Raw genomic sequence first — 57,671 nt, 5'->3', positions numbered from 1 at the left:
CGGCAGCACCTATGTTTCGATCCCCGCCGGGGACGATGTGCTGACCATCGGCATCAACCGCGCCGTCGACCTGATAGCGAACAACCCGAAGAAAAAGAGCCCGGGACGTGAGCTCGGGGAATATGACGGCAAGCAGATCACCGTCGGCGCCGGCCGTTTCGGGCCCTATGTGAAGCACCTGAAAATCTATGCGACGATTCCGAAGGCCATCACGCCGGAAGAGATCACGCTGGAGCAGGCTATCGAGCTGATCAAGGCCAAGGCGGAGAAATCCGGTGCCGCGAAGAAGGCACCCGCCAAAAAGGCTCCAGCGAAGAAAGCGGCGGCAGCCAAAAAACCGGCAGCGAAGAAGGCGACAGCCAAGAAAGCACCGGCAAAAAAGGCGGCTGCTAAAAAGCCTGCCGCGAAGAAGCCGGCCGCGGCGGCCGGCAGCGACTAGGCCGGCGGCGCGCGTGGCACCACGCAAAATGCCGCCCGGCTTGCCCAGCCGCGAGGCCATACTCGAATTCATCCGTGACAGCCCAACGCCGGTCGGACGCCGGGAAATCGCGCGCGCCTTCAACATAAAGGGCGCCGACCGCATTCCGCTGAAAGCCATGCTGAAAGATCTGGCCGTGGAAGGCCAGATCGATCTCGGCCGTCACAGGCGCGCGGCGGCACCCGGCACATTGCCGGAAGTAACCGTGGTCGCCATCACCGCTATCGACGATGACGGCAATGCGTCCGCACGCCCGCTTACATGGCGGGAAGAAAACGCCCCGCCGGCCATCACCATCCCTCTCTCCACCCGAACACCGTCTGTCGGCATCGGGGACAGGGCGCTGGTGAAGCTGGAGCGTACCGATAAGGACCAGTATCGCGGCCGCATCATGCGCCGCCTGGAAAGCTCGGGAGAGCGTGTCGTCGGACAGTTGCGGAAGGAAGGAAAAGGCTACCGGATCGTCTCGTCTGACCGCAGGGCCCGCAGTGATTACGTGGTGGAACCGGGAGATCTCTCGGAGGCAAAACCGGGCGAGCTGGTCGTGGCCGAGATCCTGCCGCGCGGGCGGATGGGGCTCCAGCATGTCCGGATCACCGAAGTGCTGGGTGACGCCAATGCTCCGCGCGCCGTCAGCCTGATCGCCATTGCCGAGCACGAGATACCGGCTGTTTTCCCCGATGCCTGCACGGTCCAGGCCGAGACGTCGAAGCCTGTTACCCTCGGCAAGCGGACCGACCTTCGGGATATTCCCTTCGTCACCATTGACGGCAGCGATGCGCGCGATTTCGACGATGCGGTCCATGCCGAAGCCGACACCGATCCGAAAAACAAGGGCGGGTATCGCATCCTCGTCGCCATCGCGGATGTTGCGCACTATGTCCGGCCCGGCGATGCGCTGGACACCGAAGCGCGCAAACGCGGCAACTCGGTCTACTTCCCTGACCGGGTCGTGCCTATGCTGCCGGAGGCTCTCTCGAACGGGCTTTGCTCGCTCCGCCCGAACGAAGACCGCGCCTGTCTCGCGGTCGAGATGGTGATTGATTCCCGGGGCCATAAGATCAGCCACAAATTCATGCGCGGACTGATGCGTTCCACAGCGCGCCTGACCTATGAACAGGTGCAGGCTGAGGCTGACGGCACGGCCGATACCGATGTTGTACCGGACGGCATCACCGCGCCTCTCTATGGCGCGTTCCGTCTTCTGCTCGCCGCTCGTGAAAAGCGCGGCGCTCTTGACCTTAACCTGCCGGAACGCAAGGTGGTGTTGGGGGACGATGGCAAAATTGCGTCCATAGAACCTCGGGAACGGCTCGACAGTCACCAACTGATCGAAGAATTCATGGTGCTGGCGAACGTGGCGGCCGCCGAAACGCTGGAAGCGAAAAAGCGCCCTTGCATGTACCGGGTCCATGAAACACCCGATCCGGAAAAAGTCGCCGCACTGACCGAGTTTCTCAAGGGGCTCGAGATCCCGTTCGGCACATCCGGCGTGATCCGGCCGCAAACCTTCAACGAATTGCTCGCCAAGGTGCGCGGTGAGGTTCACGAAACAGCAGTGAACGAACTGGTCCTGCGCAGCCAGAGCCAGGCTGTCTACAGTCCCGAAAACCTTGGCCATTTTGGCCTCGGCTTGAGACGCTATGCCCATTTCACATCACCGATCCGGCGATATTCCGATCTACTGGTGCACCGCGCTTTGATCGACGCCCATGGCTTTGGCAAAGACGGTTTGGGCGATATTGAAACCGAAAGCTTTTTCGAGACCGCAGCCCATATTTCGATGACCGAGCGTAGGGCCGCCGCCGCCGAGCGCACGGCGATCGCCCGCTATGTTGCCGCCTTCCTGAGCGAGCAGATCGGCAATACCTTCGAGGCACGGGTCTCCGGCATCGCTTCAGCCGGGATGTTCATGGCGCTTGCCGGAGTTGGTGCCGACGGGTTGCTCCCCATGAAGCGTCTGCCCAACGACTTCTATGATATCGACGAGCACCGTCACTCCCTCTCCGGTCGCGCAACCGGGCTGAGCTTCAAGATCGGCGAAACGCTGGTCGTCAAACTGGTTGACGCCGATCCGCTGACGGGTGGTGTATTGCTGGACTATGTCTCGGGCGGCACCCCCGGTGTGCCTGGCGGACGCCGCGGAGTGGGACGACAGGGCCCAAAACGGAATCAGCGGTCGGGACCCGCAAAACGCCATCGCGGAAATGCGAAAGGGCGTGCCAAGAAGCCCCGCTGACGTATGCGGTTTTTACGCCTATAGTGGCCGTATGGACGATAAGTCATTGAGCCAAAAGACGCAGTGGGGAGAGATCCCCCCGACACGGCGGGCAAAACCCCGGGCCGTCGTTGCCGTTTGTGGGCTTCTCCTGACTTTGCTTGCCGCCTGCGCCGCGCCTCGCGCTCCATCAGACCCCATGGCATTCAACCGTGACGACGCGGCAGAGGTCTTTTCTGCCGGGTTCGAGGGCATTACCAGCTTCTATCTCGAAGAGACGGACCTGCCCTCACTCGCCGTCGCCGGCCTCTCCGGCTTGAAGACCTTGGATGATGCCATCACCGTCACCGATCGTGGCGAGCTGATTGTGATCGGCCGCAACGGGCATGAAGTCGCCGCCCTCTCCGTCCCCGATGCCGACGACGTGGCTCGATGGAGCATGTTGATGGCAGCTGCGGTCGATAGCGGACGCCAGCTCTCCCCCACGCTCCGGGAAGCACCTCCCGAGATCCTCTACGACGCGATCTTCAAGGCCGCCCTGCAAGACCTCGACCGATTCTCCAGATATACGACAGCGACAGCGGCCAACCGAAACCGGGCACACCGCCGCGGATATTCGGGAATAGGCATCCTGCTGTTCGAAAATCACGGCACCATCTACATCGAAGAAGTCTACGAAGACGGCCCCGCAGCCCAGAGTGGCCTTCACGTAGGAGACAGTATCGTCGCTATCGATGGCGAGACCGTCGACGGACTTGACGCCGTCGCCGTCTCGGATTTGCTGCGCGGACCCAGCGGCAGCGAGGTTCGAGTGACGACATCCAGCGACGAGATCCACAGGACAGCTGTTGCCACACGCGCACCGGTGATCGAACAGACCGTGTTCTCGAGCGGCAAGGGCGATACCGCGTATTTCGAAATCCGCAGTTTCAATGAAGACACAGCCGCCAGCCTTTCCCGCAAGGTTGGGCAAATGGCGGCTAAGATCGGGCCGTCCATGAACGGCATCATCCTCGATTTCAGGAACAACCGGGGCGGCGTTCTGCGCGATGCGATCTCCATCGCAGACCTCTTCATCGACAACGGCCGCATCCTCCTGACCAAGGGCCGGCACCCGCGATCGGTAAAGGAGTTCAAGGCACACAATCCCGACATCGCCGTCGGCATGCCGCTGATCGTGCTGATCAACCATGATTCGGCATCAGCCTCGGAAGTTGTCGCCGGTGCTCTGCAGGATAGCGGGCGCGCCGTCCTGATCGGCGGCCGGACCTATGGCAAGGGCACAGTGCAGATGATCGTCCACCTGCCGAATGAGGGCGAGCTGATCATCACCTGGGCGCGCATGTATACGCCGTCGGGATATCCGATCGGCCCCTTCGGGGTCTATCCGACAATCTGCACTGACGAAATCAAAGACCCCTCGCTGCAGCATGTTGCCGGGACGGCCCGCACAGCGGCCATACGCGCCCGTGAACTCCTCCGGCTACGCCGGATAGCACAGGACCTTGATGACAGCATTCAGGAAGCCTTGCTCGGCCGCTGCGGCGACCGGGCGCCCGCCACAGACGGGAATGACCTGGATCTCGCGCTTGCTTTGAAATTATTGGGACAGCGCAGTCTGTTCGACCGTGCTTTCGAAGCCTCACTGATAGCATCGCAATGGCCGTCGAAAGCCCAATGAAGGCGCTTGAAAATGGCCCGCTGATCTCCGCTTGACAGAGCCTGTTATATGGATATGTTTGCGGCCTTCTAATTCACTTTGACCGATGGGGAACGGCTATGGCCAAGCCCGCGACAGTTCTGATCAAGCTCGTCAGCTCCGCTGACACCGGATACTTCTACGTAACGAAGAAGAATCCGCGTACGCAGACCGAGAAACTTCAGCTCAAGAAGTATGACCCGGTCGTACGCAAGCACGTGCTTTTCAAGGAATCCAAGATCAAATAAGTATCATCTTATTATGATTTCTTGAACGGGTCGCCTTGGCGGCCCGTTTTGCATTTCAGACATGAAATTGGAAATTGCGGCTCTAGCCGGCTTCCGGGATATCGGAGACGACTCGGTTTCGCCCCGCGTTTTTCGCACCGTAAAGCGCCTTGTCCGCGCGCGTCATCAGGTCCTCGACGGTCTTGTCGTCGCCCGTGCGCATGGTCAGGCCGATGCTGATATTCACCGTGACCGGCTCTTCAACACCTTCAAAGGAAACATGGGTCTCAGAGACGCGGCGACGCAACCGCTCGGCCACAGCCTCGGCGAATTCTTCCGAGGTATCGGGCATCACCACCACGAATTCCTCGCCCCCGATCCGCGCGATCATATCGACGGATCTGAGGCTGTTGATCAAAGCTTCCGCGACCGCCTTCAGGACCTTGTCGCCGACGATGTGCCCGTGGGTATCGTTGACCGCTTTGAAATGGTCGATATCCAGCATCAGGAGCGCCAGCGGCTTGCGGCGCTCGACCGCGTTGTCCATCAAGCCTTTCAGATAGGTTTCCAAGTAGCGCCGGTTATAGAGCCCTGTGAGGCTATCGATCAGCGCCATGGACAGGGAACGCTCATAACTTTCGCGCAGCCGGTCCTGGAAGCGCCGGCGGCGGATCTGGGTGCGGGAACGCGCCGCGAGCTCGTTCTTGTCCAGCGGCTTCATGATGTAATCGTTCGCGCCGAGATCAAGCGCTTTCGCAAGCTTGTCGATCTGGTCTATTTCGCCGGTCATCAAGATGGGGATCTGCCGCGTCCGTTCCGTCGAGCGGAACTGGGATACAAGCCGCAGCGCGTCTTCGTCCTCCAGATTGAGGCTACAGACGATCAGCTCGATATCTTCACCCGCAGCGATTTCGCGCGCCTGCGCGGCCCCCGGGCAGGTGAAAACCATGTTTTCATCCCTGCTCAGAATTTTCTGCGTATTGGTGCCGTCAATGGGATTGTCTTCAATCAGAAGAATGCGCCCGGCCCGATAGTCCATGGCCAAGCCGTTCACACCGGTTTCCAGTACGCCGAAATGAGCTGACGTCTGCTCCCTCAGCAGCCACTCGTCGATCATGACCTTCAGACGCAGCAGGGACCGGACCCGCGCAAAAAGAGCGGTATCATCGACCGGTTTTGTCAGGAAATCGTCCGCCCCGGCCTCAAGCCCCCGAACCCTGTCGGATGGATCGCTGAGGGCGGTGACCATAACGACCGGAAGATGTGCGGTTGCCGGGTTGCTGCGAATTCTCTTGCAGACCTCGAAGCCGTCGATGCCAGGCATCATCACATCGAGCAGCACGATGTCAGGCGTATCCGACTGGATCATTTCCAAGGCATCGGGGCCATTTGTAGCCGTTCGAACATCGAAATACTCGCTCATCAGCTTGGCTTCGAGCAGCTTGATGTTCGGCAGGACGTCGTCGACGACGAGTACGCGTCCGGGCATCGCGGTCTATCCGAGGAATTTCTGGACGGTCTCCAGGAAATGGCTCACCGAAATCGGTTTAGCAATATATGCCTCACAGCCGCCTTCCCTGATCTTCTCCTCATCGCCCTTCATGGCAAAAGCTGTGACGGCGATAACGGGAATGGAATTCAAATCGTCATCTTCCTTGATCCATTTTGTGACTTCCAGACCCGAAACCTCGGGCAACTGGATGTCCATCAGGATGAGGTCTGGACGTTTCTCACGCGCAATCTTCAATGCTTCCATGCCATCGCGCGTACCGAGGATATTGTACCCGTGCGCCTCCAGCAGATCGTGAAACAGTTTCATGTTGAGCTCGTTATCCTCAACGATGAGCACTGTTTTTTCGACCGACGTTTCTGCCGTCACTACGTCCTCCATCCGACCCGCTGATCGGGCTTCCTGCCCGGTTATCCTGTATGCCACAGGCACAGGATAAAAAAGAATATCTTACAAATGAATAAACAGTCTAAACCCTTCCAGCGCAAGTGACCAATGAACTAAGCGGAGCTGGGCATGAGGCAGTCAGAGCCATCCGGTTTCAGGATCGGGATTGATCTCGGCGGAACAAAAACCGAGGCCGTCGCACTCAGCCCTTCCGGCGAGGTTGTCGCGCAGGAAAGAGTGCCTACCGTCAAGGGCGACTACGCGGCCACGATCTCGACCATTTCCGGCTTGGTAAACCGCACCGAAGACCTTATCGGGCAGAGCTGCACTGTCGGAATCGGCATTCCCGGTGCCGCATCGCGGGACACCGGGCTGGTGAAGAATGCCAACTCGACCTGGCTGATCGGTAAACCGCTTCAGAAAGACCTTGAAGAGGCCCTGGGCCGTCCCGTCAGATTACAGAATGACGCAAACTGCTTTGCCGTGTCAGAGGCCATAGACGGTGCGGGCAAGGGTGCCGAGATAGTGTTCGGGGTCATCCTCGGCACCGGCGTCGGAGCGGGGATCGCAATCCGTGGCGAGTGTCTTGAAGGCCGCAATTCCATCGCCGGCGAATGGGGGCATAATCCGCTACCCGCAGCCCGGGATGACGAACGCCCGGGACTCCTCTGTTATTGCGGACGGCACGGCTGCATCGAGACCTTTCTCTCCGGCCCGTCATTAGAGCGTCAATATGCAGAAGCTGGTGGCAAAAAGATCGCCGCGCGCGAGATAGAGTCCTTCTCGGCAGCAGGCGACCCGCTGGCGGATGCAACTCTCAGGATTTATGAGGAACGGCTGGCGCGCTCCCTCGCCCATGTCATCAACATTCTGGACCCCGACATCATTGTACTTGGTGGCGGGCTGTCCAATATCCGCAGGCTCTATGACACTGTCCCGGCCCTATGGGGCCCGCACGTGTTTTCGGATAGTGTAAGAACCAGATTGAGTCCTCCCCGGCACGGCGATTCAAGCGGAGTCAGAGGAGCGGCGTGGCTTTGGCCGCCCACGTGTTAGAAAACGGCCGGCAGCAGGCTGCGACGGGACAGCGACCATGACCGGGCATACGTCAGACACCTTGGCGCCAGATAACGCGGTATTGTGCCGGGACTGTTTTTCCTGGCTACCCGAGACAGCCATGCGTGGAGACGCGCGCTGCCCGAAATGCGGCTCGCCCCGCATGGTTACCCATCCCGAGCTTCGCGCCCTTGCCATAGCCCATATCGATTGCGATGCGTTCTACGCCACTGTTGAGAAGCGCGACAATCCGGAACTCCGCAGCAAACCTGTGATCGTCGGAGGCGGGCGCCGCGGTGTGGTCTCCGCGGCCTGTTATGTCGCGCGAACCTACGGCGTGCGCTCCGCAATGCCGATGTTCAAGGCGCTCAAGGCATGCCCCGGCGCCGTTGTCATCAAACCGGACATGCAGAAATACAGCCGTGTCGGCAAACAAATCCGCGAGCTGATGCTGTCTGTCACCCCGATGATCGAACCAATCTCCATCGACGAGGCGTTTCTTGATCTCACCGGGACCGAGAGACTGCATCATGCCCCGCCATCGGAAACCTTGTGCCGGCTGGTAGCCCGGATCGAAGCCGAGACAGGGATCACCGCTTCCATCGGGCTCAGCTACAACAAGTTTCTCGCCAAGGTGGCGTCCGATCTCGACAAGCCTCGAGGCTTTGCCGCCATCGGCCAGGAAGAGGCTACTACATTCCTGAAAAACCGCCCCGTGACCACCATCTGGGGCGTGGGCAAATCCCTGCATGAGAAATTACGGAGTGATGGCATCGAAACGGTCGGCCATCTGCAGGGCATGGAAGAAGCCGCCCTGATCCGCCGCTATGGCGGCATCGGCATGCGCCTGGCCCGCTTCTCCCATGGCCGCGACGACCGCAAGATCGAGCCACGGTCACCGGCCAAGAGCGTCTCCTGCGAGACCACTTTCGCGGATGACATCTCGAAACTGGATGCGCTGGATCCCATTCTCTGGCGCCTCTGCGAGGAACTCTCGACCCGCCTGAAAACCAAGGCCCTGAGCGGGAAGACCATTGTCCTGAAATTGAAAACCTCGGATTTCAAGGGCATCACCCGTCAGGTTCACCACCACGGCTCTACCCAAATGGCGGATACGCTCTATCGGGCAGGCAAGCACCTGCTCGAACGCGAAACCGATGGCCGGAAATTCCGCCTGATGGGCATAGGTGTTTCCGATCTGGCCGACCCTGACGGTGCGGACCTACCCGATCTGGCGGACCCTGAAATGGAACACCGTCTGAAAGTGGAACACGCGATGGATGCCGTACGGGCGAAACTTGGCGCGAAGGCGATCGAAAAAGGCCGCGGCTTCAGGAAAGCCGTCGAGAAGCAAGGCACCAGCGCCCGTATTCCTGAGGAAAACGAAGGCGAGAGCTAAGCCGACGACGCTGCCTGTGCTCAGCAGCCGCCCGGCGGCAGCCGTTCAAGGCGCTGCAAGGCAACATCCACGGTGAATTCCTTGAAATGGATCTCAAGCCGGCGGGCGATACCGTTTTCATGCAGGTCGACGGCCAATTCATAATCCGGCGACTCCGTCTTATTTTCCGGCCCGTAAAAAGCCAGCCTGACCGGCCAGTACGGCCCTGAAATCAGCGGCTCCTCCTCCCCCTCGGGGACAATCTCCAGTCCGATCGCGGCAGAGACAAACCCCGCAGGCTCAAACTCCGAGCCATCGAACAGCGATGCCGAAAAGAACTTTTCTCCGTCGGCCATTTTCTTGAGTAGGGCAATCGTGTGCTGGCTCGGAAACATGACATCGGCCGGCAGCTCCATCTCGACCTCGCCCGGCAGCGTAAAGTTGGCCGTTGCCGAGCCCGATGGAGACCGTTGCGCCCGGCCTTCCAAAGCTTCACCACCACTGGCGCCAAAATCCTTGTTCACAATGAACCGAAACGACGAGCCGTCCTTGGCTTCCCAAGTCGTCATCGTGGAATCGACACTGCTCCTCATACCCTCGGCACTTTCCAGGATCATCAGGTTGCGCTGATTGATTGCCCAGCCATCGCATGCATCTCGCCACTCGAAAGCCATCTGGCCACCGACAGCCGCAACATCGTTGGTCCCCGGCGCACCCTTGAGTGAAAGACGGTAAAGCGCCTTGTGCGGCACGAGCTGGCTTACAGATGCCGCTGCGACTGGAAGCGGCACGGCCCATTGCACCGCAATGGCGGCTAGAATCAGCGCAGTCAGTTTCAGAACGGGTTTCAAACAGTCCTCCCTCGGCTCAGCAGAACCTGGTGGTCAATCTCGCGGAAGGCACCCGGCACAGCTTGCCCCGTACCCGGCAAATCCTTCCGCCCATTCACCAATATGGACCTGCATTTCGAAATTGTAACTGGGCTTAGAGAAAAATATTTCATTAATTTCAATTACTTCCAAGTCACCCCATGAGTGGCACACCCCATGCATTCCCTAGGGAGCGAGAAACAACAACTTAGGTGGTGTGACATGTCGAACCTCATGCACCCGCAGACACAGGAACTGGAAGACACGAACTTGACGAGCGCTTTCGCAAATCTTGACGTTGGCAATCTCCTCTCCCGCATGCCGGCAGATATCGCGGACCGTGCTTCTCAGATCGTTAAAGATCAGGACCTGAACGACACCGAAATCGCATTGCGCCTTGCCATGATTGCAATGACCGAAGCCGAGAACCGGATCGCACGGCAGGAAAAGCGCATCACTTTCCTCGAAGGTCTGTCCGTCACGGACGAGCTGACGGGGCTGCTGAACCGGCGCGGCTTCAGTGATCGCCTGCAGAACGCTCTCGCAGCCGCAAAGCGTCAAGGGCTGACCGGCGCACTGTTGCTGATCGACCTCGACAAGTTCAAAGCCGTCAATGACAGCTACGGGCACATGGCTGGCGATGCACTGCTGGTGACCGTTGCAAGAATTCTCCAGTCGCGGACCCGCGAAACCGACAGCATCGCGCGCCTTGGCGGCGACGAATTCGCGGTCATCATGCCGGGCGCCAACGACGACGAAGCAGCCGCACGGATCGCGGCGCTCGACCAGGAACTGAATACGCGGACCCTGCAGTGGAACGGGTCCTCCATCCATCTTCACGCGAGTGTCGGTCACGACGCCTACGGTCAGGACGACACCGAAACCGAATTGCTCGACAGGGTCGACCGCGCAATGTACGCGCGGAAGCAAAACAGTCCGTTCTCGGCACTGTAATCGCCCCTGCCTTGCAACCTACTTGTCGATACGGGCTTCTGCCTTCTCTGTCGGCAAGCACCCAGAGCAAACCTGAGGGAGCTGAGCAATCAGCTCCCTCTTTTTCTTTCTGCCCCAGCCGCGACCAGGTTGCCCACGCAGATGGAAATGCCTAGGTTTTGCCTGCCCGCGGCACCGAGCGCTCGCTCACTACGTCGCAGCTTCAGCGCATTCACAGGAGCAAGCCACATGGCTTACCTCTTTCTCGCCCTCGCCATCATTGCCGAAGTGATCGGCACGATGGCGTTGAAGGCAACCAACGGCTTCACGGTTATCCTGCCATCGGCCATCGTGCTGGTCGCATATGCCGCCGCCTTTGTTCTGTTGAGCTTCTGTCTTCGGGAAATTCCCGTCGGCATCGCTTATGGTATTTGGGCTGGCATCGGGATTGTGCTGGTGACCGTGGCCGGCGCTTTAATCTACAAGCAGATCCCGGATCTTCCCGCCATCATCGGCCTGCTGCTGATCGTGGCCGGGGTCACCGTCATTCATCTCTTCTCGAAGAGCACCGGGCATTAAAAAACACCCGGCTCGAAAACCGGGTGTAATCCTACTCAATCAGGAACGGCCACGCAGGCCGCCGGGTCAATTCGTTATCTTGGCTGCCCAGGGCTGTTTGCCGGAAACCGGTCCAAGCGCGGAAGCCATTTGCAGTGCGTCCTTGCCGGTGAAGGGTCCGACGGCGACCCGATGCCACAGGCTGCCTCTGACATGCACCGACATGATGACCGGCGCCGAGCCGATAGAGTCCGGCGCCGTTTCTTTCAGGTGCTCCGCCCGTTTCTTGTCACGGAAGGAGCCGAGCATCACGAAATGGTCCGCAGGCTGCGCTTTAACCGCCCCCATTGCAGCACGATGGATCGACCGCTGCACCGGAAGAATCGTCATTTCCGCCGCGCTATCACGGCTTATGCTTTGCTTGTGCTCGGTAAGATCGTCATCAGGCGATACTTTCCAGCTCGCAAGGGAAGAGATCGGCAGGGCAAGTTGATTATCTTTCGAGACAACACTTTTAAGCTCGATCGGCTCCAGCGCATGTTCGGGATCGATCGGAGCAAACCCGGCGACAGTCAAATCGTTGAGCGGCGAGAGGCCCGCGCTGATGGAGGATGGAACGGCACTCCCCCCATCGTCGCCAAAGATCATCTTGGAAAGCGAAGTTTTGGAGGCTGTGACGTCTGGACTCTGCACATCGCGCTCTCCATCAACGAACACCGTCAGGATCGTCTCTCCCGAGACCGTTCCCTCGGGAATTGAATTCTGATCGATCCAGTCGTCGGAATCCCCCGGGTAGTACGCCACGAGTTCTGTCAGAGGCTTCGTGTTATCGCCATCGTAGGTACGGCACGGGTCATCGCCGAAAACGACGCGCAGCATCGAGCAGTCTTCATCCGCTGCGGCGGAAATGACGTGGTCGGCAGTGGTTTTTCCGGTGGTAAGGAACGCGAGACCGGATAATCCGGTGGTGGCAAGGCTGATTGCCGGTGGGATCGCAGGAAGGCAACCACCCAACAAGAGCGGTAACACCGCAACTACAAGACCTCGCCTCATATCGATTCCCCCGCAAGAATCAACGACTTATTCTGTTTTATTTTAGCGAAATCTCAAAAATAGGCAAGCTTCGCAATTTATCTATATTTATCACGTCTCTGCCCGACCGCTTATAGCGTTGAAATCAGGAGACTGTTTTGGCTCAAAGGCAGCATTCCGCTGCGCGTGTTTTCCGTGTATGAGAACCCTATGACCGTTATTACCGATACCGCTGCGCTCTCCGCCGTCTGTGCCGAGTTCGCGACCGAAGACTTCGTGACAATCGACACGGAGTTCATGCGCGAGAAGACCTACTATCCCCAGCTTTGTCTGGTTCAGTTAGGGAACGACGAGAAGGCTGTCGCCATCGACACCCTCGCGGACGGACTCGACCTTGCCCCGCTTATCGAGCTGCTTAAGAACAAAAAGGTTCTGAAGGTCTTCCATGCGGCACGCCAGGATCTTGAGATATTCTACCATCTCTGCGGGGAACTCCCGGCGCCGATTTTCGACACGCAGGTCGCCGGCATGATCTGCGGCTTCGGGGATTCTGTTTCCTACGACAAACTGGTGCAGAGCCTGACTGGCGTTCATCTCGATAAAAGCTCACGTTTCGCGGACTGGTCCCATCGGCCTCTCAGTGAGAAGCAGATCGGCTACGCGCTTGCCGATGTCATCCACCTTCGCCCTGTCTATCGCGCCCTGGTGGAAAGCATCGAGAAATCCGGCCGTATGGACTGGATTGCGGACGAGGTCGCTAAAATGGCAGACCCGGCGATTTACGACCCCGATCCCGAAACCGTCTGGCAACGCCTGAAAGTCCGCAGCGGGAAACCCAGGTTTTTGGCCGTTTTGCAGCAGATCGCGGCCTTCCGTGAACGCGAGGCACGACAGCGGGATGTGCCGCGTAATCGTATCCTGCGCGATGACGTGCTGATGGATATCGCCGCACACGCACCGAGCACACCGGAAGAACTGGCCCGCACCCGGACCTTCAACGCACAGGTGGCGAACGGCCGGCTGGGTCAGGAAATCATCAAAGTCGTCAACAAGGCCCTCGCGATACCGAACGATGCCTGCCCCAGGCTTCCGGCAAAGGACGACAGGCGCGAAGCGCCTGGCCCGATTGTCGAGTTGCTGAAGGTGCTGCTGAAAATCCGCTCGGACGAGGAAAAAGTCGCCGCCCGCCTGATCGCAAATGCGGCCGACATCGAGTCCATCGCGCTGGACGATGATGCGGATGTTCCTGCTCTGACGGGCTGGCGCCGCGATCTGTTTGGCGCCGATGCAGTCAATCTGAAACACGGGCGGATCGGACTGACTGCTGAAGCCGGGAAAATCAAGCTGATGCGGCTCTGACGGAGCCCCATCGCTTTTTAATATTCGATCCGGATATCCTGACCCAGCGCTTCTGACAGCGCTGCGATTCTCCGTGTCACCACGTCACCGCCGAGTCCGCCCTGGTGGCCGTGCATGCTGATGACAAAGCCGCGCTCTCCCACCATGTCACGCTCACGCTCAAGCTGGGCGCTCTCCAGAAGCTCCGTCGCACCACCGGACAGGGTCAGCGCAAGCCGCAGGGCTAGTCCGACCCTGTAGGCCAGATCGCGCCGGCGGATCGACAGCAGCTTGCGGACCCGATGGGTTCCCTCTTCTTCGATACTGCCGGTGTAACGGGCCAGGATCGCAAAAGCGAGAAACACCCGGTCGGCATGGTTCAAGCCGACGACCGGCAGGCGCAGCACCCGGATAAAAGCATGCTCGCCACGATAGCTCGGATGCTCGCCCCAGGCGAAATCACTGAGAATGCACGCCGTCCGGATCAGGCGTTGTTCCGCAGCAGGCACGCCCTCGAAAAATGGTGCTATCCAGCGCTCCAGAACCTCCGGGTGCGGGCTGAAACGGCTGCTCTTGCGGGCAATATCCATGCAGCTGTCGACCAGCGGATCGCGCGCCTGCTCACCCTGCGGCAACCGATCATAGAGGCACCCTTCGCGCAATCCGAAAGACGAGAACACGACCTGGCGCGGACGGCCGAGTTCAATCACCCGCTTCAGAACCAGGGCCGTAACAGGCAGCTTTTCCACGCGGCGTTTTGAAACCGCATCTAGGGCCCGCAGATCCTTCCGGCCCGTCCGGGTGATTTCGTCGAGGAAACGGACAGCTTCCTCCGCCCCAATCGCATAGTTATGGATCACCGCCAAAGGATAGTCGGTCAACTCCATATGCGCGCGTGCAAGGCTGCGCCAGGCGCCGCCGACAGAGAACAGGTCACGCCCGGACATGGCGTCAAGCCAAAGCACGCCATTCAGAATGGAGTCGATCCTGTCCGTCAACTCGTCCCGGTTCTGCCGGGTGAGTTCGCCGAGCCGGAGCGGCCCCAGGGGCGTGGTCTCGAAACGGCGCGCCTTGCTGTTCTGGACATCGACGAGCTCGAGGCTGCCGCCACCGAGATCGCCGACCACGCCATCCGCCTCCGGGAAAGCACTGATCACCCCGAGGGCGGACAGGCGGGCCTCTTCATCTCCCGACAACACCATGACACGGGCACCGAACCGGCCTTCGACGGCCGAGACGAATTCATCTCCGTTTCGGGCATCTCGAACCGCTGCCGTCGCCAGTACACGGACCTCGGAAACGCCCATACCCTTGGCAATCGTGAAATAACGCTCCAGGTTCTCCATCGCCGAGCGGACACCCTGCTCGGACAGATGTCCGGTTTCCTGCAGCCCCGTGCCGAGGCCACAAAGCGCTTTTTCATTGAACAACGGAATGGGCATCCGCCCATCGCCTTCGAAAACGACGAGACGGATAGAGTTCGATCCAATATCCAGCACTCCAACGAGGCCACTATGGTCGGGCCCGTTATTGGAGATCCAGCCGTCTTGAGAAAAGGGAACTGACAAACGTTATTCCGTGCCGCTCAGCTTCTTGGGCATTTCGTTCGACCGCTTCAGAGCACTGCCGCGGCCGGACAGGCTTGGATTGGTCATGAAATATTTATGTGCCGAGAACGCTCCCGCACCGGCGGCAACCCGGACAAAGCGACCATCCGGCTCCGCGATCCAGGAATTCGTCTCATCCTTCAGGTTCGCCACCATGATCTGGTCCAGAACCTGGCGGTGCACCGTCCGGTTTTCGATAGGCACGAAATGCTCCACCCGGCGATCCAGATTACGCGTCATCCAGTCAGCGGAGGACATGTACACTTTCGCCTGATCGGAGGGAAGCTTCCGACCATTGCCGAAACAGAATATCCGCGAATGCTCAAGGAACCTGCCCACAATGCTCTGCACATGGATGTTCTCCGATAAACCCGGCAATCCCGGCCGCAGGCAGCAGATACCGCGGATGACCAGTTCGATCTTCACGCCCTCGTTCGACGCCCGGTACAACAGATCGATCAGGTCCGGATCGACCAGAGAATTCATCTTTGCCCATATCGTTGCCGGCTTGCCCTGCCGGGCAAATTCGATCTCGGTATCAACAAGCTCGTGCACCTTCTGGCGCATGGTCAGCGGCGAGAGCGACAGCTTGTCCATCTGCTGCGGCGTGGCATAGCCGGTCATGTAGTTGAACATGCGCGCGGCATCCCGGCACAGCACCGGGTCGCAGGTGAAGAAGGAAAGGTCCGTGTAAATCTTCGCCGTGATCGGATGATAGTTTCCGGTCCCGAAATGTACGTAGTTCCTGAGGCCATTGCCTTCGCGCCGGACCACCAGCGAGATCTTCGCGTGGGTTTTCAGATCCACAAAACCGTAAACGACCTGGACGCCCGCGCGTTCCAGATCACGGGCAAGACGGATATTCGCTTCCTCGTCGAACCTAGCCTTCAGCTCGACCATAGCCGTGACCGACTTTCCGGCCTCCGCCGCCTCAATCAGGGCGTTCACGATCGGGCTGCCTTTGGATGTCCGGTAGAGCGTCTGCTTGATTGAGACCACCGCCGGGTCCGCCGCCGCCTGGCGCAGGAATTGGACGACGACGTCGAAGCTCTCATAGGGGTGGTGGACAACAATGTCCTTGGCGCGGATCGCAGCCAGGCAATCGCCGCCAAAATCACGGATACGCTCCGGGAAGCGTGGATTGAACGGTTTCCAAAGCAGGTCCGGGCGCTCGCTGACAATCAGCTGCGACAGATCCGCAAGGCCAACCATCTCGTCCAGGGTGAAGAGATCCTCTTTAGCCACCTTCATCTCATCGACAACAAAGTTTCGGAGATCTTCCGGCATGTCCTTGTTCATCGATAGGCGAATGACGTTACCGCGCCGGCGGCGTTTCAGGGCCGACTCGAACGATAGGACGAGATCTTCGGCCTCTTCATCCACTTCCATTTCACTGTCGCGCAGGACCCGGAAGATACCGTGTCCGGCAACGGTGAAATTCGGGAACAGCTGGTCGACATGCTCGATGATCACCTGCTCGATGGCGATGAAACGGATATCCTTGCCCGGCAGGCGGACAAAACGGCCCACCTGCGCCGGAAGCGGAAGCAACGCTTCCATATCGATGGCGTTGGAAGCATCCGTGAGCTGCATGGCGAGGCAGACACCACCGTTCGGAAGGAACGGGAACGGATGCGCCGGATCGATTGCGAGCGGAGTCAGCAGGGGGAAAACCTGATCGATGAAATGGCCCTCAAGCCACTTCCGTTCTGCGGTAGTGAGGTCAGCTGCGGTGATCAGATGGAACCCGGCCGTGCGCAACTCACCAAGCAGCATGGCAAGATATTGCTGCTGAACAGCGATCAGTTCAGCGGCCTTTTCCGCGATGGCGACAAGCTGGTTCGTCGGGGAGAGACCATCCGCGCTCGGCGTGGTCACGCCGGCATTCACCATGCCTTTCAGACCGGCCACCCGGACCGTGTAGAACTCGTCGAGGTTCGACGCTGAAATGGATACGAACCGAAGTCGTTCCAGCAACGGATGCGCGGGATTGTTCGCTTCTTCAAGAACGCGGGCATTGAAGCCGAGCCAAGACAGTTCCCTGTTGAAAAACCGCTCGGGCGATGTCGCGTCAATACGCGTCGTGCTTTCCGCCTGACTCTCGCTCACGGGGCCGTCTCCTCGTCATGACTGTATTGCTGGACCTCGCAGCGCCAACAGCGCTTGTCGCTGTCATAACACAGGTCGGCCCGGGATATGGAATATCCCGGGCCGGACCGTAATCCTGTCGCGTTTCAGTTCGATGACGGTTTCCGTCCGATATGACGAATACCGTCATCCAACGCCTACATGGTGCTGCGGAAGGCCCCGCCGTCCATCAGCACGTTCTGGCCGTTGATATAGCCGGCATGCGCGCTGCACAGGAACGCACAGGTCTGGCCGAACTCGTCCGGATAACCGAACCGGCCGGCAGTGTGCTGTGCAGCCTGCTCCGCATAATAGGTCTCGAAATCGACGCCGGCCTTTTCCGCATGCAGCTTCATGTTGCCGCGCAGCCGGTCGGTGTCGAACGGGCCGGGGAGCAGACCGTTGATGGTGACGCCATCCTTGGCGACTTCACGGGCAATGCCGGCACAGAAACCGGTCAGGCCGGTGCGGGCTCCGTTGGAAAGCCCGAGGATCGCGATGGGCGACTTCACGGCACCGGAGGTGATGTTCACGATACGGCCGAACTTGCGGTCGATCATGCCGTCGATGGTCGCCTTGATCAGCTCGATGGCGGTCAGCATGTTGGCATCGACAGCCTTGATCCAGTCGTCGCGGGTCCAGTCCCGGAAGTTGCCCGGCGGCGGGCCGCCCGCATTGTTTACAAGGATGTCGAGCTTGGCGTCGAACGGCGCCAGCGCCTTTGCCCGGCCTTCGTCGGTGGTGATGTCGCATGCGATGGCATGCACGGTCGCGCCGGTGGCCGACCGGATTTCCTCGGCCGTTGCCTCGATCGCTTCAGGCGTCCGCGAGCAGATCGTCAGATCCGCACCGTTTTGTGCAAGCGCCATCGCCGATGCCTTGCCGAGCCCTTTGCTCGACGCGCAGACGAGGGCTTTCTTCCCTTTAATTCCCAGATCCATGGATAGTGCTCCGTTTGTTTGTTTTTTCGTTAGCAGTCCCGGTGCTATCCCGCAGCCCGCGCTTCCAGCGCGCGGCGTGCAAGTGGCAGTGTGATCCGGCGCCCCTCGGCAAGCGACATGGCGTCGATGGTTTCGACCAGTGCCCGTGCTTCCGAAAATGATCGTTCCATGCGCCCGACCAGAAAGGCCAGAACCTCTTCAGCAACGAACAATTGCCGGTCGCGAAAGAGTTTGTCCATAATTCCCGAGATCAATGCGTCGTCGGGATCGCTGATCGCCACGGCAGGCAACGCAGAGAAGCGCGATTTCACATCCGCCGGGTGAAGTTCCATACGCGAGACAGGCGTTCGGGACAACACCAGCAAAGCGCCCCGACGCTCGACAATCATGTTGTAGAGATGAAAGGCGGGCACGCCCGGCAGGCTCTCGTCGACATTGTCCAGTACGATATAGCGGGCCTCGCCGAGCAACGCTCGCAGCCGATCCACATCCAGGTCCGCCGGACGGAGCATGATGGCGCTGGCTTTGCGGGCCCAGACCTCCGCCAGATGACTTTTGCCCGAGGCTTCGGGCCCGTGCACGTTCAGTCCCCATGTCGCCTCCGGCCAAGACGGCCAGGAATCGATCCAGGCAGTTGCTGCCTCATTGCAGGTGGAGACGAGATATTCGCCTCGGTCAAAGGCCGGGCGATGCTCCAGCGACAAGGGCAGCTGCCCGCCTTCGCCGCCGATCAGACGCGATCCGTTGTTCTGTTCAATCATAATAGCCCGTTGGTCCTATCTCAGCGTCCTTCAGTATCCGTCTCATCGTCCGATGGCGGTATGCCATGAAGATGGAGCGGACTGACAAGGTACCGCGACAGAGCAAAGCGGGTGAGCACGCCGATCACAGCCGCGACCGGAACCGCGATCAGAATGCCGAGAAAACCGAACAGCGCCCCGCCCGCCAGCAGGGCGAAAATCACCCAGACCGGATGCAGGCCAACCGCCTCTCCAACCAGATTGGGTGTCAGGAAATTGCCTTCAATAGCCTGCCCCGCGACGAAAACGGCGGCGACAATGGCGATGGGTGTCAGGGAATCGAACTGCATGGCGGCAAGGCCGATGCTGAGCAGGCCGCCAAAAATCGACCCTACGAAGGGCACGAAGGAAATCAGGCCGGAAAACAGCCCGATGATCACACCGAAATCGAGTCCCGCGAGCGTCAGCCCCACAGCATAGAAGCCGCCGAGAATGAGACAGACAGAGCCCTGCCCGCGCACGAAGGAAGCAAGTGTTTCATCGATGATCCGGGCCTGCTCCCTGATCGTCTTCGCCTGTGCACGCGGCAGCCAGCCATCCACCGCAGCCACGATACGATCCCAGTCCCGCAGCAGATAGAAGGCGACTATTGGCGTGATAACCAGAAGCGACAGAAGATTGGCCAGCGCCGCGCCACCGCTCAAAACCTGCCCGGCAACAGAAATCAGCCACTCGCCGGCCTTCGCCGCGATAGCGGAGAGATTGAGCTCCTCCGCACCACCATTGCCAAGCCAGGTTCTGGCCATGCCAACCACCGGATCGGCAAACGCGAGCAATCTTTCAAGATAACCAGGGAGCGTTTTAGCAAGCAAAACGGCCTGAGCCTGAACCAACGGCACAAGAAGAAGCATGACTCCCAGCCCGGCACAGAAGAAGCCGAGCAATACGACCGTGGTGCCCGCAGTACGGGACATTCGGAGCCGCTCGCAGCGGTCCACCAGGGGATCGAGAAAATACGCGATCGCCATGCCGGCCACGAATGGCACCAGGACCCCCTTCAGCACGTAAAGAGCGATAACAAGAGCGATCAGAAGCGCGCCCCAGAATGTCAGGCGTTCACGCTGTGTCATGACGCTCCCCGTTTCCGGCACGTTCTCGAGATGGAATTACTGAGGGCATCACTGCACCAGCGGCGGCAGGATGAGCGGCGCAACGCTGGCGGGCGGTGCAACGGGCTCCGCGTCCGGCAAGGGCGCGACGAGCGGCGCGGTAAGATATCGCTCCGGCAGCTCGATTCCCTCTTTGTAGAGCAACCAGCCGTTCTGTGTTTCCGTCAGGAGGAAATCCTTCTGCTTCAATGCCAGCGCGAGCTGGTTAGCGTCACCATTGATCCAGACATCGATCAGGGCTTCATTGCGTGAAATTCGCAATAATTCGCGTCGCGATACCGACGAGACCTGATCCAGCCCCTTGCGGACTTCCAGCCAATTTTCGAAAGAGGCAATCGGCACGATGACGGTGACCCGCGTCTCGAATCCAGGACTGATCAGGTTTTCCGACTTCCAGGCTTCCTGGATCTCCGACGTCGCTGTTCGTGCCGCGACCGACAGCAGATCCGCCTCAGGGTTGCCCGGATCGGGCGTCACGGTCCGCACCAGGGATTGGCCGTCCGCAATGCCGCCAACATAAGTCAGGTTGAGCTCGACGGCCTGCCCCGCGGATTCGATGGAAATCGGTCGGGCGTTCACGACTACCGCCTGCTCCGCGCCGTAGCGCGCGGCTATTGTCATGATCGCTTCGCGGTCCGCCAGAACGGCTTGAACCGCGGTGATATCGCGAATATCCGCAAGATCCCCATACGGCACCGCGATCGGCACCAGACCGCCTGCATTGGCCCGGTCGAGCCATGCTGCAAGCCATGGGCTTTCCTCATCCCAGAGCAGCGGCTTGCTGCCGTTATTATAGACCGGGAGGATCAGCACGGGTTGGGAGGCTACCTCGGCATAGGCGACACCAAGAGACGTGAAATATTGCCGCACTGCCACCGGATTGAAGCGGAAGTTCAGCGACCCGAGATAACGGACATCCGAGGTCCGTTCCCGTGCGACTTCATATCCGACCGTCAAACCGACAAGCAAATCGTCGGATAGTGGCGGCAGGCCCGCGGCCTGCGCCTTCGGCACCAGGCGATTGATCAGACGGCGCCATGCCTCGCGGCGGCCTTCCCCGATAGCCTGGGCCTGAGCCTGGGCTGCAGTAGCGGCCTGCGCGTCCACCGAAACGCCGCGCACCTCGAAAACTCGGCTCGCATCCGATTGTGCCCGGGCGATGTTCCCCGAGAATGTGGCGGCCAACAGCATGATTACAAACAACATAAGGCGGCAGGCAGCCGGAATGCCGACTGTCCGTTCTGTATCCCGCGCGCGGCTTCCAGCCCCAATACCCATCAGCACGTTCTTCCCTGAACTATGTTGCCGTCCGCCAAATACGCTTGCGGTCCCGGCCCCTGCGTCATACACCCTGATCCGGGCAGAACAATGGCACCGCGGACACTGCCCGCCCCTTATACCGGAAGGCTGAGGAGGAGACCATATCAGCTCCCGATAGACCCAACCGCCCCCTTACCTACAAGGAAGCGGGCGTTGACATTGATGCGGCGGACCAACTGATCGAATTCATCAAGCCTCTGACCAAGTCAACGGTCAGGCCTGGCGCCGATGGCGCTATTGGCGGCTTTGGTGGTGTTTTCGATCCGAAAGCCGCCGGGTTCAAAGACCCGGTCTTCGTTGCCGCGACAGATGGCGTCGGAACGAAACTCCGCCTTGCCATCGATACCGGAAACTATTCCGGCGTCGGTACCGATCTTGTCGCCATGTGTGTGAACGATCTGGTCGTGCAGGGCGCCGAGCCGCTGTTTTTCCTCGATTACTACGCCACCGGCAAGCTCGATGTCGAAGCGGCCCGCACGGTCGTTGCAGGGATCGCCGAAGGTTGCCGCCAGTCCGGAGCCGCCCTGATCGGCGGCGAGACGGCGGAAATGCCGGGCATGTATACGGACGGCGATTTCGATCTTGCCGGATTCGCCGTTGGCGCGGCGGAGCGCGAGAACCTGATTCTGGAGCCGCGCGCCGAAGCCGGCGATGTGATTCTCGGTCTAGCCGCCTCAGGCGTGCATTCGAACGGCTTCTCTCTGGTGCGCCGGATCGTCGACCGCTCCGGCCTCGGCTGGGGTGACGATGCTCCCTTCGCCAAAGGTCAGAGCCTCGGCGACGCGCTGCTGACGCCGACCCGGATCTATGTGAAGTCCTGTCTGGCAGCTCTCGCAAGCGGCGGCGTCACTGGCCTCGCCCATATCACGGGCGGCGGTCTGCTGGACAATCCGCCGCGTTCTTTCGCGAAGCATCTTGCTGCCGAGATCGATGTCGAAAGCTGGACGCTTCCGCCGGTCTTCAGATGGCTGGCAGAAACCGGCGGCGTACCAGCAGAAGAACTGGCCCGGACCTTCAACTGCGGCATCGGCATGACCCTGACCGTTTCGGCGGACCGGGCGGGTGCTGTAACCGAAATCCTGGCAGAGGCCGGCGAAACTGTCTTCCGGATCGGCAAACTGACCGATCGGGCAGGCGACGCACCGTCCGTCACACTGCAAGGGCTCCGGACCTGGCCCGCGTGAGCGAAGGCAAGCTCAGAGTCGGCGTTCTGGTATCGGGCAGCGGCAGCAATCTGCAGGCGCTGATCGACGCCTGCGCCGCCCCTGACCATCCAGCCGAAATCGTCACAGTGATCTCGAACCGTCCGGGCGTTCGTGCACTGGACCGGGCAAAGGCGGCAGGCATTCCAGCCGTTGTCTTCGATCACAAAAACTACGCGGACCGCACCAGTTTCGATGCGGACATGCAGAAAGCACTCGACGCGGCTGGCGTGGAATTCATCTGTCTTGCCGGCTTCATGCGGCTTCTGACGACCGCGTTCGTCGAGCATTGGAGCGGACGGATGATCAACATCCACCCGTCCCTGCTGCCGTCCTTCAAAGGGCTTAACGTCCAACAGAGGGCTATCGACGCAGGCGCGCGGTTCGCCGGATGTACGGTGCATTTCGTCACACCGGAAATGGATGTCGGCCCAATCATTCAGCAGGCAGTGGTGCCGATTCACCAGGACGATACCGGTGATACGCTGGCCGCTCGCATTCTGGTGCAGGAACACCGGATCTATCCCGCTTGCCTTAAATGGGTGGCGGAAGGCCGGGTGCGCATCGAGGGCGAGCGGGTGTTCCTCGACGGGGCCAATTACCCTGATGCCGCCCTGCATAACCCCTCATCTGAACCAATCGGCTGACGATAGAGGCTTGGCGCCTAGGGCCCGCTGAATTATACAGTTTGCAGAGTTACGAACCGGGTTCAGCCCGGCATGACATTTCTACGGAGGCGATATGGCTGCGAGCAACGGATCCACGGACAGCAATTATCCGGAATACAAGAATAATTACGAGTGGTTCATCGGCATGCTGAAATGGTCGACCGTGAGTGTCATCATTCTGCTGATCCTGATGGCCATCTTCCTGGTCTGACCGGCAACAGGTCAAACCAGCCGCAAGGCGGAATCAAAAAGGGCCGGTCAACTGACCGGCCCTTTTTCTATTCGGCAGCAATAATTCAGCCGACGATTTCGTTGCCGCTGAAGAACTGGGCGATCTCGATCACGGCGGTTTCCTCGGCATCGGAACCGTGCACGGTGTTCTCACCGATGGACTTGGCATAGGCCTTCCGGATGGTGCCTTCGGCTGCTTCGGCCGGGTTGGTGGCGCCCATCACGTCGCGATAGGTCGCGATGGCGTTTTCGCCTTCCAGAACCTGCACGACGACCGGAGCGGAGATCATGAATTCGACGAGTTCGCCGAAGAACGGACGCGCGCTGTGCACGGCATAGAAGGTTTCGGCCTGCTTCTGGGTCATCTGGATGCGCTTCTGCGCGACAATGCGCAGGCCCGCTTCTTCGATCATTTTGTTGACGCCGCCGGTCAGATTCCGCTCGGTTGCGTCCGGCTTGAGGATGGAGAAAGTGCGCTGAATGGCCATCGTGTCTCTCTTCTGGTTCTGCTGGACGGCCGGAGCCATCCGCGAAATACGATTGAAAAAGCTAGGCGGGCGCAAAAGCGCCCGGCGCGCGCCTTATAGCGGTGCGGACGGAACGGGGCAAGCCACGCGATGACCTGCCCCGCCCCGAATTTTTCCCTGAATACCCGGTCAGGCGCGGCGTTTCGCCACCGCCGCCTCGATCCGCTCCAGCGCATCGGTGAGGATGGAGCGCGGGCAAGCGATATTGATGCGCTCGAAACCCTCGCCCTCGGTGCCAAAGACATAGCCCTCGTCGAACAGGACTTTCGCCTCTTCATGCATCAGGGCTTCAAGCTCCAGCTTGTCGAGACCAAGTCCCCGGCAGTCGAGCCAGACCAGATAGGTCCCTTCCGGGTGGATCACTTTGATTTCCGGAATCCGCTCGGCAATGAAGCTTTCGAGATAATTGGCGTTTTCACTCAGGTAATCGAGCACCTGGGCCAGCCACTCCTCGCCGTCGTTGTAGGCAGCCATGGTGGCGACAAGGCCGAAGCTGTTCATGCCGCCGATGCCGGAGGCAGCAATTTCCTTGTTCAGCGCCTTTCGGTAAGTCTCATTCGAGACGATCATGTTGGACGTGTGCAGACCCGCCAGATTGAAGGTCTTCGACGGAGCTGTGCAGACAACCGCATTGTCCATCATGTCCGCGCCGAGCTTTCCGAACGGCACGAAGGTGGAGCCGTTCAACATCAGGTCGCCATGGATCTCGTCGGCAATGACGACGACACCGTTCTTCTTGCAGATCTCGCCAAACCGCTTCAGTTCGTCCTCGGTCCAGACCCGGCCGACCGGGTTGTGCGGGCTGCAGAAGACGCAAAGCTTCACTTTGGGGTCGGCCGTCTTGGCTTCGAGATCGTCGAAATCCATCCGGTAGACGCCGTTTTCCATCACCAGTGAGTTGGAAACGACTTCGCGGTCGTTATTCTCGATCGCGTAGGTGAAGGGATAATAGACTGGGCGCTGGATCAGCACCTTGTCGCCCGGTTCGGTCAGGGCCCGGATCAGCAAGTTGAGCGCAGGCACCACACCCGGCGTGTTAACGATCCATTCGGGATCGATCTTCCAGCCATGGCGACGTTCCATCCAGCCAGTAATCGCTTCGTTATAGTCCGGCGTGCGGACCACATAGCCGAAGATCGGATGGTCGATCCGGGCCCGCATGGCGTCACGGATCGGCTCGGCAATCTGGAAATCCATGTCGGCGACCCACATCGGCAAGGTCCGCTCGGCGCCAAGATCAGGGTCCGTGCCCTCCCACAGCTCCCGCTTGTCGCCGCGCCAATAAATCTGCCACTTGACGGAATTCGTCCCGGTCCGCCGGATCTCCTGATCGAAATCGTATTTCACCTGTTACTCCAGGGCTCGCTTATTTCATCCATGACCGGGCTCAGCCGGCCTTCTCCCAACCGCCGCTTTCGGTTTGCCGCCAGTAGGCAAGCGTATGACCGGCAGCCTTGTAATCCTTCCAGCGGGCCCGTGCCGTCTTCACCGCCTCGTCGTTGCGGCCGTCGAACAACTCGAACACGCGCTCGTAATCGCTCACATGCTCCGAGGTCGCGCCATCCGTCAGAAACAGAAAGCGCGCCTCGTTCGGGTTTTCGTCCGTAATCGTCAGCCAGATCGGCTGCAATTCCGCGTTCCCGTCCTTTTCGCTGCCATGGGGCAGCCAGCTATCCTGATCGAACGCCCAGAGATGGGCATTGAGGTCGGCGACGCGCTCCTCGCTCGACGCCATCACGACGACGCGGGCCTCCGCCTGAAGCGACTTTTCAAGAAGCTTCGGCAGAGCCCATTCCAAGGGGCGCGCCGTCAGATGGTAGAAGTTGATGTCTGTCATCACAATGAGCGCCGTGCCGGTCAGGCTTCGTAATTCGCCTGCACCAGCTCATTGAGCAATCGCACGCCCCAGCCGGTTCCGCCTTTCGGCACCGTCGAGGACGCCTTGGAGGACCAAGCCATGCCGGCGATGTCCATATGGACCCACGGCAGGTCGTTGACGAACCGCTCAAGGAAGCAGGCGGCGGTGATGCTGCCACCCCAGCGCGCGCCGGCGTTCTTCATGTCAGCAATGTCGCTGTCCATCATCTTGTTGTATTCCTCGCCGAGCGGCATCCGCCAGATCTTCTCGCCAGCGGTTTTCGAGGCGGCCTCAAGCTTGCCGGCAAGCTCGTCATTGTTTGCGAAGAAGCCGCAATTAACCTGACCGAGAGCGACCATCATGGCGCCGGTCAGGGTAGCGAGATCGAGCATGAATTGCGGTTTGAAGCGGTCTTGCGTGTACCAGAGTGCATCAGCCAGAACGAGTCGGCCCTCCGCATCGGTATTGATGATCTCGATGGTCTGACCGGACATGGACGTAACGACGTCGCCCGGCCGCTGGGCATTCCCGTCCGGCATGTTCTCGACCAGGCCTACAACGCCGATCACGTTGGCTTTCGCCTTACGACCGGCCAGCGCCTTCATCAGGCCGACCACGGTTGCGGAGCCGCCCATGTCCCACTTCATGTCTTCCATGCCGCCCGCCGGCTTCAGGGAAATACCGCCGGTGTCAAAGCAGACACCCTTGCCGACAAAGGCAATCGGCTGCTGCTTCTTCGGGCCACCGTCCCAGCGCATGATGACCATCCGGCTCTCGCGCTCGGAGCCCTGGCCGACACCGAGCAGAGCGCCCATGCCGAGCTTGCTCATCTGCTTTTCGTCCAGCACCTCGATCTTCACGCCGAGCTCTGACAGCTCCTCTACACGCTTGGTGTAGGAAGTCGGGTAGAGCACGTTCGCCGGCTCGCTGACCAGATCGCGAGCCATGAAGACACCGTCCGCAACGGCATGCAGCCCGGCAAAGGCTTTCTTTGCCGCCGTCGCTTCATCGGTCAGAACCGTCAGCTTTTGCAGGACAGGCAGGTCTTCCTTCTTCTGCTTGGTCTTGTACTTGTCGAAACGGTAAGTGCGCAGCAGGCCGCCAAACGCCAGTCGGGCAGCCCGGGCGGCCGCGCCTTCGTCTGCCGTGCCATCCGCAGCATGCGGCTCGAACAACACAGCCGCTTCCTTGTCGCCCGTATCGAGCAGAGCGCCCACAATGGAGCCGCCGGCATTCTCGGCCCAAAGCTCGTCGATCTTGCTGCCGTCACCGAGGCCATACAGAAGCACCGTGCCCGTCGCACCGAACACGGAGAGGGTCTGGTTCGACTTGCCGCTGAACTTGCCGGCCTTCATTGCCCGCGACAGCAGGCCGCCGAGTTGCTCGTCCAGTTCGGCGCCAAGCGGCAGCAGGACATTGTCTTCCATCACTCCGACAACGACCGCGCCCTTGGTCGGCAAGGCCAACTTCTGAAACCCTATTTTCATTCCGATTCTCCCTCTGAGCAAAGGTTCGCGCCGATCAGGCGCATGCGTGCCTGGTGTGCCGACCGGAAGACTTCCGCAGGCGCTGTGTCGCCGGGTAGCCCTGCATGCGCGGGTAACGAACCTGTGCTGCTCGCATCCTGATTAAGTTCGTGATTGGAAACACTTGAAACATCGCTATCATGCGCTCTTCGAAGCGGGTTGCGCAAGAACCCGCCTGGGCACGACCAGCCAAACGGGATCATGAGGATCGACCGCTACGTCATTCGCCAGATAGTGGCCGCGATGATCATTGTTGTGGTCTCGCTGACCTGTGTCATCTGGCTGAGCCAGTCCCTGCGTTTCATCGACATGATCGTGAACCGGGGCCTACCGCTCGCGACATTCATCTACTTCACTGTTCTGCTGATGCCGACTTGGCTATCGCTGGTGCTGCCCATTGCCTGTTTCGCCGCGACGATGTTCGTCTATAGCCGGATGGCAAGCGATCGCGAACTGGTCGTGCTCACCGCGTCCGGCCTCGGGCCGCTGGGGCTTGCCCGCCCGGCCATAATCGTTTCCATCATTGTTACTCTGCTCGGCTATCTGCTGAGCCTGTACCTGGTCCCGGTCTCTTACCGCGGCTTCAAGGAGCTGCAGTTCCAGATCCGGCACAATTACACCAACGTGTTGCTGCGCGAGGGTGTCTTCAATTCTATCAGCGACGACGTGACGGTTTTCGTGCGCGCCCGCCAACCGGACGGGGAGCTTGCCGGGATTATCGTCCAGGATGATCGTGACGAGAGCGAGTCGGTCACCCTGCTGGCCGAACGAGGGGCGCTGATTCTCGATGGCAATGATCCGAAAGTCCTGATGGTGAACGGCAACCGGCAGGCACGCGAAAATGCGACCGGGCGTATCAATATTCTCTATTTCGATCGCTACACTGTCGATCTTGGCGGCCTGGGCGAAGTGGGCCAGCGTACGGCGCGCGACCAAAACGAGCTTTTCGTCGACGAGTTGCTCAACCCGACGGAGCAAATCACCCAGCCCCGCAATTTCCTCAAATACAAGGCCGAGGGGCATAGCCGCCTGGTCACGCCGCTGCTCGGCCTCGCCCTGCCATTGATTGGGCTGGTCGTCATTCTAAAGGGGGAATTCTCCCGCCGGGGCCAGAGCCGCCGCCTGATTGTCGCGGTCGTTCTGGTCGGCCTGGTGCAGGCGGCAGTTCTCGGCTCGAAATACGCGGCGGCCAAGGAGTTCGGATTGCTGCCGCTGATGTATGGCAGCGCAATCGCACCAATACTGATCTGCCTGATCATTCTGGCCCGTCAGAAGCTGCGCCGGCCACGCTCTCCGTCCGCACCGGTCGAAGGGTCGCCCGCATGAAATTGTCGGGGACGCTCTCATTTTATTTCGGCAAGCAGTTCCTGTTCTGGGTGCTCGGCACTTTCTTCGCGATCATGGGGATTGTTTATCTGCTCGATGCCATCGAGTTGCTGCGACGGGGTTCTGACAAAGAACTCGCAACCCTGACCCTGATGCTGCAAATGGCGGCACTGAAAGCCCCCCAGATGGGGCAGACCATCCTGCCATTTGCCACCCTGTTCGGCGCCATGCTGGCCTTTACCCGGATGACGCGTTCGAACGAACTTGTGGTGGCCCGCGCGGCAGGGGTTTCAGTCTGGCAGTTCCTGCTGCCAGCCCTGATGATTGCGTTCCTGATCGGGGTCTTCAAGATCACCGTCTTCAATCCGGTTGCCTCCGTGATGACGGCCAAATACGAAGCGCTCGAGAACAAGATCCTGCGGGATAAGGGAAACTTCATGGCGCTGACAGATGGTGGTCTGTGGCTCCGGGAGCAGACCAGTACCGGCCATTTCGTCCTGCATGCCACTGGCGTGGCGGCCGACGGCGCCAGCCTGTCCGGCCTGACCGTGCTGTTCTTCGAGGGAGAAGACAACTTCGACGCCAGGGTCGACGCCGCAGAAGCAACATTGAAATCCGGCTTCTGGCAGATGAATAACGTCATCCTGACCACCAAGAACGCCATTCCGGAAACCCGCTCTGTTTATCGCCTTCCAACGGCACTCACGCTCGAAAACATCCAGGACAGCTTTTCTCCACCGGAGACCATGTCGTTCTGGGAGCTGCCTAAATTCATCTCTATTCTGGAGAGCGCAGGCTTTTCCGCGGTCCGGCACAGGCTCTACTGGCATGCTTTGCTCGCTTCGCCGCTGCTGCTTTGCGCGATGGTCCTGATAGCAGCCACCTTCTCGCTTCGCCTGACCCGGCGCGGCGGGACCATGGTCTGGGTCAGCGCCGGCCTGTTCACCGGATTTTTTCTTTATTTCGCATCCGACCTGGTTTTCGCTCTGGGATTGTCCGCCCGGATTCCGGAAGTGCTTGCCGCCTGGACACCGGCGACCGTGACCGCGCTGCTCGGCTGCGCCAGTCTGCTTCACCTTGAGGATGGTTAATCCATGATCCTGGGCCTTCATTTCTGGAACCGGACACGCCGCCATCTCGAGACAATCTGCTGCCATGTCCTGGTCGCCGCTGTCTGCTTTAGTGTGCAGGCCACCCAGTCCAGACCTGCAAGCGCCCAGGAGAGCGCCATCGGCGATGCGCCGGTGCTGATGGTCGCCGACGAGCTGGTGCACGACGAAACCCTTGGCACCATCACCGCTCGCGGCAATGTGGAACTCTCGCAGAACGACCGCGTTCTGCTGGCCGACAGCGTCACCTACAATCAGCGCGAAGATACCGTGATCGCCAGCGGCAATATCTCCCTGCTGGAGCCGACGGGAGAGGTCATCTTCAGCGATTATGCGGAATTGCAAAACGAGTTGAAGACCGGCGTCATCGACAATATTCGGCTCCGCCTGACGGACGGTTCTCGTTTTGCCGCGAACCGGGGAACGCGCACCGCCGATCAGCGCAAGATCTTGTCACGCGCCGTCTTCACACCTTGCGAGAGCTGCAAGGAAGACGCGTCACGGCCGCCACTCTGGCAGATCAAGGCCCGGAAGATCGTGCATGACGAGGTCGCCAAGGACATCATTTACAACGATGCGACCCTTGAGATGTTCGGCGTCCCGGTGCTCTACACCCCCTATCTGGCGCATCCGGACCCGACGGTGGATCGGCGCAGCGGTTTCCTTGCGCCTCTGATCGGTACCTCGGACGAACTCGGCTTCATCTATGGCCAGCCCTACTATCAGGTGATTGACGAGTCCAAAGACCTGGAGCTCATGCCTATCGTCTATTCCGAAGACGGCGGCATACTGAAGGCCAGATACCGGCAAAGGTTCGCCGATGGGCTCATCGATTTTCAGGGCACGGCAGGGCTGCTTGATCAGCGCGACAACAATATAGAAACCGGCGAGCAGGATCCCGAAGGCAGCGTGGATCTTGAGGGGCGCTTCGATTTCGACCCGACATGGCGCGGCGGCTTCGACCTGGAGCAATCCAGCGGCCGTACATACCTGCGCCGCTATCGCCTCGACAGCCGTGAGGTCCTGACCTCCCGGGCGTACGCCGAAGGCTTCAGGGGCCGCAATTACACCTCCGTTCAAGCGTTGAAATTTCAGGGCCTCAACCCGGGTGATTCCAGAGACAAGTCCCCGACGGTCGCGCCGCTTTTCGAGTATAGTTTTGTCGGCGAACCGGATCCGGCAGGTGGACGTTTCCAACTGGATGCAACCGCCATGTCGCTGACCCGGGAGACCGGCGCGGACAGCAGAAAGATAGCCATACGCAGCGGCTGGTCCCTGCCCTATATCGCTCCGGCCGGGGACATTTACACCCTGACCGCGACACTCGACAGCGACTTCTACCAGACCGACGACCTTGCGAACGGCGAGGGTGGAGACACCGGGCGGCTGTTCCCCCAGGTCGGGATGAACTGGCGCTATCCGCTGGCCAAGGCTGGAGAAAACTACCACCAGACCGTCGAGCCGATCGTCAATCTCGTGCTTTCCCCCAACGGCGGAAATCCGGACGCGATCTCCAATGAGGACAGTCAGTCCTTCCTGTTCGATGACACCAACCTGTTTCGCATGAACCGGTTCACCGGAAGCGATAGGGTGACGAGTGGCAGCCGCGTCGACTATGGTTTCAAAACGGGCGTCTATGGCAATGGAGGCGGCTCCTCCAGCTTGCTTTTCGGCCAGAGTTACCAGTTCTTCGGGGATGGCCCGTTCGAGGCCGGATCAGGCCTTGACGACGATCTCTCGGACTATGTCGGCCGGGTGCATATCAGTCCGAGCCAAGATCTCGACTTCCTGTTGCGGTTCCGGCTCGACAAGGATGACTTCACCCCGCGTCGCAGCGAGATCGGCATGCGTTATCAGCATCCCCGCTTCTCGATCAACGCTGACTATGTGCTCCTCGACGACGAAACCAATCCCGATGATATTGCGGGTGAGACCAATTTCCTGAAACGGGAACAGCTCGATATCTCCGGCTCCTTGAAACTAAGCGAGTTTTGGAGCGCGAACGGACGGATCGTGCAGGACTTCTCAGATGGTGCCAACCGCACCCTGATCGCATCTTCCGGGCTGGTTTATGCCGATGAGTGCTTCACATTCGGCCTTGTCTATGAAAGAAGCGAACTGGAAGACGACGATATCGAACCGGAACAAACCGTCATGTTGCGAATTGCCTTCAAACATCTCGGCGGCTTCTCCAGCAACTAACGCATACAAACCACGGGTACACATCGAACCAAAATGGCGAGATCTGGGTTGAGTTTCATGAAGTGGCATTTTCCGACTCTGTTGCGGATCGCCGTCACGGCATTTGTTCTGACAGCTGGTGCATCTTGCCTGGGCGGCACGAAAGTCCTGGCGCAGGACGCGCTAAGGATTGCCGCCATTGTCAATGACGACATCATTTCGGTCCGGGATCTCGACGCGCGTGTTCGGATGGTCATCACCGTTTCGAACCTGCCGCGCAACGCCCAAACCTTTCAACGCATCTGGCCACAAGTCCTGCGCAGTCTGATTGACGAGAAGCTGAAGCTTCAGGAAGCCAAGCGGCTCTCAATCGATGTCAGCTCCGACGAACTGGAGCGCGCGAAGCGGGCAATGGAGCAGCGCAACAAGATGGCGCCGGGATCGTTCGACCGCTCTCTTCGGAGTCAGGGCATCCAGAGCGAGACGGTGCTGGACCAGATGCGAGCCGACATCGCCTGGGTGAAACTGGTGCGCCGGCGGTTCCAAAGCACCGTCGAAGTCACGACCGACGAAATCGACGATGCACTGAACCGGTTGGAGCGGAACAGGGGCGAGCCCCAGTTCCGGATCCGTGAAATTGTCCTCGATTCAAACGATCCCTCCGTAAATGACGAGGAAGTCGCCGAGCGGCTGGTCAATCAGTTGCGGTCCGGGGCCGAGTTCGATGCGATTGCGCGTGAATTCTCCCAGGGCGCAACGGCGGCTACCGGTGGCGATATCGGCTGGACCACCAGAGAACAGCTCGGTGACGAGGTTGGAGCTGCTGTGGATGACTTACAGCCCGGCGAGATCAGCGATCCGATCAAGACGATATTCGGCTACCAGATTATCCAGCTGGAAGAACGACGGATCCTGAGCGCCCCCAACCCGGCAAAGGCCAAGGTCACCCTAAAGCAGGTTTTCGTTCCAGTGCCGCCCAGTTCCTCTCCGGAAGCAGAAGCCAGCCAGAAGAGCATTGCGACAGCCGTGTCCGAAACCGCGCAAAACTGCGAAGATATGGACCTGCTCGCGGCCGAGCTGAATTCGCCGGCGGGAACCGATCTTGGAACACTGGAAATCGGTGAATTGTCCGCGCAGCTTCGGGAGGCCGTGATCGACCTCAAGGTTGGCGAGCTCTCCGAGCCGGTGCGCCTGCCGTCCGGTTTCAGCACCATCATGGTCTGCGCCCGCGAGGAGCCGGAGAGCGATCTGCCCGGCCGAGACGAAATTGCGAACCAATTGAGGGCCATCAAGTTCGAGACCTTTGCGCAGCGCTATCTGCGTGACATCCGCCGGGACGCATTCATCGATACCCGCGTCTAGGCCGGGACCATGACAACCAGATCCAGTCTCTCCGACATCCCTCCTCTCGCGGTCACTCCGGGAGAGCCGGCGGGCGCCGGTGCGGAGATCACCATCAAAGCCTGGTCTTCGGCCCGCACGCGCCTCTCCCCTTTCTTCCTGCTGGATGATCCGGAGCGGCTGGAGAGGCTTGCACGACTGATCGGTGCGGATGTCCCTGTCAGGGTCATAGACAAGCCAGAGGACGCGGCCGACGTCTTCGAACGGGCTCTCCCGGTTCTGCCCATCACGTTCTCGACGCCCCCGGCTCCCGGCAAGCTCGACCCGGCAAATAGCGGCGCGGTCATCGAGGCGATAGAACGCGCCGTCCAATTCACCCGCGACGGACAATCCTCCGGCGTGGTGACCAATCCGATCCAGAAAAGCGTGCTATACGAGGCAGGCTTCAAGTATCCCGGTCACACCGAGTTTCTGGCTGCACTTGCCGGCCCGGACATCACACCTGTGATGATGCTGGCAGCGCCTGCGATACGCGTTGTTCCGGTTACCATCCACATCCCGCTGAAGCAGGTCCCGGAGGCTCTCACAATCGAGATGATCGTCACCAAGGCCCGGATTACAGCCGAAGCTCTGAAGCGGGACTTCGGCTGCAAAGCTCCGCGATTGGCGATCGCCGGACTTAACCCTCATGCCGGAGAGGATGGCACCATCGGAACCGAGGACCGGGACATCGTCGCACCAGCGGTAGAATCCCTGAGAGCCGACGGCATCTCTGCCTTCGGCCCCTTGTCCGCCGACACCATGTTCCATGCCGAGGCGCGCGCGAGCTACGACGCGGCAATCTGCATGTATCATGACCAGGCATTGATCCCGATCAAGACCCTCGATTTCTGGGGCGGCGTGAATGTGACGCTCGGCCTGCCTTTCATCCGCACATCGCCGGACCACGGCACTGCGCTGGAGCTGGCCGGCACGGGACGCGCCCACGCGGACAGTATGATCGCCGCGCTGACCATGGCGGGCGATATGGCGCGCACCAGGGCGAAGCATCATGACTGATCCGATCATCGCCGCCGTCGAGGCCCTGCCCCCGCTACGCGACATCATCGCGCGCTTCCAGCTTTCGGCCCGTAAATCTCTCGGCCAGAATTTCCTCTTCGATCTCAACCTGACCCGGCGCATCGCCCGCGCGGCCGGCAATCTTGCCGAAGGCACCTGCATCGAAATCGGTCCGGGGCCGGGCGGCCTGACCCGGGCGCTGTTGCTGGAAGGCGCCCGCAAGGTTATCGCCATCGAGCGGGACCGCCGCTCCATCGAAGCCCTGCAGGATCTTGTCCATGCCGCTGACGGCCGTCTGGAGGTCATCGAAGCGGACGCGATGGACATCGATCTCACGACTCTGGGAGACGCCCCGCGACGGGTTATTGCGAACCTGCCCTACAATGTCGGCACACCGATGCTGCTGAGCTGGTTGAAGCGAGCCGAAGCTTTCGAAAGCTTTACCCTGATGTTCCAGAAAGAAGTGGCGGAACGAATCTCGGCATCACCGTCCACATCGCAATACGGACGGCTCAGTATAGCCGCACAATGGCGGGCAGAGGTCTTCCCGCTGTTCGACATCCCACCGCGTGCCTTCACGCCCGCGCCGAAAATCATTTCTCAGGTCGTCCGGCTTAAACCGCGTCCGAAGCCGCTGGCCGAAGCGGACCCGGACCTGCTCGAACAGATCACTGCCGACGCATTCTCTCAGCGCCGTAAAATGCTGCGAGCATCCCTGAGAAGCTATGGCGGCACGGAATTCCTGGAAGCCATCGGAATTGACCCGACAGCACGCCCGGAAACACTGACCGTCGAGGAATTCTGCGCCCTTGCCCGTGCGGTCGCCGCGCAGCGCTAAAATCCCTCATTCGGAAACAAAAACGGGGCGCCCGACAGGCGCCCCGTTTTCTTTTGATCTCGATTGCCGTCTTAGGACGGAATCAGACGGTTCCACCAGCCACGGCGCGTCTTGCCCTCTTTGGCTGGACTGTCGGCATCGGCGGTCGTACCGCTATCGGCAGGCGCTTTTTTCGGCTCTGACGGAGCAGCTTCAGCGATCTTGTCAGCTCCGTTCCCGGAAGAAACTTCGGCAGCGGCCGGGGCCTCTTTCACCGGAGCCGCATCTGCTTTCGGCGCCTCGTCAACAGCCGTGACCTTCTTGGCTCGGCTACGGCGACGCGGTTTCGCAGGCTTTTCTTCGACCTTCTCTGCCTTCTCGTCGCTTTCGGCTGCGGGAGCGGCTTCGTTATCAGCGGCCTTCTTGCGCCGGACACGCGGCTTGCGCTTGGGCTTTTCTTCCTCCGCGGCCGGAGCGTCAACACTGGCAGCGGCCTCAACCGGTGCGGTTTCCGATGAAACGTCCTGGACTTTGGCCGGAGTCTCCGTCACCTCAGGAGCGGCAACATCAGCTTGTCCATTCTGATCGGCAGACGCAGCCTGACTATCCTGGCCTTCGGATGCATCCTCGCCGGTCTGCTCGCCTTCGCCATTCTCGTTCGCTGCAGCGCCTTCTTCACCATTTCCACGACGCGACCTGCGGCGACCACCGCGCTTGCCGCGACGGCGGCGCTTCTTGTTACCATCCTCATCGTCACCGGACGCAGCTTCTCCTTCGGCCGCAGCGGGAGCAGAACTTTCGTCGCCCTCTTCCGCCGCCTCCTCGGAGACGCTCTCACCCTGGTCCTGCTGCTCGGCAGCGCGTTTTTCACCACCACGGCGACGGCGACGGCGGGACCGCTTGGGACGACGCTCCTCGTCACGCTCTTCCGTATCGCCTTCAACCTCGGCATCGGCCTCAATTTCGACCTCTTCATCATCTTCCTCGACGTGCGGGGCGATAATTGGTGCCGCGAGATCGATCCGGTCACTGGCCGATTTCGGCAGCAAACGCTCGATGCGCATATCCGGCGTCACAAGGCTGTCGTCGGCTTCGAGGAACACCAGGAAACCGTATCGTTCCTCGATAGTCGCCAGCGCTTCACGCTTCTTGTTCAGGATGTAGAAGCCGACCTCGGAAGGCACGAAGACCGAAATCTCGCTTGCCTTCTGCTTGATTCCTTCTTCCTCAATTGCGCGCAGCACATGCAGGGCCGTCGAGTCCGTAGAACGGACGCGGCCGCTGCCGGCGCATTGCACGCAGACCTGGGTCGAGGCTTCGAAGACACTTGGGCGCAGCCGCTGACGCGACAGTTCCATCAGGCCAAAATGGCTGATCCGGCCGAGCTGGATACGCGCCCGGTCGTTCTTCATCGCATCCTTCATGCGCCGTTCGACGGCATGCTGGTTGCGCGGCTCGTCCATGTCGATGAAATCGATGACAACAAGACCGGCCATGTCGCGCAGCCGAAGCTGGCGCGCGACTTCGTCCGCCGCCTCGAGGTTCGTCTTCAGCGCGGTTTCCTCGATGTTCCTCTCGCGCGTGGCGCGGCCGGAGTTCACATCGACAGCGACCAGCGCTTCGGTCTGGCTCATCACCAGGTACCCGCCGGATTTCAGCTGAACGACGGGATTATGGATCGCGTCGAGCTGGCCTTCGATCTGATAGCGGTGGAACAGCGGAACAGTCTGTTCCTTGTAAGGCTGCACGCGCTTGGCATGACTAGGCACCAAGGTACGCATGAAGTCCTTGGCAATCCTGTAGCCATCCTCGCCCTCGACCAGAACCTGGTCGATATCACGGGTGTAGAGATCCCGGATTGAGCGCTTGATCAGGTTGGCTTCCTCGTAAATCAGACACGGTGCCGAGGAGGTCAGTGTCTTCTCACGGATCTGGTCCCAGAGCCGGAGCAGATACTCATAGTCGCGTTTGATCTCGGTCTTGGTCCGCTGACTGCCGGCCGTGCGGACGATCACCGCCATGCCTTCGGGCAATTCCAGCCCCTCGACAATCTGCTTCAAACGCTTGCGATCCGCGATATTGGTAATCTTGCGGGACACTCCACCACCGCGCGCCGTGTTCGGCATCAGCACGCAATAGCGGCCAGCCAGAGACAGGTACGTGGTGAGCGCCGCGCCTTTATTACCGCGCTCTTCCTTGACCACCTGCACCAGCATGATCTGGCGCCGGGTAATGACTTCCTGGATCTTGTATCGGCGGCTGATATTTTTCCGCGGACGGACATCATCGTCGTCACCGTCCGTATCGTCGCCGCCAATGCTTTCCGGCGGCGGGGCGGGCGGACCGTCCTCGTCTTCGTCTCCGGCAGTGTGACTGGCCCGGGCCTCTGCCCGCTCTTCGGGAGTTGGCGCGGGAGCGTCATCTCCAGCTGCGGCAGCAGCGACCGCGTCCTCCGCCCGCTCTTCGGCGAGCAGGGCTTCGCGATCCTCGACCGGGATCCGGTAATAGTCGGGATGAATTTCGCTGAAGGCGAGGAAGCCGTGACGGTTCCCTCCATATTCAACGAAAGCGGCCTGCAGGGACGGCTCAACCCGGGTTACCCGGGCGAGATATATGTTTCCCTTAAGCTGCTTGCGAGATTCTGTCTCGAAGTCGAAATCTTCGACACGATTGCCACTCAGAAGGACCACTCGGGTCTCTTCCGCCTGTGTGGCGTCGATCAGCATGCTTTTTGACATTAAAAGTAGACTCCTGGGCCACGCGTGTCGCGCGCCGTACGTCGGGATTCATTCTTCCGATGCGTACAGGCGCCGCGTCCGCGGGCATGTTCTCTGAGAGCAAAACGGGGGCAGGAGCGCAATGGCCACCAACGCCGCGTTTCCGTTCGATAGCAGGAACCCTGTCCGTTCGATCCGTTCTGAATAGCCCGTTCACGACCTCACCACACGGAGCCGTCAGGCGGCTCTGCGCAGGAATAATCGGATTTGAACCAGCGTGGATCACGATCGGAGCATGTCCCGTTGTGTAGAATATGGGCGCATTCCCGCGCCATTAGGGGCGCCCCGCGACCACGTTTCCGAAAGCTACGGGGCAGAAATCTGCGCTGTCCGATACGGACCGGCACCCGCGTAACATAGTCACTTTGGATTTTAGGAACAATGATTTCCTTCAACCCACGCACAACCCCTGCAAAAATTAATGTTACGCTCAAGAAATCCCGTTCAGAAGACTGATTCGTAGAGATTTTATTGCAATGCGAATCGGCAATGGTTAAAAATGGTTGAGATTGCGGTATGGACGCAGATGCGGGCGCGGACCGGTGCAGATATTGAAAAGACGGATCACGACACTTCTGCTTATTCTCTGTGGCATCCTCGGCGCCACACCAGCCGCCATGGCCATAGACGGGACGGTTGAAGATATCCGCATCGGCCAGCATCCGGACAAGATCCGGTTCGTCATGGATCTCTCTCGCCCACTCGATTTCAAGGTTTTCAGTCTGGCGGACCCTTACCGGGTTATCGTTGATCTGCCGGAAGTCACCTTCTCTCGCGATGCGCACCCGGAGAACCGGCGCCCGAAAGCAATCAAGGGTTTCCGTTTCGGTCTGTTCCGTCCCGGCACGTCACGCGTGGTTATCGACACTGCACAACCCTATTCCATCGCCGCCGCCTTCTCTCTTCCCGCCAAGGGAAATCAGAGTCCGCGCATCGTGCTCGACCTGAAACCAACGACCAGGGCTGCATTCCTGACGGAATCCGCCAAGTCCGTGGCGGCAGCACAGGCAGCAAGACGCCCCATCCTGACCGCGCCAAAACCGGCGGCCCCGCCCTTGTTGACTCGGCCCCAGCGCCGGGCGAATGAAAAAGTCCTGGTGGCGATTGATGCCGGCCATGGCGGCGTCGATCCCGGCGCCATCGGAGTCTCCGGCGTCTATGAAAAACAGATCGTCCTGAATGCGGCCCGCGTGCTGAAAAGCGAGTTGGAGCGCACCGGGCGCTACAAGGTCCTGCTAACCCGGGACCGTGACGTATTCCTGCGCCTGCGAGAGCGGATCGCCATTGCCCGCAGCGCCGGTGCCGATCTTTTCGTCTCCCTGCACGCGGATTCGATCCCCAACCGCAAACTGCGCGGTGCCTCCGTCTACACGCTTTCCGAAAAAGCCTCGGACAAGGAAGCGAACCTGCTGGCGGTGAACGAAAACAAGTCGGATATCATCGCCGGCATGGACTTCGGCACGGAAACGCCTGAAGTCACCAGCATCCTGATCGACCTCGCCCAGCGCGAGACCATGAACCACTCCGCCCGCTTCGCCGGCATGCTTGTCCGCGAGATGCGCGGTGAGGTCAAATTGCTCCGGACGGCCCACCGGTTTGCCGGATTCGCCGTCCTGAAAGCTCCCGACATCCCATCTGTTCTGGTCGAACTTGGCTTCCTGTCCAACAATCACGACGAGAAGCTGCTGCGCTCCAACGCGCACCTGAAGCGTGTCGCCGGCGCGCTCCGCAGGTCCATCGACAATTATTTCGATCTCGTTCAGTCAGCGGCTCGCGCGAACTAATTTCAAAAACCCCCGTGATTTTCCTTCACGCGATAGCCACATGACATCGCGCACAATTATGTCACATTAAAAGTAGTATTCTGCGCTTGGCATGCAGCCCAACGGCTGCGCAACCGGAGGCATCAATCGGCGCATGCGCTGGGTTTTAGTTCTGTTCTCGACGTTTCTGATCGGCTGCGTGATCGCCGTTGGCGGCGTGCTGTGGGGCTTGCACCATTTTGGCCGCGGGCTGCCGGATTATAAGCAGCTCGCCGATTATGAGCCTCCGGTCATGACCCGAGTGCATGCGGGCGACGGGCGCCTGCTCAGCGAATACGCCCGCCAGCGCAGGGTTTTCGTGCCGATCGACGCGATGCCGCGCAGGGTCATCAAGGCCTTCCTCTCGGCCGAGGACAAGAATTTCTACAGCCACCCGGGCATCGATTTCATCGGCCTTGCGAAGGCCGTGATCGACAATGTGCGAAATCTCGCCCAGAACCGGCGCCCCCGAGGGGCCTCGACCATCACTCAGCAGGTGGCGAAGAACTTCCTGCTGACCAACGAAGTTTCTATCGAACGCAAGGCCAAGGAAGCCATTCTGGCGCTGCGGATCGAGCGCGCGATCAGCAAGGACCGGATCCTCGAACTCTATCTGAACGAGATTTATCTGGGCCTGCGCTCCTATGGAGTGGCGGCGGCAGCCCTGAACTATTTCGACAAGAGCCTGGACGAGTTGAGCATCGCCGAGTCCGCCTATCTGGCAGCGCTTCCGAAGGCCCCGAACAATTACCACCCGGAGCAGGATCACGACGCCGCGCTTGGCCGGCGTAACTGGGTGATCGGTCAGATGCTGGAAAACGGCTTCATCACCGCAGAGGACGCGGAGATGGCAAAGGGCCAGCCGCTCACCACGCAGAAACGGACGGTGACCGAGGTCGCGCAGGCTGATTATTTTGCCGAAGAGGTCCGGCGCTGGCTGGTCGACCGGTTCGGCGAAGACGGCCTCTATGAAGGCGGCCTCTCCGTGCGCACTACGCTTGACCCGAAGCTGCAACGCATCGCGGATGAGGCCCTGCACTGGGGATTGATACATTACGACCGCCGCCACGGCTGGCGCGGGCCGCTCGGCCGGATCGACGTCGTGGCCGGCTGGGGAGATGCGCTCGGGGAATTTCAGGTATCGGAAAGTGCTCTGCCTGGCTGGCGCAAAGCGCTTGCCCTGATCGTCGACGACAAGCAGGTGCAGATCGGCTTCGAGGACGGCTCCTTTGGCACGATCCCCCTCGGCGAAATGACCTGGGCACGGGAATGGCAAGAGAAGCAGAGGGTTGGCGGCAGCGTGAAGAGTGCCTCCAACGTCCTGACACCGGGTGACGTGATCTTCGTCGAACCCGTCACCAAGGACGACGACGGTAACGAATATCCGCCGAGTACCTATACCCTGCGTCAGGTTCCGAATGTCGAAGGCGGCCTTGTCGCCATGGACCCGCATACGGGCCGTGTGCTGGCGCTCAGCGGCGGCTGGAGTTTCCGAGACAGCCAGTTCAACCGGGTAACCCAGGCTGAACGGCAACCCGGGTCCGCCTTCAAGCCTTTCATCTATCTGGCGGCGCTCGACAACGGTTATACCCCGGCGACCCGGATCCTGGATGCGCCCTTCGTGATCGACCAGGGGCCCGGCCTCGGGAAATGGAAACCGGCGAACTACACCAAGAAATTCTACGGTCCGAGCCCGATGCGGCTGGGTATCGAAAAATCCCGGAACCTGATGACGGTGCGTCTGGCGCAGACCATCGGCATGGATCTCGTTACCGACTATGCCCGTCGTTTCGGCATTGATGATGCCATGCCGAAACATCTCTCCATGGCGCTCGGCGCCGGGGAGACCACCTTGATCCGAATGACCACGGCCTATTCCATGCTGGTAAATGGGGGCAAACGGGTCGTCCCGACCCTGATCGACCGGGTGCAGGACCGAAACGGCCGCACCATCTTCCGCCATGACGCACGAAATTGTAACGGCTGCATCACCAGCCGCTGGCGGATCGAACCGGTGCCGACAATTCCAGATACCCGCGAGCAGGTCGCCGATCCGGCCTCGGCCTATCAGATGGTCAGCATGCTGGAAGGCGTTGTGAAGCGCGGTACCGGCCGGCGGATCTCCACCATCGGAAAGCCGCTCGCCGGCAAGACCGGGACGACGAACGACAATGTCGATACCTGGTTCATCGGCTTCACGCCCGACCTTGCGGTCGGCGCCTTTGTCGGCTTTGACCAACCCAAAACGCTGGGCCCCCGGGATACCGGCTCCAATGTCGCCGCTCCCCTGTTCAAGCATTTCATGGAGAAGGCGCTCGCCGACCAGCCCTCGATTCCGTTCCGGATTCCGCCGGGCGTCCGCAAGGTCCGGATCAACGTTGCGACCGGCGCCCTCGCCCTTCCGGGTGACCGAGATGTCATGGTGGAGAGCTTCAAGAGCGGCACTGAGCCGACCGGCGAAAGCGAGATCGTGTTCGGCGGGGATACCGCCGGATGGGGTTCTGCCGGTCCCGGCAACACGGCCCCGGTTGCGGGACGCGGCTCCGGGCTATATTAAGAGCGCCCACCTCTTTCCAATCCAATCAGGGAGTGCGTCGGCCATGCGTGCCGAGATCACCGCAACCGCCGAAGAGATCAAGCAGTCGATAGAGCTGCTGAGGAGGCATCTTTGACTGGGATGTTTCCCATGTCCGCCTTTCGGAGCTGAACGCCCTCGTCGAGGATCAGAGCCTCTGGGACGATGCCAACCGCGCACAGAAACTGATGCGCGAACGGACCCAGCTTGAGAAAAACCTGAACGACGTCACGCAACTCGAACAGGACCTCGCCGACGCCGTCGAGCTTATCGAACTTGGTGAGATGGAAGAGGATGCCGATATCGTCGCCGAAGCCGAGGCAACGATCCTCAACCTCAAGGAAGTCTGCGAAAAACGCCAGATCGAGAGCCTGCTCTCCGGCGAGGCGGATGGCTTCGACTGCTATCTCGAAGTCCATGCAGGCGCCGGCGGAACGGAAGCCCAGGACTGGGCCTCGATGCTGCTGCGCATGTATACGCGCTGGTGCGAGAGCCACGGCTACAAGGTCGAGTGGCTGGAAGAAAGCGCCGGTGAAGAAGCCGGGCTGAAATCCGCCACGATCAAGGTCAGCGGACATAATGCCTATGGCTGGTTGAAGACAGAGAGCGGCGTTCATCGCCTGGTGCGGATCTCGCCCTATGACAGTGCCGCGCGCCGCCATACCAGCTTTTCCAGCATCTGGGTCTATCCCGTGATCGATGACAGCATCGAGATCGTGATCGAAGACAAGGACATCCGGGTCGACACCTACCGTGCCTCTGGCGCCGGTGGGCAGCACGTCAACCGGACCGATTCGGCCGTCCGTATTACCCACCTCGCAACCGGTATCGTTGCGCAGTGCCAGAACGACCGCTCCCAGCATCGCAACCGGGCAACTGCCATGGACATGCTGAAAGCCCGTCTCTACGAGGCGGAGCTACAACGGCGCGAGGATGAGGCAACCGAGATCGAGGCCGGAAAATCCGATATCGGCTGGGGCCACCAGATCCGCTCTTACGTGCTGCAGCCCTATCAGATGGTGAAGGACCTGCGGACCAACGTGGAGACCTCTGCGACACAGGCCGTGCTTGATGGCGATATCGACCAGTTCCTGGAAGCCTCACTGGCCCAGAAACTAGGCGACGGGAACGCCAGCACGCCGGATTAATCCGGTCAGGTCAGGCAAAAGAGCCGCTGGCTCCGAGGAGGTTCGCGAGCCCATGAGCTTGTATTTCGAAGAATTGGACTATCGGCCCACGCCGATCGGCCCCATCAGTCTCCGGCGACGGCGCGAGCTGTCGCTCGGAGTCGATGTCTTCGAGATCATGCTCGGCGACGAGCACCTCATGTCCAGCCTGTTCACGGTCTCCGAGATCGCCCTCGCCAGGCTGGGACTTGCTGCACTCACCGGTGACAAGCTCGACATCCTGGTCGGCGGGCTCGGCCTTGGCTACACGGCTAAGGCCGTCCTGGAGCATGACAGCGTCGGCTCGCTGTTAGTGATCGATATGCTGGAGGCTGTGATCGACTGGCACCGCGCCGGGCTGCTACCGCTCGGCACGGCGGTGGCGGACGACGCCCGCTGTAAGCTGGTGCAGGGAGACTTCTTCGCCGGAGCAGCCAGCATGGCCGGGTTCGATCCCAACGCCCCCGGCCGCCGGTTCGACGCCATCCTGGTGGATATCGACCATTCGCCCGAAGCTCTGCTCGACAACCGCAGTGCCGGATTTTACGGCCCCGAAGGGCTCAGCGCCCTCGCAGCGCATCTCCAGCCCGGCGGCATCTTCGGCCTCTGGTCGGACGACGGTCCAGATCCGGCCTTCACCGAGCGGCTTTCAGACGTGTTCGCCGAAGCCTGGGCCGAACCGGTATCATTCCACAACCCGCTGCAAGACCGCCCCTTCACACAGACGGTTTACCTTGCGCGCACGGCGGTAGCGGGCTAGGGCGAAGCCTTAAGGCTTCGCCTTGCCGATCGGCGTCACATTGGCAGGATCAGCGGCCGAGCTGTCTTTCGGCGACTCGTCGGCTTTGTTCTCGGGGGACGCGCCAGACGGGACGTCATCGCTTTCGTCCACTTTCCGCTGCAAACGCAGATAAGAGCGGTAGCTGAGCGGAAGTGACAGCAGGTAGGTGGTGATAAAAGCCGCAAAGAACTGCCAGGGAGCGCTGACCAGCCAGGCAACACAGCCGCCAACCACGATCAGAAGCGGTAGCACCAGTTTCTGCGGCACCCGGACGCCTTTGAAGGAATAGGTCGGGACCTGCGAGACCATCAGCAGGCCGACAACAACCTGCCAGATCGCGAGGAAGTGCGGCTGGTGCAGGAAGCCGAAATCCACCTCAAAACTCAGAATCAGGGGCAGCAGCCCCAGGCCGGCGGCAGCCGGCGCCGGCACCCCGGTAAAGAAGCGGTAGGTGAAGGGCGGCAGCGTGGGATCTTCGGTCTTCGTGTTGAAGCGGGCCAGACGCAGCGCCATGCAGGTGGCGAAGAACAGGGCCGCCATCCAGCCGAAGCTTTTCAGTTCCTGGGTCGACCAGAGGAACAGGATTAGCGCCGGTGAGACGCCGAAGCTGATGAAGTCGCCGAGCGAGTCGAGCTCGGCGCCGAACTTGCTCTGGCCCTTCAGGAGCCGGGCCATGCTGCCGTCGAGCGTGTCCAGAATAGCAGCGACAGCGATGGCGCCGACAGCCAACGTCCATTGCTCGTTCAGGGCGAACCGGACCCCGGACAGCCCGGCGCACAACGCCATGACCGTAATCATGTTCGGAATCAGCTTGCTGATCGAAATCACCGGAAGCCGGCGCCGTCTGCCCCTGATCATGGTGCTTTTATCCGTGTCCAGTTGTCGGAACCGCCAGTACCTAGCGGATCTCGCCCTTACGCGCCGCCTCGGCGGAATTCAGATCGGCAATCACTGTCTCGCCCGCAACCGCGCGCTGCCCAACCGTAACCAAAGGATTGACGCCTTTCGGAAGATAGACATCGACCCGACTACCAAAGCGGATCAGGCCGAACCGCTCACCAGCCTGCACAGCCTGATCTTCTTGAAGATAGCAGATGATGCGACGTGCAACCAAACCGGCGATCTGGACAAAGGCGACCTTGCGGCCATCTTTCATCTCGACCGCGACCAGCTGCCGTTCGTTCTCTTCGCTCGCCTTGTCGAAAGCGGCGTTGACGAACTTGCCCGGAACATACGCCAGTTTGCAGACCTTCCCGTCGATCGGAATGCGGTTCACGTGGCAATCGAACACGTTCATGAAGACACTGACCCGGCACATCGGCTCATCGCCCATGTCGAGCTGCTTCGGCGGCGGCGCATCGACGATCATCTGAACCACACCGTCGGCAGGAGTGATGACCAGCCCTTCGCGGCTCGGGGTCACCCGGTCCGGATTACGGAAAAAGTAGATGCACCACATCGTCAGCACGAGACCGACAAAGCCCAGCGGCTCCCAAACGGCATAGAGCAGCAGTGTCAGCACCGCGAAGGCGGCGATGAACGGGTAGCCTTCGCGTGCCACGGGGACCAATACCCCCTTCAGAACGCCGTCGTCCTGCTGATTTAACATATGTTTTCCGTCCGGTTAGTTGACTGTCGGCAACCCAAAGACCTGGCCCGGATAGATCAGGTCGGGATCGCGGATCTGGTCGCTGTTCGCCTGATAAATCTCGGTATAGCGGAAGCCGGAGCCATAGACCCGGCTGGCGATCCGCCAGAGGTTGTTGCCCGGCTGTATAATCACGACCGAGTCTTTCGGCAATCCCATGATCGGCACGGCCCGAATGAAGGGCAACTCGATCCGTGCCACCACCTGGCCGCTTGCGGTTACTTTGTCGACTCGCACCTGATGGGTTCCGGCTTCGATATTCTGCTCCGGCTTCGCCGACCAGTTTCCATCGGCATCGGATGTTGCGCGCGCCGCCAAGGCGTTGTCGACATAGACCTGAACCTCGGTATCGGGCGCGGTCTTGCCACTGAAAACGACAGCGCCTGAGTCATCATAATCGATCACGTCGAGCGTCACATTGGTCTCGGAACTCGCGGAAGCAACTCCCTCCTCCTTTGCCGTCGCGGTCTCGGGGAAGGACTTGACCTTCGGCGCATCTGCGGTCGGCTCTACGGGCTCAGGTTTCGGCGCCGGCGCCTGCAAGACCTTGGTCGGCGCACTGGATGCCTGATCGCGCGGCACCACCATTGCCAGCGGCTTTTCCGTCGCTTTGCTCGCGCGCCCGGCGATGTCCTTGCCCTTTTCCGGGATAACGACGACAACCGCATTCTCGGACTTGGACGGAGTGTCTGCATCCTTGCCGGTATCGCTTTCAAGAGTCAGCACACTGCTGCCCGAGGGTAGTTTTTTCTCCGGAAGGAAGACCCAGTCGCCCTTATCGTCGGCCTGGACCTCGCCGATTTTCTGCTCGCCGTCCATGATCCGGACATTCGCGTTCGGCTTCGCCTTACCCGCTATGACCGTGTTGCCTTCCGGATCGACGCGGACGACATCGAAGCTCGGCTCTGCCAGATCCGCTTTCTCGACTGACGGCTCCGGCGCCTTGGCGGTTGCAGGAGTGCTCGTCGTTCCTGGCGCTTTTGCAGCGGGGGCAGGCGGGACCGTCGGATTTGGCGTGCTCGCGGTTTGCACCGGAAGCGGCAAACCGCCCTCTTCCTTGGTCCAGTAAAAAAGCCCCCCCGCCAAGACGAGTACCAAGATTCCGGCGGCGCCGATCAGATACGGCTTCGATAACATGCTCTGGGACTCCATCACGCGGTCGGATGACAATAAACCCTTACAATCGCGGGCGCAATGCAGCGGAAAACTGTGATTTCATGCGACTTGACCGAACCTTTGCAGGGTGAGATAGACGAACGTATGAAAGAGAAAAAATCCATCTGCGTATTCTGCGGTTCCTCCGGGAGAGTCGATGAAGCCTACCGGCAGGCCGCAACCCAGTTCGGCACCCTAGTCGGCGAGAACGGATTCGATCTCGTCTATGGCGGTGGCCATGTCGGCCTGATGGGGATAACCGCGGACGCGGCGCTCGCTGCGGGCGCGTCTGTCCTCGGCGTGATCCCGAAGTTCCTGCAGGAGTATGAAGTCGGTCATGACGGGCTGAACGAGCTGATCGTCACCGACAACATGCATGACCGTAAGCGGATCATGTATGAGCGCTCCGATGCGTTCGTGATCCTGCCTGGCGGCCTCGGCACCATGGACGAGACCTTCGAGGTTGTGACCTGGACACAGCTCGGCCTCTCCGCAAAGCCGGTAGTAGTTGCCAATATCAACGGGTTCTGGGACCCGCTGATAGCGCTTGTCGATCATCTGGTCGAAACAGGGTTTGCACGAGACGAGAACAGGTCGATCCTGCAGATCGCGGACAGTGTCGAGAATGTTTTCCCGATGATTGCAGCCGCCCCGGTAAGCCACGGGAAAGTGGACTCAAAGTGGGTCTAACCGTCTCTGAAATCCTGCTTTAGACTAGTACATCGGCGGCAGGCCCCTAGCGCGCATCTTGCATTGCGCTGCCTAGCTGATATTTTGCCGCCGCAGCTCAAAAGAATCCATCCACAAGGGAGCCAGCTAGATGGCGAAGATCAAGGTCAAAAATCCTATCGTCGAGCTCGACGGCGACGAGATGACCCGGATCATCTGGGAGATGATCAAGGAAAAACTCATCCTTCCGTACCTCGATGTCGATCTCAAATATTACGACCTCGGTATGGAAAAGCGCGACGAGACGAACGACCAGATCACCATCGACTCCGCGAACGCGATCAAGGAATACGGCGTCGGCGTCAAGTGCGCGACCATCACGCCGGACGAAGATCGGGTTAAGGAATTCGGCCTGAAGAAGATGTGGCGCTCGCCGAACGGCACCATCCGAAACATCCTCGGCGGCACCGTGTTCCGTCAGCCGATCATCTGCAAGAACGTGCCCCGGCTGGTTCCGGGCTGGACGCAGCCGATCGTCATCGGCCGTCACGCCTTTGGTGACCAGTATCGCGCCACCGACATGGTAGTGAAGGGCCCCGGCAAGCTGACCATGACTTTCCAGCCGGCCGACGGCGGCGATGCCATTACCCACGAAGTATTCGACTTCCCGGGTGGCGGTGTTGCCATGTCCATGTACAACCTGGACGACTCGATCCGCGGTTTCGCGCGGGCCTGCCTGAACTACGGTCTCGATCTCGGCTGGCCGGTCTATCTCTCGACCAAGAACACCATCCTCAAGGCCTATGACGGCCGCTTCAAGGACCTGTTCCAGGAAGTTTTCGAGGAAGAGTTCGAGTCGAAGTTCAAAGCCAAGGGCATCATCTACGAGCACCGTCTGATCGACGACATGGTCGCGGCCGCGATGAAATGGTCCGGCGGTTTCGTCTGGGCCTGTAAGAACTATGACGGCGACGTGCAGTCCGACACCGTGGCCCAGGGCTTCGGCTCGCTCGGCCTGATGACCTCCGTGCTGATGACCCCGGACGGGAAGACGGTCGAAGCGGAAGCCGCCCACGGCACCGTTACGCGTCACTACCGTCAGCATCAGCAGGGCAAGGAAACCTCGACCAACCCGATCGCCTCGATCTTCGCCTGGAGCCGTGGCCTCGCCTACCGCGCCAAGTTCGACGAGACACCGGAAGTGGCGAAGTTCGCCGAAGCTCTGGAAAAAGTCTGCGTCGACACAGTCGAGTCCGGCGACATGACCAAGGATCTGGCGCTGCTGATCAGCCCGGACCAGCCCTGGCTCACCACCCAGCAGTTCCTGTCCAAACTGGACGAGAACCTGCAGAAGGCGATGGGCTAACAGATCTCCGGCATTGTCGGACAAGCGGGCCGCCTTCGGGCGGCCCGTTTTCGTTTCGGGCGAATGTTCTGGCCAACCCGCCGCCGGAAACGCTTTATTCGATTTCGGGGAGAGTGGGACCGATGGATTTCTACCATATTTACTGCGACCTGAAGCCGGACGTGTCTGACATGGAGTTCGCAGACTCCGTGCAGAGCTATTTCGCACACCTGAAGCAGGAAGGCCTGATCGAAGGCTCCCGGATCACCCGGCGCAAGCTCGGACTCGGCCCCTCCGACGGCACCGAATTCCATATGTGGCTCGAGACGAAGGACCTGGCGCAACTCGATGCCGCCTTCAACCACGTCTCGACCCGCAGCGAGCCGGTCGAGAGCTTTCATCATGCGGTGAACTCGAAGGTCCAGAACGTCCGCTTCACGCTCTACCGCGATTTCCCGGACCCGCAGCGCCAGCGTGGCGAGGAGCGATTCTGATCTTGGAAAACGAACTCTTCTACTACGGTGTCATTGCACTAGGCGCCTTTGCCGGTGCACTCGCTTCCGGGCTCGCCGGTTTTGCTTTCGCCATCACCTCGCTCGGTATCTGGGCGCACGTCCTGAGCCCGGCGGAAGCCGCGCCGATGGTGGTGATCTGCTCTCTTCTGGTGCTGCTCAGCACTTTCGCGGCGATCTGGCGCTCTATCGATTTCCGCTCGGCCTGGGTATTTATCCTGGGCGGCCTGATCGGTGTTCCTGCCGGCGTCGCCCTGCTGCCCCTGGTCGATCCCGGTCCCTTCCGGATCTTCGTCGGCGCCACACTGATCCTCTATTGCGGGGGCCTATTGCTGAGCGGCCGATTTCCCGCCATCACCGGCAAGCATCCTTTTTTGAACGGTCTGGTTGGCCTTGGCGGCGGTATCATGGGCGGTTTCGCCGGCCTCTCCGGTGTATTGCCGACGATCTGGTGCAGCCTGATGAAATGGCCGAAGGACAAGCAGCGGGCAACCTTCCAGTTGTTCAATGCCGCCATGCACAGCGCCACCCTGACCCTCTACATTCTTCAGGACAGGCTGCCGGACAATGTCCTGACGCTGCTCGGAGCCTCCGCCCCGGCCCTGATCCTCGGCAGTGCCCTCGGGTTTCTGCTCTATCGCCGGATTAACGACGCGCAATTCAAGAAAGTGCTGCTCTGGATGCTCGGCATTTCCGGGATTGGGTTGCTGATCCCTGCCCTCTAGGACGGTACCGCTTCCGGCGCATACTGAGCCAAAAACTCCTGGCTTGGCGCGATCGGTGTGATGACATCGATCAGCACTCCGTTCGGGTCCTGCGTGATGAAATGGCGTTGTCCGAACGGCTCATCCCGCAGCGGCAACAGTACCGGCAGTGCCGCCGCCTCAACCCGAGCATATTCCGCATCCACGTCATCTACTTCGAAATTGAGGATCAGCCCGGCTGTACGGCCGCGGCCACTCTCGGGGATCGTCTCATGGTCGCCCTGAAGCACGGCGATATTTACAGACTCGTCTTCCTTTGACTGAAGATGGACGTACCAATCGCTCTCGAAAGCCGGCTCGAAGCGGAAGTGCTCCCGGTAGAACCGCACTGTTCCAGGAACATCGCCGGTCAGAATGACCGGATAGAACTGCATACATTTCATCCCTTTCGCTCCCTCTCGCATTTACATACAGTGTGCATGTAAAACTCAATAAACATACAGGCTGTATGTATGCAAGAAAATTCCGGCCACCGTTCCAATCGCGAGCGCACCAGGGAAACCCGCGCGGCCCTGCTCTCCGCGGCTCGAGCCCTCTTCGTCGAGAAGGGCTATGCGGACACCGGCACGCCAGAGATCGTGAAAGCGGCAAATGTCACCCGCGGTGCGCTCTATCACCATTTTCGGGACAAGGAAGACCTGTTCCGCGCTGTCGTCGAACGGGAGGCAGTGGCGGTAAGCTCGGAAATCGAACGAAACGCCTGCGCCGCCGCAACGCCTCTAGATGCGCTGATATCGGGATCGAATGCCTATTTCGACGCAATGGCCATAGAAGGCCGTGCCCGTCTGCTTCTGCTCGACGGGCCGGCCGTGCTCGGTCCGGAGGAGATGTCCCGCATCGACAGGGAGACCGGCGGCGGATCGTTGCTGGACGGGCTTGCCGCACTTTTCGGCCGGGCTCCGGATCCGGAAATGCAGGCCCTTGCGGATTTGCTCTCCGCCTCGTTCGATCGTGCAGCACTCGCCATCGCACAAAGCGCCCGCCGCGACGACTACGAAAGTGCTATGGCAACATTGCTCAACACGCTCACCGTGGCAGTAGCCGGAACTTGATCAGCCAGGACAGGGAGCCTGCCTGCGTTTAGGTGCTGGTCCCGTCGGCGACCTCGCCCCGGCGATCAAGGGCAGCCCAAAGGCCCGGATAGTTACGGACCAGCCCCGCTTCATCCAGAAGCAGCATCGCTTTGAAGCCATTGGCCGGTGATACGTACTCAAACCGGTCATTCGTCACGCGGCGATAGATCTGACGGAGCGGCTTCAGACTCCAGTCGGCCTCGTCGAGCCAGGCGGCTGTGGTTTCAACGGCAGTGCCAGGGGCCAGACAGCTCCGCCTGAAAGCAACCGTGTTTGTTGCCGGGGTAAAGCCGAGGTCAATGTCCGACGCCCCCATAACGGCCGGGACCGGCTTTTCGTTGCAGGTCCAGCCTCCGTCATCGTCCCGCCGGATAATGAGATCAATCCGGCGGCCATCCGCCCATCCAAGCAAACGCACTTTCCGGGTCACCCACTCGCTATCGCAGGCGATATGATAATCGAGATGTAACGGCATTCCGCCGTGAAGCCCGGTTGCGGTGCCCTTGAGATGCCACGCGTCTTCGCTCCGCTTGATGCGGCAAAGGTCCGTGCCCGGCTCATCCAGCCGTTGCCAGATGATGTATCGCGTCGCCTTCATTTGCCTTCCTGAACCATCAGGTCTTCGATCAGCCAGGCCAACGAGGCCGGTCAATGGAAATCCCGGCTTACCACCTTCAGGTCCGGTTTCATATTACGGGGATGAGTGTGGAGCGGCTTTGACGGACGGATCTGCTCCGGGTTCGGCGCCGGGCGGAGCGTCAGTTTCGGGCGCGGCGGTTTCTCACGGTAATCTTCCTGCGGCCGGGAGATCTCGTCCGCATTGGCAATGGCCCCGTTAAACCCGGCCTCGTCCACGGTACCGTCAGTCAGCCATCCAAGCCTGTAGGTCAGGTCCTCCAGCTTTTCGACCACCACGTGGATCACCCGCCCCTCCCGCTGCACCAACCCGGTGACGCCAAGAAACTTGGCGCCGAGCACGATGCGGCGAAACTGCTCGAACCGGTCTGGCCAGACGATCAGGTTTGCGACGCTGCTCTCGTCCTCCAGAGTGATAAAGATAATACCCTTTGCCGTACCGGGGCGCTGACGCACCAGCACCAGACCGCCAAGCCGGACCCGCTTGCCGTCGCGCATCCGGCCGAGATCCTCGCAGCGGATACAGCCGTCGCCATAAAGACTGGGGCGCAGCAAGGATATCGGATGCGCCTTGAGAGACAGATGGAGCGCGGCATAATCCTCCACCACCTGTTCCCCGAGTGGCGCCGCCGGGAGATGCACCGCCGCTTCCTGCAGCGTGATATGTGCCTGCTCCCGGACTTCGGCTGCAAGGAAGAGCGGCAAGCCGCCCGAGTCCCGATCCGACCGGACCGGGCCGGTCACAGCACGGGCAAGGCCGCGGACAGCCCAGAACACCTCGCGCCGGGCCAGCCCCATTGAAGCAAAGGCATCGCCCCGCGCCAGCATTTCCAGCACCGGAGGCGTGATCCCGGCCCGGCGCCAGAGCTCACCGGGATCGCGGTATCCCTGCCCCCGGCAGGCCGCGATCATGTCGGCATCTTCCTCACGCATGCCCTTGATCTGCCGAAGCCCCAGGCGGAGCGCAAAACGGCCCGTTCCATCCGGCTCAAGATCGCTGTCCCAGCCACTGCGATTGACGTCCGGCGGCAGCACGGTGACGCCGTGCTCGCGCGCATCCCGGACGATCTGTGCCGGGGCGTAAAAACCCATCGGCTGCGAATTCAGCAACGCCGCAGCGAACACCGCCGGATACCGGCACTTGAACCAGCTTGAGACATAAACCAGCAGAGCAAAACTGGCGGCATGGCTTTCCGGGAACCCGTAATTGCCGAACCCCTCGATTTGCCGGAAGCAACGCTCGGCGAATTCACGCTCATACTTCCGCTCCACCATGCCTTCGATCATCTTGTCGTGGAACTGGCCGATCTGACCGGTCTTCTTGAAAGTCGCCATGGCGCGGCGCAACCGGTCCGCCTCCGAGGGCGTGAACCCGGCCGCGACGATGGCGATCTTCATCGCCTGCTCCTGAAAGAGCGGCACGCCGAGCGTCTTGCCCAGCACCTTCCGCAACTCTTCGGACGGAAACTCTACCGGCTCGATCCCGTCGCGGCGGCGAAGATACGGATGCACCATGTCGCCCTGGATCGGCCCCGGCCGGACAATTGCGACCTCGATGACAAGGTCATAGAAATTGCGCGGGCGCAGGCGCGGCAGCATCGCCATCTGGGCCCGGCTCTCCACCTGGAAGACACCGAGGCTGTCTCCCCGGCTGAGCATGTCATAGACTTTTGGGTCCTCCGCCGGCACGGAGGCGAGATCGTATTCGAGCCCGTAATGGCGCTGCAGCAGGGTGAATGCCTTCTGCACGCAACTCAGCATGCCAAGGGCGAGAACGTCGACCTTGAGCATTCCCAGCGCATCGAGATCATCCTTGTCCCATTCGATCACGGTGCGGTCCTGCATCGCCGCATTCTCGATCGGCACCAACTCGTCCAGGCGCCCGCGGGTGATGACAAAGCCGCCGACATGCTGGGAGAGATGGCGGGGAAAGCCCATCAGCTGCCGGGTGAGATTCATCGCCATGGCAAGCCGCCTGTCTGCCGGGTCGAGACCGACCTCGCGGATCCGGTCGTCCGAGACACCATCTCCGTGCCGCCCCCAGACCTGTGACGACAACAGGCCGACCACATCCTCAGACAACCCCATCGCCTTGCCCACATCCCGCAACGCGCTTCGGGAACGGTAGCTGATTACTGTGGCCGCCAGACCGGCACGCTCCCTTCCGTATTTCCGATAGATGTACTGGATGACCTCCTCGCGCCGCTCATGCTCGAAATCGACATCGATGTCGGGCGGCTCGTCGCGTTCCTCGCTGACAAATCGCTCGAACAGCAGATCGGCCCGGGACGGATCGACAGAGGTGATGCCGAGGCAGTAGCAGACCGCAGAATTCGCCGCCGAGCCCCGGCCCTGACAGAGGATATTCCGGCTTCGGGCGAAGCGGACCATGTCGTAAACGGTCAGGAAGTATGGGGCGTAGTCGAGCCGGGCGATCAGATCCAGCTCATGCCGTAGCTGGATCTGCACCGGTTGCGGAATGCCTTCGGGATAGCGTTCGGCAGCACCGGCAAGGGTCTGCGCCTCAAGCTCTGCCTGAACCGGCCGGCCGTTCGGAGCGATCTCGTCGGGATATTCATAGGCCAGCTCGTCCAGTGAGAACTGGCATCGGTCGGCAATATGGACCGTTTCGGCGACGGCGTCGGGCCAGTCCCGGAACAGCCGGGCCATCTCTCCCGGCGGCTTCAGATAACGCTCCGCATTGGCATCGAGCCGCCAGCCCGCGTCGTCTATCCGGCAATGCGCGCGAATACAGGTCAATACATCCTGCAGCGGGCGGCGCTCCGGTATGTGATAATGCACGTCATTGGTTGCGACCAAGGGAAGACCCGCTCCGCGGGCGAGCGTGGCGAGCGCTCGCAGTCTCCGGGCGTCATCTCCGTGATAGAGCATGCTGGCGGCGAGGTGACAGGCTGCAGGACAAGCCTCCGCCCAGAACTTGAGATCCGCAGCATAGTCTTCCGGAAGACGGGGTGGCGGCAGCAGCAGAAAGAGCTGGCCTTCACCATGCTCGATCACATCCTGACGGGTGAGCAGGCATTCCCCTTTTGCGGCCCGGCGTTTGCCGACACTCAGCATACGGGAAAGCCGGGCATAGGCAGGCCGGTCAGTCGGCAGACAGATCAGACGCGTGCCGTCCTCAAGGTCAAGACACGCGCCGACGATCAGCTTTATGCCATGTGCCCTGGCGGCAATATGGGCCCGGACCACACCGGCGAGGCTGTTCCGGTCAGCGATGGCAATGGCCGCATGGCCCAGCCGAGCGGCCGTCTCTACCAGTTCTTCCGGATGAGAAGCCCCCCGCAGGAAACTGAAGTTACTGGAGACGTGAAGCTCGGCATATCCGGACATGGGTCCATATGAGCCTCAGGAAAACAGGCCGTGCAGATACCATTGCGGTTTCTCGCCGCGCTCTGCCAGCCCTTCGCGATAGAGCCAGAAGCGCCGGCCGTCCTGATCCTCCAGCCGGAAATAGTCCCGTGTCATGGCATCCACCGCCGCCCCGTCTTCGGCATCGGTACGCCACCATTCCGGTGCCAGCCGCTCCGGGCCGGCAGCCTCCGCAACCCGGTACTCTGCGCCACGCCAGCGGAACCGGGCCGGTGGATGATCCGGTAAAAGCGCCGTTGCCTCGACTTGTTCCGGGCGTCGCATAAGCCGCACAGGCCGCGCCCGTTCCGGCGTCAGCGGGCGCAGATTGCTCCAGTGAAGCGGCTTGCCGGACGGACGAATATCTCCCCGTCGCTCTGCCCGTTCGGGCCGGTGGCTCTCAGTCGGCTGCAACCGATAGATCGCCTCACCCCCAAGCCGGTTGGCCAGACGGTCGCCAAGATCGGCCACGGCATCGCGGTCCTGTCCCGCAGTGGCACCGAGTGCACCCTGCACGCCGCCCGCCATATCGCTTTCGAGAATGTCGGCCACGGCAACATCGATACCGAACCCGGGATCGAGTTTATCGAAATGCTGGACCAGCAGACGGAACAGAACATCCGCATCCCGGCAGGGCCGGCTGGTGCCAACGGTGATTTGCGGCACGGCGCCATCAACACGGAAGAAGCGGACCCGCACCCGCCGGGCGCCGGCCTGTTCGCGTTCCAGCCGGCGGCAGAGACCGGCGAGGCACTGCCTGGCCGCACGCTCCAGATCCTCCCGAAGGGCAATAGGCTCCGCAAAAGCCAGCCGTTCCCGGAAAGGCACCTCCGGCAAGCGCATGTCGAGCGCGGCCGGGCGCTGCCCGAGGGCACGGTCCAGCGCTTCCACCATCGCGGCACCAAACCGGCTGACGAGCGGCGCTCGCGGCTTGCCGATGATCTGGGCAATACGGCGCAAGCCAACCCGATCAAGCGCCTCTACAGTTGCCGGCACGAGGCCGAGTGCCGCGACAGGCAACGGTTCAAGTGCCATGGAGGTTTTCCCCGGCGGTACCAACGTCAGGGTAGAGGGGGAGAAACGGGCGATGGCACGAGCAGCGTCAGGGGTATCCGCCACCGCCAGCCGGGCTGCAAAACCAAACCGGCTCAGGGCCGCGAGGCAATCGCGCCCAAGCGCCTGTTCCTCCGTTCGCGTGTCTTCCGCACCTTCCCGTCGGAAGAGGTGCGCGCAACCGGTGATATCGAGGTAGAGGCCAGCGCTGCCGCCTTCCCCGTTGAAAGGCGTCGCGCTGCTGTCCGCCGCGACCATCGGCGTATAGTGCTGGCACCAGGCGGCGAGTTGTTCCAGCCGTTTGCGATCGGCCCCCATGTCCGCTTCAAGAGCCTTCAGATCAGGCAGCATCGCACGGGCATCGGCGAGAGAACGCCCGACCTGAATGCCCTGCTGGACGGCGGCACTGTCTGCCGCAGCGATGATTTCAGAACCCGCGACGCGCCGGGTCATGATCAGAGGCCGGTCCCCCGAGGTAAGAGCACTATCGCCGTTGCGGCGCCAGTCGAAAGCAAAGTCCGGAATGAAGAGATACAGAAATCGCCGTGCCATGAACCGTCTCCCCGTGATGAGTTGATTTCAATTGTTCATGTTTTGTTCTCTATGTCAATATGATCAAAAACAGGCTTCGCGTAAAATGGGATCAGTGACCGGAGAGGCCGAACACCCAGAAGAGATAGAGGGCGATCAGTACGCTGCCGCCGACAACGCTCCAGAGGCCAAGCCTGCGGAACAAAATCCGGCGCTCCGCCGAGCGTTGCTGGCTCTCGATGCGCTGGTGCCGTTCCGCTTCGATGGCACTAAGAAAACGCAGCAAACTGTCGATGGATTCGCCAGCCAGGGACTGGAACTGGGCGGCGATACTTTGCCCGTTATGTAGGCGACGAACGATATCCGCACTGAACGGGAATTCA

Annotated in this window: 50 protein-coding genes (2 of these 50 running past the window's edge); 27 read left to right on the top strand and 23 right to left on the bottom strand. The window is 60.6% G+C overall.

Translation table 11 applies throughout. The features are described 5' to 3' along the window. From topA to rpmG, 4 genes are all read left to right on the top strand, one after another. Positions 1–439, top strand: partial view of a type I DNA topoisomerase gene (topA, locus tag K328_RS0119720; protein WP_028467444.1) — the final stretch only. It extends 2,237 nt beyond the left edge of the window; only the last 439 of its 2,676 coding nucleotides appear in the window; its start codon lies beyond the left edge, outside the window; the stop codon is at positions 437–439. Between the two features lie 13 nt (positions 440–452). Beyond that, positions 453–2,717, top strand: coding sequence for a ribonuclease R (gene rnr / locus K328_RS0119715; RefSeq protein ID WP_028467443.1), 2,265 nt, complete (start codon positions 453–455; stop codon positions 2,715–2,717). A 178-nt stretch (positions 2,718–2,895) separates the two neighbouring features. Beyond that, on the top strand, positions 2,896–4,377 hold the full coding sequence (locus K328_RS25050) for a S41 family peptidase (RefSeq protein ID WP_051285203.1): 1,482 nt from the start codon (positions 2,896–2,898) through the stop codon (positions 4,375–4,377). Positions 4,378–4,475: 98 nt separating this feature from the next. After that, positions 4,476–4,643, top strand: a complete 168-nt coding sequence (rpmG, locus tag K328_RS0119705) for a 50S ribosomal protein L33 (protein WP_028467442.1) — start codon at positions 4,476–4,478, stop codon at positions 4,641–4,643. 82 nt (positions 4,644–4,725) lie between these two features. Here the strand turns inward: rpmG and K328_RS0119700 are convergent, their stop codons facing one another. Beyond that, the gene (locus K328_RS0119700; RefSeq protein WP_028467441.1) at positions 4,726–6,111 is read right to left on the bottom strand and encodes a PleD family two-component system response regulator; all 1,386 of its coding nucleotides are present in this window, start codon (positions 6,109–6,111) and stop codon (positions 4,726–4,728) included. Positions 6,112–6,117: 6 nt separating this feature from the next. Continuing rightward, a complete protein-coding gene (locus K328_RS0119695) occupies positions 6,118–6,501 on the bottom strand; it encodes a response regulator (RefSeq protein WP_281169439.1) in 384 nt (127 codons plus the stop codon). 147 nt (positions 6,502–6,648) lie between these two features. Here K328_RS0119695 and K328_RS0119690 point away from each other — a divergent pair, with 147 nt between their 5' ends. Together K328_RS0119690 and K328_RS0119685 are read left to right on the top strand one after the other, a co-directional pair. Beyond that, on the top strand, positions 6,649–7,575 hold the full coding sequence (locus K328_RS0119690; protein ID WP_028467439.1) for an ROK family protein: 927 nt from the start codon (positions 6,649–6,651) through the stop codon (positions 7,573–7,575). A gap of 37 nt (positions 7,576–7,612) precedes the next feature. Beyond that, positions 7,613–8,974 (top strand): DNA polymerase IV, encoded by a 1,362-nt coding sequence (locus tag K328_RS0119685; protein WP_084608432.1) that lies wholly within the window; start codon positions 7,613–7,615, stop codon positions 8,972–8,974. Between the two features lie 20 nt (positions 8,975–8,994). On the opposite strand, the gene K328_RS25045 is transcribed toward K328_RS0119685, so the two are convergent. Next, positions 8,995–9,804: an EipB family protein gene (locus K328_RS25045; RefSeq protein ID WP_051285199.1), complete on the bottom strand. Its 810-nt coding sequence runs from the start codon at positions 9,802–9,804 to the stop codon at positions 8,995–8,997. Between the two features lie 240 nt (positions 9,805–10,044). Between K328_RS25045 and K328_RS25040 the strand changes: the two genes are divergently transcribed. Both K328_RS25040 and K328_RS0119670 read left to right on the top strand, forming a co-directional pair. Continuing rightward, on the top strand, positions 10,045–10,776 hold the full coding sequence (locus K328_RS25040) for a GGDEF domain-containing protein (protein WP_051285196.1): 732 nt from the start codon (positions 10,045–10,047) through the stop codon (positions 10,774–10,776). Between the two features lie 228 nt (positions 10,777–11,004). Continuing rightward, the gene (locus K328_RS0119670; RefSeq protein ID WP_028467437.1) at positions 11,005–11,334 is read left to right on the top strand and encodes a DMT family transporter; all 330 of its coding nucleotides are present in this window, start codon (positions 11,005–11,007) and stop codon (positions 11,332–11,334) included. A gap of 66 nt (positions 11,335–11,400) precedes the next feature. Here the strand turns inward: K328_RS0119670 and K328_RS0119665 are convergent, their stop codons facing one another. Next, complete coding sequence (locus K328_RS0119665; RefSeq protein ID WP_084608430.1) at positions 11,401–12,366, bottom strand: SPOR domain-containing protein; 966 nt, start codon at positions 12,364–12,366, stop codon at positions 11,401–11,403. 189 nt (positions 12,367–12,555) lie between these two features. On the opposite strand from K328_RS0119665, the gene rnd reads away from it, so the two are divergent. After that, positions 12,556–13,704, top strand: coding sequence for a ribonuclease D (gene rnd, locus K328_RS0119660; protein WP_028467435.1), 1,149 nt, complete (start codon positions 12,556–12,558; stop codon positions 13,702–13,704). Between the two features lie 17 nt (positions 13,705–13,721). Here the strand turns inward: rnd and K328_RS25035 are convergent, their stop codons facing one another. The 6 genes from K328_RS25035 to K328_RS0119630 all read right to left on the bottom strand — a co-directional run bounded on the left by K328_RS25035 (position 13,722) and on the right by K328_RS0119630 (position 21,545). Next, on the bottom strand, positions 13,722–15,182 hold the full coding sequence (locus K328_RS25035) for a Ppx/GppA phosphatase family protein (protein WP_342665357.1): 1,461 nt from the start codon (positions 15,180–15,182) through the stop codon (positions 13,722–13,724). A gap of 72 nt (positions 15,183–15,254) precedes the next feature. Further along, a complete protein-coding gene (locus K328_RS0119650) occupies positions 15,255–17,399 on the bottom strand; it encodes an RNA degradosome polyphosphate kinase (protein ID WP_028467434.1) in 2,145 nt (714 codons plus the stop codon). 176 nt (positions 17,400–17,575) lie between these two features. Beyond that, on the bottom strand, positions 17,576–18,358 hold the full coding sequence (locus tag K328_RS0119645; RefSeq protein WP_028467433.1) for an SDR family oxidoreductase: 783 nt from the start codon (positions 18,356–18,358) through the stop codon (positions 17,576–17,578). Between the two features lie 44 nt (positions 18,359–18,402). Then, complete coding sequence (locus tag K328_RS0119640) at positions 18,403–19,119, bottom strand: HdaA/DnaA family protein (RefSeq protein ID WP_051285193.1); 717 nt, start codon at positions 19,117–19,119, stop codon at positions 18,403–18,405. A 20-nt stretch (positions 19,120–19,139) separates the two neighbouring features. Beyond that, positions 19,140–20,228: an AI-2E family transporter gene (locus K328_RS0119635; protein ID WP_028467431.1), complete on the bottom strand. Its 1,089-nt coding sequence runs from the start codon at positions 20,226–20,228 to the stop codon at positions 19,140–19,142. Between the two features lie 48 nt (positions 20,229–20,276). Then, positions 20,277–21,545 carry a DUF2066 domain-containing protein gene (locus K328_RS0119630; protein ID WP_028467430.1) on the bottom strand — a complete coding sequence of 423 codons (1,269 nt, stop codon included), beginning with the start codon at positions 21,543–21,545 and terminating at the stop codon, positions 20,277–20,279. Between the two features lie 143 nt (positions 21,546–21,688). On the opposite strand from K328_RS0119630, the gene purM reads away from it, so the two are divergent. From purM to K328_RS26485, 3 genes are all read left to right on the top strand, one after another. Further along, a complete protein-coding gene (gene purM / locus K328_RS0119625; protein ID WP_028467429.1) occupies positions 21,689–22,771 on the top strand; it encodes a phosphoribosylformylglycinamidine cyclo-ligase in 1,083 nt (360 codons plus the stop codon). After that, the gene (gene purN / locus K328_RS0119620) at positions 22,768–23,436 is read left to right on the top strand and encodes a phosphoribosylglycinamide formyltransferase (RefSeq protein ID WP_028467428.1); all 669 of its coding nucleotides are present in this window, start codon (positions 22,768–22,770) and stop codon (positions 23,434–23,436) included. The genes purM and purN overlap by 4 nt, the downstream gene beginning before the upstream one ends. A gap of 94 nt (positions 23,437–23,530) precedes the next feature. Next, positions 23,531–23,668 (top strand): aa3-type cytochrome c oxidase subunit IV, encoded by a 138-nt coding sequence (locus K328_RS26485; protein WP_084608429.1) that lies wholly within the window; start codon positions 23,531–23,533, stop codon positions 23,666–23,668. An 85-nt stretch (positions 23,669–23,753) separates the two neighbouring features. Here K328_RS26485 and ndk read toward each other — a convergent pair whose 3' ends face one another. The 4 genes from ndk to K328_RS0119595 all read right to left on the bottom strand — a co-directional run bounded on the left by ndk (position 23,754) and on the right by K328_RS0119595 (position 27,560). Then, entirely contained in the window at positions 23,754–24,176 is a 423-nt protein-coding gene (gene ndk / locus K328_RS0119610) for a nucleoside-diphosphate kinase (protein WP_028467427.1), read from the bottom strand. A gap of 168 nt (positions 24,177–24,344) precedes the next feature. After that, positions 24,345–25,562: a MalY/PatB family protein gene (locus K328_RS0119605; protein WP_028467426.1), complete on the bottom strand. Its 1,218-nt coding sequence runs from the start codon at positions 25,560–25,562 to the stop codon at positions 24,345–24,347. Between the two features lie 40 nt (positions 25,563–25,602). Further along, positions 25,603–26,052: a DNA polymerase III subunit chi gene (locus K328_RS0119600; protein ID WP_028467425.1), complete on the bottom strand. Its 450-nt coding sequence runs from the start codon at positions 26,050–26,052 to the stop codon at positions 25,603–25,605. Positions 26,053–26,072: 20 nt separating this feature from the next. Continuing rightward, positions 26,073–27,560, bottom strand: coding sequence for a leucyl aminopeptidase (locus tag K328_RS0119595; RefSeq protein WP_028467424.1), 1,488 nt, complete (start codon positions 27,558–27,560; stop codon positions 26,073–26,075). Positions 27,561–27,800: 240 nt separating this feature from the next. Between K328_RS0119595 and lptF the strand changes: the two genes are divergently transcribed. Genes lptF through rsmA form a run of 6 tightly spaced genes read left to right on the top strand, consistent with a single transcriptional unit; the run spans position 27,801 to position 35,453 of the window. Then, positions 27,801–28,925 carry an LPS export ABC transporter permease LptF gene (gene lptF / locus K328_RS0119590; protein ID WP_036554963.1) on the top strand — a complete coding sequence of 375 codons (1,125 nt, stop codon included), beginning with the start codon at positions 27,801–27,803 and terminating at the stop codon, positions 28,923–28,925. Continuing rightward, entirely contained in the window at positions 28,922–30,016 is a 1,095-nt protein-coding gene (lptG, locus tag K328_RS0119585; RefSeq protein ID WP_028467422.1) for an LPS export ABC transporter permease LptG, read from the top strand. Before lptF ends, lptG begins: the two co-directional genes overlap by 4 nt. A 3-nt stretch (positions 30,017–30,019) precedes the next feature. Next, positions 30,020–32,236 (top strand): LPS-assembly protein LptD, encoded by a 2,217-nt coding sequence (locus K328_RS0119580; RefSeq protein WP_051285191.1) that lies wholly within the window; start codon positions 30,020–30,022, stop codon positions 32,234–32,236. Positions 32,237–32,293: 57 nt separating this feature from the next. Continuing rightward, on the top strand, positions 32,294–33,577 hold the full coding sequence (locus K328_RS0119575; RefSeq protein WP_028467420.1) for a peptidylprolyl isomerase: 1,284 nt from the start codon (positions 32,294–32,296) through the stop codon (positions 33,575–33,577). Positions 33,578–33,586: 9 nt separating this feature from the next. Beyond that, the gene (pdxA, locus tag K328_RS0119570) at positions 33,587–34,615 is read left to right on the top strand and encodes a 4-hydroxythreonine-4-phosphate dehydrogenase PdxA (RefSeq protein WP_028467419.1); all 1,029 of its coding nucleotides are present in this window, start codon (positions 33,587–33,589) and stop codon (positions 34,613–34,615) included. Next, the gene (rsmA, locus tag K328_RS0119565) at positions 34,608–35,453 is read left to right on the top strand and encodes a 16S rRNA (adenine(1518)-N(6)/adenine(1519)-N(6))-dimethyltransferase RsmA (protein ID WP_028467418.1); all 846 of its coding nucleotides are present in this window, start codon (positions 34,608–34,610) and stop codon (positions 35,451–35,453) included. Before pdxA ends, rsmA begins: the two co-directional genes overlap by 8 nt. Before the next feature lie 71 nt (positions 35,454–35,524). On the opposite strand, the gene K328_RS0119560 is transcribed toward rsmA, so the two are convergent. Further along, positions 35,525–38,170 carry a ribonuclease E/G gene (locus K328_RS0119560; protein WP_028467417.1) on the bottom strand — a complete coding sequence of 882 codons (2,646 nt, stop codon included), beginning with the start codon at positions 38,168–38,170 and terminating at the stop codon, positions 35,525–35,527. Positions 38,171–38,751: 581 nt separating this feature from the next. Here K328_RS0119560 and K328_RS25030 point away from each other — a divergent pair. From K328_RS25030 to K328_RS0119540, 4 genes are all read left to right on the top strand, one after another. Continuing rightward, positions 38,752–39,993, top strand: coding sequence for an N-acetylmuramoyl-L-alanine amidase (locus K328_RS25030; RefSeq protein WP_425411527.1), 1,242 nt, complete (start codon positions 38,752–38,754; stop codon positions 39,991–39,993). 133 nt (positions 39,994–40,126) lie between these two features. Continuing rightward, complete coding sequence (locus tag K328_RS25025) at positions 40,127–42,568, top strand: penicillin-binding protein 1A (RefSeq protein WP_036555183.1); 2,442 nt, start codon at positions 40,127–40,129, stop codon at positions 42,566–42,568. Positions 42,569–42,611: 43 nt separating this feature from the next. After that, positions 42,612–43,734 (top strand): peptide chain release factor 2 gene (prfB, locus tag K328_RS0119545; protein WP_156901500.1). Its coding sequence is split into 2 segments (ribosomal slippage): positions 42,612–42,680 and positions 42,682–43,734, totalling 1,122 coding nucleotides; the frame shifts between segments, so codons are not numbered across the junction. 52 nt (positions 43,735–43,786) lie between these two features. After that, the gene (locus tag K328_RS0119540; protein ID WP_028467415.1) at positions 43,787–44,512 is read left to right on the top strand and encodes a spermine/spermidine synthase domain-containing protein; all 726 of its coding nucleotides are present in this window, start codon (positions 43,787–43,789) and stop codon (positions 44,510–44,512) included. A gap of 9 nt (positions 44,513–44,521) precedes the next feature. On the opposite strand, the gene K328_RS25020 is transcribed toward K328_RS0119540, so the two are convergent. Genes K328_RS25020 through K328_RS0119525 form a run of 3 tightly spaced genes read right to left on the bottom strand, consistent with a single transcriptional unit; the run spans position 44,522 to position 47,318 of the window. Further along, positions 44,522–45,391, bottom strand: coding sequence for a CDP-alcohol phosphatidyltransferase family protein (locus K328_RS25020; protein ID WP_051285189.1), 870 nt, complete (start codon positions 45,389–45,391; stop codon positions 44,522–44,524). A 40-nt stretch (positions 45,392–45,431) separates the two neighbouring features. Further along, positions 45,432–46,142, bottom strand: a complete 711-nt coding sequence (locus K328_RS0119530) for a phosphatidylserine decarboxylase (protein ID WP_036554956.1) — start codon at positions 46,140–46,142, stop codon at positions 45,432–45,434. 15 nt (positions 46,143–46,157) lie between these two features. Then, positions 46,158–47,318, bottom strand: a complete 1,161-nt coding sequence (locus K328_RS0119525; RefSeq protein ID WP_036554953.1) for a LysM peptidoglycan-binding domain-containing protein — start codon at positions 47,316–47,318, stop codon at positions 46,158–46,160. 123 nt (positions 47,319–47,441) lie between these two features. Here K328_RS0119525 and K328_RS0119520 point away from each other — a divergent pair, with 123 nt between their 5' ends. From K328_RS0119520 to K328_RS0119505, 4 genes are all read left to right on the top strand, one after another. Continuing rightward, positions 47,442–48,026, top strand: a complete 585-nt coding sequence (locus tag K328_RS0119520) for an LOG family protein (protein WP_028467412.1) — start codon at positions 47,442–47,444, stop codon at positions 48,024–48,026. 130 nt (positions 48,027–48,156) lie between these two features. After that, positions 48,157–49,371 (top strand): NADP-dependent isocitrate dehydrogenase, encoded by a 1,215-nt coding sequence (locus tag K328_RS0119515; protein WP_028467411.1) that lies wholly within the window; start codon positions 48,157–48,159, stop codon positions 49,369–49,371. 122 nt (positions 49,372–49,493) lie between these two features. Next, positions 49,494–49,844 (top strand): DUF6614 family protein, encoded by a 351-nt coding sequence (locus K328_RS0119510; RefSeq protein WP_028467410.1) that lies wholly within the window; start codon positions 49,494–49,496, stop codon positions 49,842–49,844. Positions 49,845–49,846: 2 nt separating this feature from the next. Next, positions 49,847–50,587 carry a sulfite exporter TauE/SafE family protein gene (locus K328_RS0119505; RefSeq protein WP_036554950.1) on the top strand — a complete coding sequence of 247 codons (741 nt, stop codon included), beginning with the start codon at positions 49,847–49,849 and terminating at the stop codon, positions 50,585–50,587. Here K328_RS0119505 and K328_RS0119500 read toward each other — a convergent pair. Then, complete coding sequence (locus tag K328_RS0119500) at positions 50,584–51,000, bottom strand: VOC family protein (RefSeq protein ID WP_245577599.1); 417 nt, start codon at positions 50,998–51,000, stop codon at positions 50,584–50,586. The two genes, K328_RS0119505 and K328_RS0119500, sit on opposite strands and share 4 nt — an antisense overlap. 78 nt (positions 51,001–51,078) lie before the next feature. On the opposite strand from K328_RS0119500, the gene K328_RS27090 reads away from it, so the two are divergent. Beyond that, positions 51,079–51,678, top strand: coding sequence for a TetR/AcrR family transcriptional regulator (locus K328_RS27090; RefSeq protein ID WP_028467407.1), 600 nt, complete (start codon positions 51,079–51,081; stop codon positions 51,676–51,678). A gap of 28 nt (positions 51,679–51,706) precedes the next feature. Here K328_RS27090 and K328_RS25015 read toward each other — a convergent pair whose 3' ends face one another. From K328_RS25015 to K328_RS0119475, 4 genes are all read right to left on the bottom strand, one after another. Beyond that, positions 51,707–52,297: a putative glycolipid-binding domain-containing protein gene (locus K328_RS25015; protein WP_036554947.1), complete on the bottom strand. Its 591-nt coding sequence runs from the start codon at positions 52,295–52,297 to the stop codon at positions 51,707–51,709. A gap of 50 nt (positions 52,298–52,347) precedes the next feature. Continuing rightward, positions 52,348–55,686 carry an error-prone DNA polymerase gene (locus K328_RS0119485; RefSeq protein WP_028467406.1) on the bottom strand — a complete coding sequence of 1,113 codons (3,339 nt, stop codon included), beginning with the start codon at positions 55,684–55,686 and terminating at the stop codon, positions 52,348–52,350. A 15-nt stretch (positions 55,687–55,701) separates the two neighbouring features. Continuing rightward, the gene (locus K328_RS0119480) at positions 55,702–57,309 is read right to left on the bottom strand and encodes a DUF6504 family protein (RefSeq protein WP_051285187.1); all 1,608 of its coding nucleotides are present in this window, start codon (positions 57,307–57,309) and stop codon (positions 55,702–55,704) included. Between the two features lie 91 nt (positions 57,310–57,400). Next, positions 57,401–57,671, bottom strand: partial view of a PilZ domain-containing protein gene (locus K328_RS0119475; RefSeq protein ID WP_028467404.1) — the 3' portion only. The gene runs 212 nt beyond the window's last position; only the last 271 of its 483 coding nucleotides appear in the window; its start codon lies off the right edge, out of view; the stop codon is at positions 57,401–57,403.

It is taken from the genome of Nisaea denitrificans DSM 18348, from assembly GCF_000426505.1.
In the GTDB taxonomy this organism is placed as follows: Bacteria; Pseudomonadota; Alphaproteobacteria; order Thalassobaculales; family Thalassobaculaceae; genus Nisaea; species Nisaea denitrificans.
This window is presented reverse-complemented; position numbering and strand designations above follow the sequence as displayed.

Excerpts from the sequence above, each read along its gene's own strand:
- K328_RS25050 (WP_051285203.1), top strand. The coding sequence starts at position 2,896 with ATGGCATTCAACCGTGACGACGCGGCAGAGGTCTTTTCTGCCGGGTTC.
- rpmG (WP_028467442.1), top strand. The coding sequence starts at position 4,476 with ATGGCCAAGCCCGCGACAGTTCTGATCAAGCTCGTCAGCTCCGCTGAC.
- K328_RS0119700 (WP_028467441.1), bottom strand. The coding sequence starts at position 6,111 with ATGCCCGGACGCGTACTCGTCGTCGACGACGTCCTGCCGAACATCAAG.
- K328_RS0119690 (WP_028467439.1), top strand. The coding sequence starts at position 6,649 with ATGAGGCAGTCAGAGCCATCCGGTTTCAGGATCGGGATTGATCTCGGC.
- K328_RS0119685 (WP_084608432.1), top strand. The coding sequence starts at position 7,613 with ATGACCGGGCATACGTCAGACACCTTGGCGCCAGATAACGCGGTATTG.
- K328_RS25040 (WP_051285196.1), top strand. The coding sequence starts at position 10,045 with ATGTCGAACCTCATGCACCCGCAGACACAGGAACTGGAAGACACGAAC.
- K328_RS0119670 (WP_028467437.1), top strand. The coding sequence starts at position 11,005 with ATGGCTTACCTCTTTCTCGCCCTCGCCATCATTGCCGAAGTGATCGGC.
- K328_RS0119665 (WP_084608430.1), bottom strand. The coding sequence starts at position 12,366 with ATGAGGCGAGGTCTTGTAGTTGCGGTGTTACCGCTCTTGTTGGGTGGT.
- rnd (WP_028467435.1), top strand. The coding sequence starts at position 12,556 with ATGACCGTTATTACCGATACCGCTGCGCTCTCCGCCGTCTGTGCCGAG.
- K328_RS0119645 (WP_028467433.1), bottom strand. The coding sequence starts at position 18,358 with ATGGATCTGGGAATTAAAGGGAAGAAAGCCCTCGTCTGCGCGTCGAGC.
- K328_RS0119640 (WP_051285193.1), bottom strand. The coding sequence starts at position 19,119 with ATGATTGAACAGAACAACGGATCGCGTCTGATCGGCGGCGAAGGCGGG.
- K328_RS0119635 (WP_028467431.1), bottom strand. The coding sequence starts at position 20,228 with ATGACACAGCGTGAACGCCTGACATTCTGGGGCGCGCTTCTGATCGCT.
- K328_RS0119630 (WP_028467430.1), bottom strand. The coding sequence starts at position 21,545 with ATGGGTATTGGGGCTGGAAGCCGCGCGCGGGATACAGAACGGACAGTC.
- K328_RS26485 (WP_084608429.1), top strand. The coding sequence starts at position 23,531 with ATGGCTGCGAGCAACGGATCCACGGACAGCAATTATCCGGAATACAAG.
- ndk (WP_028467427.1), bottom strand. The coding sequence starts at position 24,176 with ATGGCCATTCAGCGCACTTTCTCCATCCTCAAGCCGGACGCAACCGAG.
- K328_RS0119600 (WP_028467425.1), bottom strand. The coding sequence starts at position 26,052 with ATGACAGACATCAACTTCTACCATCTGACGGCGCGCCCCTTGGAATGG.
- K328_RS0119595 (WP_028467424.1), bottom strand. The coding sequence starts at position 27,560 with ATGAAAATAGGGTTTCAGAAGTTGGCCTTGCCGACCAAGGGCGCGGTC.
- lptF (WP_036554963.1), top strand. The coding sequence starts at position 27,801 with ATGAGGATCGACCGCTACGTCATTCGCCAGATAGTGGCCGCGATGATC.
- lptG (WP_028467422.1), top strand. The coding sequence starts at position 28,922 with ATGAAATTGTCGGGGACGCTCTCATTTTATTTCGGCAAGCAGTTCCTG.
- K328_RS0119580 (WP_051285191.1), top strand. The coding sequence starts at position 30,020 with ATGATCCTGGGCCTTCATTTCTGGAACCGGACACGCCGCCATCTCGAG.
- K328_RS0119575 (WP_028467420.1), top strand. The coding sequence starts at position 32,294 with ATGAAGTGGCATTTTCCGACTCTGTTGCGGATCGCCGTCACGGCATTT.
- pdxA (WP_028467419.1), top strand. The coding sequence starts at position 33,587 with ATGACAACCAGATCCAGTCTCTCCGACATCCCTCCTCTCGCGGTCACT.
- rsmA (WP_028467418.1), top strand. The coding sequence starts at position 34,608 with ATGACTGATCCGATCATCGCCGCCGTCGAGGCCCTGCCCCCGCTACGC.
- K328_RS0119560 (WP_028467417.1), bottom strand. The coding sequence starts at position 38,170 with ATGTCAAAAAGCATGCTGATCGACGCCACACAGGCGGAAGAGACCCGA.
- K328_RS25025 (WP_036555183.1), top strand. The coding sequence starts at position 40,127 with ATGCGCTGGGTTTTAGTTCTGTTCTCGACGTTTCTGATCGGCTGCGTG.
- K328_RS0119540 (WP_028467415.1), top strand. The coding sequence starts at position 43,787 with ATGAGCTTGTATTTCGAAGAATTGGACTATCGGCCCACGCCGATCGGC.
- K328_RS25020 (WP_051285189.1), bottom strand. The coding sequence starts at position 45,391 with ATGATCAGGGGCAGACGGCGCCGGCTTCCGGTGATTTCGATCAGCAAG.
- K328_RS0119530 (WP_036554956.1), bottom strand. The coding sequence starts at position 46,142 with ATGTTAAATCAGCAGGACGACGGCGTTCTGAAGGGGGTATTGGTCCCC.
- K328_RS0119525 (WP_036554953.1), bottom strand. The coding sequence starts at position 47,318 with ATGTTATCGAAGCCGTATCTGATCGGCGCCGCCGGAATCTTGGTACTC.
- K328_RS0119520 (WP_028467412.1), top strand. The coding sequence starts at position 47,442 with ATGAAAGAGAAAAAATCCATCTGCGTATTCTGCGGTTCCTCCGGGAGA.
- K328_RS0119515 (WP_028467411.1), top strand. The coding sequence starts at position 48,157 with ATGGCGAAGATCAAGGTCAAAAATCCTATCGTCGAGCTCGACGGCGAC.
- K328_RS0119510 (WP_028467410.1), top strand. The coding sequence starts at position 49,494 with ATGGATTTCTACCATATTTACTGCGACCTGAAGCCGGACGTGTCTGAC.
- K328_RS0119500 (WP_245577599.1), bottom strand. The coding sequence starts at position 51,000 with ATGCAGTTCTATCCGGTCATTCTGACCGGCGATGTTCCTGGAACAGTG.
- K328_RS27090 (WP_028467407.1), top strand. The coding sequence starts at position 51,079 with ATGCAAGAAAATTCCGGCCACCGTTCCAATCGCGAGCGCACCAGGGAA.
- K328_RS25015 (WP_036554947.1), bottom strand. The coding sequence starts at position 52,297 with ATGAAGGCGACGCGATACATCATCTGGCAACGGCTGGATGAGCCGGGC.
- K328_RS0119485 (WP_028467406.1), bottom strand. The coding sequence starts at position 55,686 with ATGTCCGGATATGCCGAGCTTCACGTCTCCAGTAACTTCAGTTTCCTG.
- K328_RS0119480 (WP_051285187.1), bottom strand. The coding sequence starts at position 57,309 with ATGGCACGGCGATTTCTGTATCTCTTCATTCCGGACTTTGCTTTCGAC.